Origin of the sequence: Rhodanobacter panaciterrae (assembly GCF_014651895.1) — a bacterium.
GTDB classification, from domain to species: domain Bacteria; phylum Pseudomonadota; class Gammaproteobacteria; order Xanthomonadales; family Rhodanobacteraceae; genus Rhodanobacter; species Rhodanobacter panaciterrae.
Window position 1 is genome coordinate 1 of record NZ_BMXT01000005.1, and the last position, 54,737, is coordinate 54,737.

The 54,737-nt window shown below is 64.7% G+C and carries 60 protein-coding genes (1 of these 60 running past the window's edge); 24 read left to right on the plus strand and 36 right to left on the minus strand.

The window, feature by feature from the left end:
- The coding region (locus IE071_RS14905) for a response regulator (RefSeq protein ID WP_189442343.1) at positions 1-215 on the plus strand (215 nt) is incomplete at its 5' end.
- A 1-nt stretch (position 216) separates the two neighbouring features.
- Here IE071_RS14905 and IE071_RS14910 read toward each other — a convergent pair.
- Entirely contained in the window at positions 217-639 is a 423-nt protein-coding gene (locus IE071_RS14910; RefSeq protein ID WP_189442345.1) for a DNA polymerase III subunit chi, read from the minus strand.
- A 23-nt stretch (positions 640-662) separates the two neighbouring features.
- Positions 663-2,150: a leucyl aminopeptidase gene (locus IE071_RS14915; RefSeq protein WP_189442348.1), complete on the minus strand. Its 1,488-nt coding sequence runs from the start codon at positions 2,148-2,150 to the stop codon at positions 663-665.
- Positions 2,151-2,249: 99 nt separating this feature from the next.
- On the opposite strand from IE071_RS14915, the gene lptF reads away from it, so the two are divergent.
- Together lptF and lptG are read left to right on the plus strand one after the other, a co-directional pair.
- The gene (lptF, locus tag IE071_RS14920) at positions 2,250-3,368 is read left to right on the plus strand and encodes an LPS export ABC transporter permease LptF (RefSeq protein ID WP_189442350.1); all 1,119 of its coding nucleotides are present in this window, start codon (positions 2,250-2,252) and stop codon (positions 3,366-3,368) included.
- The gene (lptG, locus tag IE071_RS14925) at positions 3,365-4,480 is read left to right on the plus strand and encodes an LPS export ABC transporter permease LptG (protein WP_189442352.1); all 1,116 of its coding nucleotides are present in this window, start codon (positions 3,365-3,367) and stop codon (positions 4,478-4,480) included. Before lptF ends, lptG begins: the two co-directional genes overlap by 4 nt.
- 43 nt (positions 4,481-4,523) lie before the next feature.
- Here lptG and IE071_RS14930 read toward each other — a convergent pair whose 3' ends face one another.
- Positions 4,524-6,314, minus strand: coding sequence for a glucan ABC transporter ATP-binding protein/ permease (locus IE071_RS14930; RefSeq protein ID WP_189442354.1), 1,791 nt, complete (start codon positions 6,312-6,314; stop codon positions 4,524-4,526).
- Between the two features lie 167 nt (positions 6,315-6,481).
- Here IE071_RS14930 and ltaE point away from each other — a divergent pair, with 167 nt between their 5' ends.
- On the plus strand, positions 6,482-7,501 hold the full coding sequence (ltaE, locus tag IE071_RS14935) for a low-specificity L-threonine aldolase (protein WP_189442356.1): 1,020 nt from the start codon (positions 6,482-6,484) through the stop codon (positions 7,499-7,501).
- A gap of 8 nt (positions 7,502-7,509) precedes the next feature.
- On the opposite strand, the gene IE071_RS14940 is transcribed toward ltaE, so the two are convergent.
- Positions 7,510-8,130 carry a DedA family protein gene (locus IE071_RS14940; protein ID WP_189442358.1) on the minus strand — a complete coding sequence of 207 codons (621 nt, stop codon included), beginning with the start codon at positions 8,128-8,130 and terminating at the stop codon, positions 7,510-7,512.
- An 80-nt stretch (positions 8,131-8,210) separates the two neighbouring features.
- Entirely contained in the window at positions 8,211-9,938 is a 1,728-nt protein-coding gene (gene dnaG, locus IE071_RS14945; protein WP_189442359.1) for a DNA primase, read from the minus strand.
- Positions 9,939-10,005: 67 nt separating this feature from the next.
- Between dnaG and IE071_RS15890 the strand changes: the two genes are divergently transcribed.
- Positions 10,006-10,404 carry a hypothetical protein gene (locus IE071_RS15890; protein ID WP_229792933.1) on the plus strand — a complete coding sequence of 133 codons (399 nt, stop codon included), beginning with the start codon at positions 10,006-10,008 and terminating at the stop codon, positions 10,402-10,404.
- Complete coding sequence (locus tag IE071_RS14950; protein WP_229792934.1) at positions 10,337-11,746, plus strand: S41 family peptidase; 1,410 nt, start codon at positions 10,337-10,339, stop codon at positions 11,744-11,746. Before IE071_RS15890 ends, IE071_RS14950 begins: the two co-directional genes overlap by 68 nt.
- A gap of 44 nt (positions 11,747-11,790) precedes the next feature.
- Here the strand turns inward: IE071_RS14950 and IE071_RS14955 are convergent, their stop codons facing one another.
- Complete coding sequence (locus IE071_RS14955) at positions 11,791-11,961, minus strand: DUF1328 domain-containing protein (RefSeq protein ID WP_189442362.1); 171 nt, start codon at positions 11,959-11,961, stop codon at positions 11,791-11,793.
- A 166-nt stretch (positions 11,962-12,127) separates the two neighbouring features.
- Between IE071_RS14955 and IE071_RS14960 the strand changes: the two genes are divergently transcribed.
- The gene (locus tag IE071_RS14960) at positions 12,128-12,430 is read left to right on the plus strand and encodes a hypothetical protein (RefSeq protein ID WP_189442365.1); all 303 of its coding nucleotides are present in this window, start codon (positions 12,128-12,130) and stop codon (positions 12,428-12,430) included.
- Between the two features lie 4 nt (positions 12,431-12,434).
- Here IE071_RS14960 and IE071_RS14965 read toward each other — a convergent pair whose 3' ends face one another.
- Both IE071_RS14965 and rpsU read right to left on the minus strand, forming a co-directional pair.
- Positions 12,435-12,881 carry a GatB/YqeY domain-containing protein gene (locus IE071_RS14965; RefSeq protein WP_189442367.1) on the minus strand — a complete coding sequence of 149 codons (447 nt, stop codon included), beginning with the start codon at positions 12,879-12,881 and terminating at the stop codon, positions 12,435-12,437.
- 193 nt (positions 12,882-13,074) lie between these two features.
- Positions 13,075-13,290: a 30S ribosomal protein S21 gene (gene rpsU, locus IE071_RS14970; RefSeq protein WP_007081639.1), complete on the minus strand. Its 216-nt coding sequence runs from the start codon at positions 13,288-13,290 to the stop codon at positions 13,075-13,077.
- A gap of 68 nt (positions 13,291-13,358) precedes the next feature.
- Here rpsU and tsaD point away from each other — a divergent pair, with 68 nt between their 5' ends.
- A complete protein-coding gene (tsaD, locus tag IE071_RS14975) occupies positions 13,359-14,420 on the plus strand; it encodes a tRNA (adenosine(37)-N6)-threonylcarbamoyltransferase complex transferase subunit TsaD (protein WP_229792935.1) in 1,062 nt (353 codons plus the stop codon).
- 16 nt (positions 14,421-14,436) lie between these two features.
- Here the strand turns inward: tsaD and IE071_RS14980 are convergent, their stop codons facing one another.
- From IE071_RS14980 to IE071_RS14990, 3 genes are read right to left on the minus strand one after another with little or no spacing between them, the layout of a single operon-like run.
- The gene (locus IE071_RS14980; RefSeq protein ID WP_189442368.1) at positions 14,437-15,156 is read right to left on the minus strand and encodes a pseudouridine synthase; all 720 of its coding nucleotides are present in this window, start codon (positions 15,154-15,156) and stop codon (positions 14,437-14,439) included.
- 3 nt (positions 15,157-15,159) lie between these two features.
- Complete coding sequence (locus IE071_RS14985; RefSeq protein WP_077519077.1) at positions 15,160-15,939, minus strand: ABC transporter permease; 780 nt, start codon at positions 15,937-15,939, stop codon at positions 15,160-15,162.
- A complete protein-coding gene (locus IE071_RS14990) occupies positions 15,936-16,880 on the minus strand; it encodes an ABC transporter ATP-binding protein (protein WP_189442370.1) in 945 nt (314 codons plus the stop codon). Before IE071_RS14990 ends, IE071_RS14985 begins: the two co-directional genes overlap by 4 nt.
- A gap of 181 nt (positions 16,881-17,061) precedes the next feature.
- Between IE071_RS14990 and IE071_RS14995 the strand changes: the two genes are divergently transcribed.
- Positions 17,062-17,808, plus strand: a complete 747-nt coding sequence (locus IE071_RS14995) for an FAD-binding oxidoreductase (protein ID WP_189442372.1) — start codon at positions 17,062-17,064, stop codon at positions 17,806-17,808.
- Positions 17,809-18,086: 278 nt separating this feature from the next.
- Positions 18,087-18,434 (plus strand): hypothetical protein, encoded by a 348-nt coding sequence (locus IE071_RS15000; protein ID WP_189442374.1) that lies wholly within the window; start codon positions 18,087-18,089, stop codon positions 18,432-18,434.
- Positions 18,435-18,589: 155 nt separating this feature from the next.
- On the opposite strand, the gene IE071_RS15005 is transcribed toward IE071_RS15000, so the two are convergent.
- From IE071_RS15005 to IE071_RS15025, 5 genes are all read right to left on the minus strand, one after another.
- The gene (locus tag IE071_RS15005; protein ID WP_189442376.1) at positions 18,590-19,483 is read right to left on the minus strand and encodes a fimbrial protein; all 894 of its coding nucleotides are present in this window, start codon (positions 19,481-19,483) and stop codon (positions 18,590-18,592) included.
- 174 nt (positions 19,484-19,657) lie between these two features.
- On the minus strand, positions 19,658-20,746 hold the full coding sequence (locus IE071_RS15010; protein WP_189442378.1) for a fimbrial protein: 1,089 nt from the start codon (positions 20,744-20,746) through the stop codon (positions 19,658-19,660).
- The gene (locus IE071_RS15015) at positions 20,743-23,517 is read right to left on the minus strand and encodes a fimbria/pilus outer membrane usher protein (protein ID WP_229792936.1); all 2,775 of its coding nucleotides are present in this window, start codon (positions 23,515-23,517) and stop codon (positions 20,743-20,745) included. Before IE071_RS15015 ends, IE071_RS15010 begins: the two co-directional genes overlap by 4 nt.
- Entirely contained in the window at positions 23,517-24,263 is a 747-nt protein-coding gene (locus tag IE071_RS15020) for a fimbrial biogenesis chaperone (RefSeq protein WP_189442380.1), read from the minus strand. The genes IE071_RS15015 and IE071_RS15020 overlap by 1 nt, the downstream gene beginning before the upstream one ends.
- A gap of 79 nt (positions 24,264-24,342) precedes the next feature.
- Entirely contained in the window at positions 24,343-24,900 is a 558-nt protein-coding gene (locus tag IE071_RS15025) for a fimbrial protein (protein ID WP_189442381.1), read from the minus strand.
- A 426-nt stretch (positions 24,901-25,326) separates the two neighbouring features.
- Here IE071_RS15025 and IE071_RS15030 point away from each other — a divergent pair, with 426 nt between their 5' ends.
- From IE071_RS15030 to IE071_RS15065, 8 genes are read left to right on the plus strand one after another with little or no spacing between them, the layout of a single operon-like run.
- Positions 25,327-26,274 (plus strand): alpha/beta fold hydrolase, encoded by a 948-nt coding sequence (locus tag IE071_RS15030; protein WP_189442383.1) that lies wholly within the window; start codon positions 25,327-25,329, stop codon positions 26,272-26,274.
- Complete coding sequence (locus IE071_RS15035) at positions 26,271-26,876, plus strand: hypothetical protein (protein WP_189442385.1); 606 nt, start codon at positions 26,271-26,273, stop codon at positions 26,874-26,876. The genes IE071_RS15030 and IE071_RS15035 overlap by 4 nt, the downstream gene beginning before the upstream one ends.
- A 42-nt stretch (positions 26,877-26,918) precedes the next feature.
- Complete coding sequence (locus IE071_RS15040; protein ID WP_189442387.1) at positions 26,919-27,323, plus strand: hypothetical protein; 405 nt, start codon at positions 26,919-26,921, stop codon at positions 27,321-27,323.
- The gene (locus tag IE071_RS15045) at positions 27,316-27,516 is read left to right on the plus strand and encodes a helix-turn-helix transcriptional regulator (RefSeq protein ID WP_189442389.1); all 201 of its coding nucleotides are present in this window, start codon (positions 27,316-27,318) and stop codon (positions 27,514-27,516) included. Before IE071_RS15040 ends, IE071_RS15045 begins: the two co-directional genes overlap by 8 nt.
- A gap of 2 nt (positions 27,517-27,518) precedes the next feature.
- Positions 27,519-29,099 (plus strand): alpha/beta hydrolase, encoded by a 1,581-nt coding sequence (locus IE071_RS15050; protein WP_189442391.1) that lies wholly within the window; start codon positions 27,519-27,521, stop codon positions 29,097-29,099.
- Positions 29,096-29,287, plus strand: a complete 192-nt coding sequence (locus IE071_RS15055; protein WP_189442393.1) for a hypothetical protein — start codon at positions 29,096-29,098, stop codon at positions 29,285-29,287. The genes IE071_RS15050 and IE071_RS15055 overlap by 4 nt, the downstream gene beginning before the upstream one ends.
- A complete protein-coding gene (locus tag IE071_RS15060; protein WP_189442394.1) occupies positions 29,280-30,014 on the plus strand; it encodes an ABC transporter ATP-binding protein in 735 nt (244 codons plus the stop codon). Before IE071_RS15055 ends, IE071_RS15060 begins: the two co-directional genes overlap by 8 nt.
- The gene (locus IE071_RS15065) at positions 30,011-31,216 is read left to right on the plus strand and encodes an ABC transporter permease (protein ID WP_189442397.1); all 1,206 of its coding nucleotides are present in this window, start codon (positions 30,011-30,013) and stop codon (positions 31,214-31,216) included. The genes IE071_RS15060 and IE071_RS15065 overlap by 4 nt, the downstream gene beginning before the upstream one ends.
- A gap of 75 nt (positions 31,217-31,291) precedes the next feature.
- Here IE071_RS15065 and IE071_RS15070 read toward each other — a convergent pair whose 3' ends face one another.
- The 11 genes from IE071_RS15070 to IE071_RS15120 form a co-directional block, all read right to left on the minus strand.
- Positions 31,292-31,621 (minus strand): EF-hand domain-containing protein, encoded by a 330-nt coding sequence (locus IE071_RS15070; protein ID WP_189442419.1) that lies wholly within the window; start codon positions 31,619-31,621, stop codon positions 31,292-31,294.
- On the minus strand, positions 31,621-32,214 hold the full coding sequence (gene folE, locus IE071_RS15075; protein ID WP_189442421.1) for a GTP cyclohydrolase I FolE: 594 nt from the start codon (positions 32,212-32,214) through the stop codon (positions 31,621-31,623). The genes IE071_RS15070 and folE overlap by 1 nt, the downstream gene beginning before the upstream one ends.
- 68 nt (positions 32,215-32,282) lie before the next feature.
- On the minus strand, positions 32,283-33,116 hold the full coding sequence (locus IE071_RS15080; protein ID WP_189442423.1) for a hypothetical protein: 834 nt from the start codon (positions 33,114-33,116) through the stop codon (positions 32,283-32,285).
- A 116-nt stretch (positions 33,117-33,232) separates the two neighbouring features.
- On the minus strand, positions 33,233-33,811 hold the full coding sequence (locus tag IE071_RS15085; protein WP_189442424.1) for an FUSC family protein: 579 nt from the start codon (positions 33,809-33,811) through the stop codon (positions 33,233-33,235).
- Positions 33,808-35,271 (minus strand): DNA recombination protein RmuC, encoded by a 1,464-nt coding sequence (locus IE071_RS15090; RefSeq protein ID WP_189442425.1) that lies wholly within the window; start codon positions 35,269-35,271, stop codon positions 33,808-33,810. The genes IE071_RS15085 and IE071_RS15090 overlap by 4 nt, the downstream gene beginning before the upstream one ends.
- A gap of 66 nt (positions 35,272-35,337) precedes the next feature.
- The gene (locus tag IE071_RS15095; protein ID WP_189442426.1) at positions 35,338-36,528 is read right to left on the minus strand and encodes a class I SAM-dependent rRNA methyltransferase; all 1,191 of its coding nucleotides are present in this window, start codon (positions 36,526-36,528) and stop codon (positions 35,338-35,340) included.
- A gap of 37 nt (positions 36,529-36,565) precedes the next feature.
- On the minus strand, positions 36,566-37,000 hold the full coding sequence (locus IE071_RS15100) for a hypothetical protein (protein WP_189442427.1): 435 nt from the start codon (positions 36,998-37,000) through the stop codon (positions 36,566-36,568).
- A gap of 107 nt (positions 37,001-37,107) precedes the next feature.
- Positions 37,108-38,289, minus strand: coding sequence for a glutathionylspermidine synthase family protein (locus IE071_RS15105; RefSeq protein ID WP_189442428.1), 1,182 nt, complete (start codon positions 38,287-38,289; stop codon positions 37,108-37,110).
- Positions 38,289-38,828: a DUF1190 domain-containing protein gene (locus tag IE071_RS15110; RefSeq protein WP_189442429.1), complete on the minus strand. Its 540-nt coding sequence runs from the start codon at positions 38,826-38,828 to the stop codon at positions 38,289-38,291. Before IE071_RS15110 ends, IE071_RS15105 begins: the two co-directional genes overlap by 1 nt.
- Positions 38,829-38,935: 107 nt before the next feature.
- Entirely contained in the window at positions 38,936-39,883 is a 948-nt protein-coding gene (locus IE071_RS15115; protein ID WP_189442430.1) for a serine/threonine protein kinase, read from the minus strand.
- A gap of 85 nt (positions 39,884-39,968) precedes the next feature.
- Entirely contained in the window at positions 39,969-40,409 is a 441-nt protein-coding gene (locus IE071_RS15120; protein WP_189442431.1) for a hotdog fold thioesterase, read from the minus strand.
- Positions 40,410-40,463: 54 nt separating this feature from the next.
- Between IE071_RS15120 and IE071_RS15125 the strand changes: the two genes are divergently transcribed.
- The gene (locus IE071_RS15125) at positions 40,464-41,531 is read left to right on the plus strand and encodes a 2Fe-2S iron-sulfur cluster-binding protein (RefSeq protein WP_189442504.1); all 1,068 of its coding nucleotides are present in this window, start codon (positions 40,464-40,466) and stop codon (positions 41,529-41,531) included.
- A gap of 27 nt (positions 41,532-41,558) precedes the next feature.
- Here the strand turns inward: IE071_RS15125 and IE071_RS15130 are convergent, their stop codons facing one another.
- From IE071_RS15130 to IE071_RS15140, 3 genes are all read right to left on the minus strand, one after another.
- Positions 41,559-42,005 (minus strand): rhodanese-like domain-containing protein, encoded by a 447-nt coding sequence (locus IE071_RS15130; protein WP_189442432.1) that lies wholly within the window; start codon positions 42,003-42,005, stop codon positions 41,559-41,561.
- An 80-nt stretch (positions 42,006-42,085) separates the two neighbouring features.
- Positions 42,086-42,499: a hypothetical protein gene (locus IE071_RS15135; protein ID WP_189442433.1), complete on the minus strand. Its 414-nt coding sequence runs from the start codon at positions 42,497-42,499 to the stop codon at positions 42,086-42,088.
- A 71-nt stretch (positions 42,500-42,570) separates the two neighbouring features.
- On the minus strand, positions 42,571-43,044 hold the full coding sequence (locus IE071_RS15140) for a YiiD C-terminal domain-containing protein (protein WP_189442434.1): 474 nt from the start codon (positions 43,042-43,044) through the stop codon (positions 42,571-42,573).
- Between the two features lie 90 nt (positions 43,045-43,134).
- Between IE071_RS15140 and IE071_RS15145 the strand changes: the two genes are divergently transcribed.
- Genes IE071_RS15145 through IE071_RS15155 form a run of 3 tightly spaced genes read left to right on the plus strand, consistent with a single transcriptional unit; the run spans position 43,135 to position 46,379 of the window.
- Entirely contained in the window at positions 43,135-43,905 is a 771-nt protein-coding gene (locus tag IE071_RS15145) for a uroporphyrinogen-III synthase (RefSeq protein ID WP_189442435.1), read from the plus strand.
- Between the two features lie 54 nt (positions 43,906-43,959).
- A complete protein-coding gene (locus IE071_RS15150; protein ID WP_189442436.1) occupies positions 43,960-45,126 on the plus strand; it encodes a uroporphyrinogen-III C-methyltransferase in 1,167 nt (388 codons plus the stop codon).
- Positions 45,123-46,379, plus strand: a complete 1,257-nt coding sequence (locus IE071_RS15155; RefSeq protein ID WP_189442437.1) for a heme biosynthesis protein HemY — start codon at positions 45,123-45,125, stop codon at positions 46,377-46,379. The genes IE071_RS15150 and IE071_RS15155 overlap by 4 nt, the downstream gene beginning before the upstream one ends.
- Positions 46,380-46,404: 25 nt before the next feature.
- Here IE071_RS15155 and IE071_RS15895 read toward each other — a convergent pair whose 3' ends face one another.
- From IE071_RS15895 to polA, 4 genes are all read right to left on the minus strand, one after another.
- A complete protein-coding gene (locus IE071_RS15895; RefSeq protein WP_229792937.1) occupies positions 46,405-46,953 on the minus strand; it encodes a hypothetical protein in 549 nt (182 codons plus the stop codon).
- Positions 46,954-47,007: 54 nt separating this feature from the next.
- A complete protein-coding gene (gene uvrD, locus IE071_RS15165; protein ID WP_189442506.1) occupies positions 47,008-49,212 on the minus strand; it encodes a DNA helicase II in 2,205 nt (734 codons plus the stop codon).
- 60 nt (positions 49,213-49,272) lie between these two features.
- Positions 49,273-49,491 carry a hypothetical protein gene (locus IE071_RS15170; RefSeq protein ID WP_189442438.1) on the minus strand — a complete coding sequence of 73 codons (219 nt, stop codon included), beginning with the start codon at positions 49,489-49,491 and terminating at the stop codon, positions 49,273-49,275.
- A 342-nt stretch (positions 49,492-49,833) separates the two neighbouring features.
- Positions 49,834-52,587, minus strand: coding sequence for a DNA polymerase I (gene polA, locus IE071_RS15175; protein ID WP_189442439.1), 2,754 nt, complete (start codon positions 52,585-52,587; stop codon positions 49,834-49,836).
- Positions 52,588-52,672: 85 nt separating this feature from the next.
- On the opposite strand from polA, the gene IE071_RS15180 reads away from it, so the two are divergent.
- Together IE071_RS15180 and IE071_RS15185 are read left to right on the plus strand one after the other, a co-directional pair.
- Positions 52,673-53,194, plus strand: coding sequence for a DUF2782 domain-containing protein (locus tag IE071_RS15180; RefSeq protein WP_189442440.1), 522 nt, complete (start codon positions 52,673-52,675; stop codon positions 53,192-53,194).
- Positions 53,195-53,264: 70 nt separating this feature from the next.
- Positions 53,265-53,696, plus strand: coding sequence for an EamA family transporter (locus tag IE071_RS15185; RefSeq protein ID WP_189442441.1), 432 nt, complete (start codon positions 53,265-53,267; stop codon positions 53,694-53,696).
- 10 nt (positions 53,697-53,706) lie between these two features.
- Here IE071_RS15185 and IE071_RS15190 read toward each other — a convergent pair whose 3' ends face one another.
- Entirely contained in the window at positions 53,707-54,417 is a 711-nt protein-coding gene (locus tag IE071_RS15190) for a glutathione S-transferase (protein ID WP_189442442.1), read from the minus strand.
- Positions 54,418-54,550: 133 nt separating this feature from the next.
- Positions 54,551-54,737, minus strand: partial view of a bifunctional phosphoribosylaminoimidazolecarboxamide formyltransferase/IMP cyclohydrolase gene (gene purH / locus IE071_RS15195; RefSeq protein WP_189442443.1) — the 3' portion only. 1,424 nt of this gene lie beyond the right edge of the window; the window shows 187 of its 1,611 coding nt (coding positions 1,425-1,611); its start codon lies off the right edge, out of view; the stop codon is at positions 54,551-54,553.

Consider the following 54,737-nt stretch of genomic DNA (forward strand, 5'->3'; position numbering starts at 1 on the left):
TCCAGATCGCGCGGTTGATCCGTCAGCGCGAACAGGCTGGGCCGCACTTGCCGATCATCGCGGTGACCGCGCGTACCGGTAGCGAGGATGAGCTGCATGCGCGTGCAGTAGGGATGGACGGTTTCCTGCGCAAGCCGCTCAGCGGCGGACAGCTGGCTGCTGCGCTGGCACGACTGCCGGCGGCGACCTCACCGCCGGCAGTCGATCTCGCCTGAGTTACATGTCGTTCTTGTGCAGCTCGAAACCGAGCCGCTGATACTCGCGCCAGCGCGTGCGTGAGCCGTCGCGTTCGGCCGGGTCGGCCGCCACCACTTCCAGCACGCGCTGGTAATGACCACCGGGACAGGTCTCGCGCAAGTTGATCAGCAGCGGACGATCGGCCGTGTCGATGCCCGGCGGCACGATCAGCACGGCAGTCGCCGCGTCATCGTCGTCGCCGGCCAGTTGGTGCGGAATCATCACGTCTTCGTCGAAGGCCCACAGCAGCTCGTCGACCGCTTCGGCCTGCGCGTAATCGCGGGTCAGGATCAAGGTCGGCTGCTGCGCCGCGAACGCCTTCTTGGTCAGCTCGCAGACCAGCAGTAGCGGCTGTTCGCGGAAACGCGGCTTGTCGATCAGATAGAAGTCGGCGCGTGGCATGGCAGGTCGGCTCCGTGGTGCGCTCAGCCGGCGCGATCCAGCAGCCACTGCGCCAGCAGCGCGACCGGCCGGCCGGTCGCCAGGCCCTTGCGGCCTTCGTCCCAGGCGGTGCCGGCGATGTCCAGATGCGCCCAGCGCTGGCCGTCGGTGAAGCGCGACAGGAAGCAGGCGGCGGTGATCGCGCCGGCGCTCTTGCCGCCGATGTTGGCGACGTCGGCAAAGCCGGAGTCGAGCTGGGTCTGGTAGTCGTCCCACAGCGGCAGGCGCCAGGCGCGGTCGAGGGTTTCCTCACCGGCGGCGAGCAGCTCGGCGGCGAGGTCGTCGTGCTTGCTCATCAGGCCAGTGGCATGCTTGCCCAGCGCGATCACGCAGGCGCCGGTGAGCGTGGCAGCGTCGATCAGCGCCTGCGGCTGGAATTTCTGCGCGGTCCAGGTCAGCGCGTCGCACAGGATCAGCCGGCCTTCGGCGTCGGTGTTGAGTACTTCGATGGTGAGGCCGGACAAGCTGGTCAGCACATCGCTGGGGCGGTAGCTGTCGCCGTCGGGCATGTTCTCCACGCTCGGCACCACGCAGACCAGATTGAGCTTGAGGCCCATCTTCACCGCGGCGACAAACGCGCCGAGCACGCCGGCCGCGCCGCCCATGTCGAACTTCATCTCTTCCATGCCGGCGCCGGGTTTCAGGCTGATGCCGCCGGAGTCGAAGGTGACGCCCTTGCCGACGAACGCATACGGCTTGTCGCCATCGTTGCCGCCCTTGTACTCGAGTGCGATCAGCCGCGGCTTGTTGACCGAGCCGCGGCTTACCGCCAGCAGCGAGCCGAAGCCGAGCTTCTCCATCTCGACCTCATCGAGCACTGTGCAGCTGACCTTGTCCTGGGTGTCGGCGAAGGTCTGCGCCTGCGTCGCGATATAGGCCGGGTTGCAGATGTTCGGCGGCAGGTTGGCCAGCTCGCGGGCGAAGCGCACGCCCTCGGCGATGGCTAGAGCCTGGTCGAGGCCCGCCTGCGCGTCGGCTGCGGCGGCGAACGTGAGCGTGGCCAGTTCCGGCTGCTTGCTCTTGTCGCGCGGTTTGAACGTGGCGGTGTAGCGATAGGCCGCATAGTCGCTGGCCAGCGCGGCGATGCGCACACGCCAGGCGCTGTCGCGGCCCGGCACGTCCACTTCGGTCAGATACGACACCGCGTCGGCGACCGGCAGGCGGCCGAGTGCACGGGCCGCTTCGATGTTCACTTTCTGGAAGCGCGCGGCATCGAACGACTTCTGCGTGCCCAAGCCCACCACCAGTACGCGCCTGGCGGTGACTCCGGCCGGCGCAAACAGCAGCGTGCTGCTGCCGGCCTTGCCGCTGATGTCGCCGCTTTCCACCTGGCGCTTGATCAGTCCGCCGGCCACGCTGTCCAGCTGCGCCGCAGCGCTGGTCAGCACACCGTGTTCGTACACGCCGACCAGCACGCAGGCGGTGTCGACGGTTTCGGGGGCGGCGGTGCCGAGGCTGAACTGGAGTGTCATCGGGGTAGTTCCTGCATGGGCCCGGCAGCGGCCGGACAGGCTAGACTTGCGGTTTGCCGGCCCGATCGGGCGCGGCGAGTAAGCGGACAAGTTTATCGCATGCTGAGCATCCTCGACCGCTATTTCCTGCGCGAACTGGCGCAGACCGTGGCCGCCACCGTGGTGGTGTTGCTGGTGATTGTCGCTGGCAGTGCGTTTGCCAAGGTGCTGCAGCAGGTCGCCAACGGCAGTTTCCCGGCCAGCGTGATGTTCCAGGTGCTGGGTCTGCGCACGTTGGACGGATTGACCAACATGATGCCGCTGGCCAGCTTCATCGGTGTGCTGATGGGCCTGGGCCGGATGTACCGCGAGAGCGAGATGCACGTGCTTGCCTCCTCCGGCATGGGGCCGCGTGGTCTGTTGCGACCGGTGCTGCTCCTCGGCGTGGTGCTGGTGGTGATCACCTCGGTGGTGTCGTTATGGCTGGGGCCATGGGCCGTGCGCACCAGCGACGCGATGGTGGCTGCGGCGAACCGTTCGGTGATCGCAGCCGGCCTGGATGCGGGTCGCTTCACCAACCTGCCGGGCAAGGGCGGCATCATTTTCGTCGACAGCCTGAGTCGCGACGGCAGCAAGCTGGGCCGCACGTTTGTCGCGACCCAGAGTGATCCCAGGAAAGGGCCGCCGCATCTGAAAGTCGTCTACGCGGCCAACGGCGAACTGTATCAGGAGAGCGACGGCAATGGCCGTTTCATCGCGTTCAAGGACGGCTGGCAATACGAGATCCCGCTGGGCGCCGACAACTGGCGGCAGATGCGCTACGAGCGCAACGACACTTCGCTTTCCAGCGTGCAGGCCAGCGACGACGACGAAGACCCGGCCCACTCGAAGGGCAGCTGGACGCTGGCCCAGTCGAGCGATCCGGATGATCGGGCCGAGTTCGCCTGGCGCGCGAATGCGCCGCCGCTGACCTTGGTGCTGCTGTTGCTGGCATTGCCGCTGTCGCGGCAGGACCCGCGTGAATCGCGTTACGGCCGGCTGTTGCTGGCGCTGGTGAGTTTCTTCCTCTACAACACGCTGCTGGCGCTCGGCCGCGCGCAGATCGGCAAGGGCCATTGGCACAGTGAGGCGCCGTTGTGGGCGCTGCATGCGGTGGTGCTGGCGCTGGCCGGCTGGATGCTGTGGAAACAGTATTCGCCGCGCAAGCTGCGCCAACCGCAAGCGGGTATGCCGGCATGAGTCTGTCCCTCAACGGCATATTCAACGTCAAACGGGTCGACCGGCTGGTGGCGATGAGCGTGCTCGGTTCGCTGCTGATGGTGTGGCTGGTGCTGACCGGCTTCGATGCAGTGACCCAGTTCCTGCGCCAGCTCGTCCATGTCGGCAAAAACGGCTACACGCTGAGCAACGCGGTCGTCTATGTGCTGGTGACGTTTCCGCGCCGCGCTTACGAAATGTTCGGCAATGCCGCGCTGATCGGTGGTCTGCTCGGCCTCGGCGGCCTCGCCGGCACCGGCGAACTCACCGCGCTGCGTGCAGCCGGTATGTCGCGGCTGCGCATCGCGGGATCGGCGGTCGGCGTGGTGGCGGTGCTGATCGTCGGTGTGGTGATCCTCGGCGAAACAGCGGCGCCATGGGGCGATCAACAGGCGCAGACGATGCAGCTGCGGATGAAATCCGCCGACCTCGGCATGGGTACCAACAGCGGCCTGTGGGCGCGCGATGGCAACAGCTTCATCAACGCCCGTGGCACCTCGCTGAAACGACATGATGGCGTGGGCACGGTGCAGTTGAGCGACGTGCGCGTGTTTACCTTCACCGCCGATGGTCAGCTCAGCCGTTTCGAATGGGCGAAGACGGCCGAACACGACGGCCATGAATGGATCTTGCGGGACGTGCGCAGCACCACGCTCGATGCGCAGGGCACGCATACCACCCTGATCGCCAGCCAGCCGTGGCAGTCCAGCCTCAATCCGCAGGTGCTGGCGCAGTCGGTGATCCAGCCGCAATACCTGTCCATGCGCGACCTGCGCCGCAACATGAACTACCTGGAAAGCAACGGCGAGAGCCCGGGCAGTTACGCGGTGGCGTTCTGGGGCCGTGCGCTGTATCCGCTGAATGTGCTGGTGCTGGTGTTGTGCGCGATGCCGTTCGCGTTCGGTGCGCTGCGCTCCGGTGGCCTGGGCAAGCGCATGTTCATCGGCATGTTGCTGGCGATCGGCTGGTACTTCCTGCAACAGGCGATGGTGAATTTCGGTACGGTCTACGGCATGCCTCCGCTGCTGGCCAATCTGTTGCCGGCCTTGATCCTGGCGTTGGCGGCGTGGCTGTATTTCCGCCGGAGCGCCTGAGTGGTCGAGGGTGGTTGATGGCCGTCAGTGCGCCGCGGACGGTTCAATCCAGCATCGCCAGTGATTCGGCGGTTTCCACGCCGGGGTCGGCGGGCACCTGCGCATCCGGCGTGAACTTGCCGCCCTCGGCCAGTTGCGCGAATAGGCCACCCTGGCGGATCAGCTCGTCGAAGCGGCCCTGTTCCACCAGTCGGCCCTGATCCAGCACCAGGATCAGGTCGGCATTGCGCACGGTGGAGAGCCGGTGCGCGATCACGAAGGTAGTGCGGTTCCTAGTCAGTGCATCGAGCGCGCGCTGGATGCGTGCTTCGGTGGCGTTGTCCAGTGCGCTGGTGGCCTCGTCGAGCACCAGGATCGGCGCGTCCTTCAGCATCGCGCGGGCGATCGCCAGCCGCTGGCGCTCGCCGCCGGACAGCGAGCGGCCGCGCTCGGCGACCAGGGTCTCCAGACCTTCCGGCTTGTTCGCGATGAAGGTGGCTGCCTCGGCGGCGGCGACTGCTTTCTCGATCTCGGCAAGGTCGGCATCCGGCTTGCCCACGCGCAGATTGTCGAGGATCGAGCGGTAGAACATGCCCGGATCCTGGAACACCACGCCGATGTTTCGGCGCAGCGAATCGAGCGTGACCGCGCGGATGTCGTGGCCGTCGATGGTGATCCGGCCGCCGGACGGATCGTAGGCGCGATAGAGCAGGCTGAGCGCGGTGGTCTTGCCGGCGCCGGTCGGACCGACCAGCGCGATCGTGCTGCCGGGAGCGGCGCGAAAGCTCAGCTCATGCAACGCCGGTTGCACCGGGTCATAGCCAAAGCTGACCTGGTCGAACACCACCTCGCCACGCACGCGAGGCAGCTCGATGGCATCGGTCGGTTCGACGATCGCGGGGCGCTGGTCGAGCACGGCGAAGTAGTCGTGCAGCGACTGGGTCTGGAAGAACAGGCCGGAGATGAAGCTGGCGAACTGTTCGAGCCGGCCAATCAGCATCATCGAGAAGCCCACGAAGCTGACGATGCCGCCTACCGTCACTTCGCCGCGCGCATGAAGGGTGGTGCCGAGCGCGAAGATCGCCACGATAGTCAGCGTGCTGGCCGCGCGATTCAGTACCGACAGGATCGCCCAGCCGCGCAGCACCGGATACTGCGCCGCCAGCACGCGCGTCATCATCTCCTTCAGCGCGGCGGCCTCGGCACTGAGCCGGGTAAAACTCTGCACCACGGTGACATTGCCGAATACATCGCCGGCGCGGGTGGCGATCTCGTGGTGCAACTCCTCCACTTCGCCTTGCGCCTTGTGCGTGCGCTGCACTGCGATCGCATTGGAGACGGCGAAGCTGATCATCAGCGCGATCATCAGCAGTGCCAGCTTCCAGTTCATCGCCAAGGCGATCGGGATCATCACGAAGATCGACAGCAGGGTGGCGAGATGCTCGCGGAAGAAGCTCAGCCACAGATTGAACAGGTTGCTGACGCCGTTGTTCATGATCCGCGCGAGCCGGCCAGTGTGGTGCTCGCCGTGGAATGCCAGCGGCAACGCCGCCGCATGTTCGAAGAACGCGGCGATCGCGGCCAGCCGGCGCCGATGCGCGAGGCGATCGGCATGCAGCGACACCCACACGCTGGCGAGCACACCGCCGAACCCGGCCAGCGCCCACCATGCGATCAGCCTTGGCGCGTGACTCGGGCCCGGTGCCGCCAACGCGTCGACCACGCGACCGAACAGCAGCGGTTCGAGGAAATACACGCCGGCCAGCGCGAGATTCGCCAGCGCCAGCGTGATCGCCAGCTTCCGTTCGGGCGCGAGCAACCCGAGTACGCGCAGATAAAGACGCAGGATCGACACGACGATAAAACCCCTTGGATGCGTGACTGCACACTGCGAATTTCGCCATGCTACTACTGCAGGCCAGCTGAATCGGTCAGTGGACGGGAGCTGGCAGCACCGATGGGTTGCTCGTTGTCACGCGACCGATCAAGCTGCTGGGGTTTCCTGATCGAGAGGACTTTGCCGTGGATGTAATCGACCTGCGCAGCGACACCGTGACCCGGCCCACGACCGCGATGCGCGCGGCGATGCTGGCGGCGGAGGTGGGCGACGACGTCTACGGCGAGGATCCCACCGTCAATGCGCTGCAGCAGCGGCTGGCCGACGAGCTCGGTTTCGACGCCGGGCTGTTCGTGCCCAGCGGCACGCAGTCCAACCTGCTGGCGCTGCTGGCGCATTGCGAACGCGGCGACGAATACCTGGTCGGCATGGACGCGCATACCTACAAGTTCGAGGGTGGTGGTGCGGCGGTACTCGGCTCGATCCAGCCGCAGCCGATCGTGCACGCGGCCGACGGCACGTTGCCGCTGAAGAGCATCGAGGCGGCGATCAAGCCGGTCGATCCGCACTTCGCGCGCACCCGCCTGCTGGCGCTGGAAAATACCTGGCACGGTCGTACGTTGCCGCTGGATTACCTCACCGCCGCGCACGACGTGGCGCGTTCGCACGGCCTCGGCCTGCACCTGGACGGTGCGCGGTTGTACAACGCCGCAGTCGCCTGCGAGGTGCCGGCGCGCGAAATCGCACGGCATTTCGACACCGTGTCGATCTGCCTGTCGAAGGGGCTTGGTGCGCCGGTGGGCTCGGTGCTGGTCGGTTCGCACGCGCTGATCGACAAGGCGCGCCGCTGGCGCAAGGTCACCGGCGGCGGCTGGCGGCAAGCCGGCATCCTCGCGGCGGCCGGTCTGTACGCATTGGATCACCACGTGGCGCGACTGGCCGACGATCACAACCGGGCGGCGTACCTGGCCGGTCGCTTGCGCGAGATCGCCGGTATCGACCTGCTCGGCCAGTACACCAACATGGTTTTCATCGACGTGCCGGCCGAACGCCTGCGCGATCTGGACGTCCATCTGCGCGAGGCCGGCATCCGCATCAGCATCGGTTACCTGCCCACGTTGCGACTGGTGACGCATCTGGATATCAGCGATGCCGACATCGAGCGCACGGTCGAGGCGTTTGCGGCATTTTTCAGCCGTCGTTGAACGGCGACTCAATCCTGCCCGCAGCGCGTCCGGCGACGGTGCCGCCACCACAGCACCAGCATGGTCAGCACCAGGATGCCGACGAGTGCCCACAGGCTGCCCTGGCCGCGCCGGATCCACTTCACCAGCCACTCGTGGTTGTCCGCGCCGAAGTAGCCCAGGTAGACCCAGAACGGCACGCTGATCAGCGCAGCGACGCTGTCGAGCAGCAGGAAGCGCAGGAATGACACTCGATGGGTCATGCCGGCGGTGAGGTAGACCGTGGTGCGCATGCCGGGCAGGAAGCGTGCGATGAACAGCATGCGATTGCCGTAGTGCTCGAATTTTTGCTGCACCTTGGCATAGCGCGAAGGCGTCAGCACGCGTGCCACGAAGCGCCACTGCAGGATGCGCGCACCGTAATGATGACCAAGCAGGAAAATCGCGGAGTCGCCCAACAGCACGCCGAACATCGCCAGCGCGAACATCGCGTGCACGTTCGCAAAACCGAGCCCGGCGATCACGCCGCCGGCAACCAGGGTGATGTCCTCCGGCAACGGCAGGCCGGCGCCGCAGATCATCAACGCGATGAACACCGCGACGTAGCCGTTCTCGGCGAAGATCGTGATCAGGTGTTGCAGCAGGTCCATCTATGTCCATGCCTCATGTACGGAGTTCCCTGTACCGGCCGAAACGCGCAACGACCGACGACTTGCCGTGGTGGCGCAAGTCATGACTTGGTGCTCATCTGTTCGCGAAGTGGCAGCAGTGTGCGTAACTCCGCTTTCTCGTCATCGCTGAGCTTATCGCGCCGGGCGCTGAGGAAGTTGCGACGCTGGATCAGCGATTGGTGTTCCATACGATCGAGCGCCGAGAGGAACTCCATGCTCTGGGTTTCCAGTTCACCGACCGATAACGCCGCCATCAGCTTCTGCAGTGAGGGATATTCCGGCCGCTCGGCGAAGTGTTCCACCAGCATCGCGGAATTGATGCCGGGCCGCGATCGTGCGATGTCGAGCAATTCGGCCAGCAGCTCCACGCCAGGCTTGTCCAGGCGCAGGAAGCGATACGGTTTTTCCACCTGATCGGCCAACCCCGGCTGCGCCAGCAACAGCGAGATCGCGCTGCGCACCAGACTGCGCTGTACTGCCACGGGCCGTTGCCCGGCGGGCTGCGCGACGGGATCGGCCTGCAGCATGGCGCGGGCGCCACTGCGCTTCTCCAGCTCCTGCGCCATCAGGTCGCGGAACGCACCATCAGGCAATTTCGCGATCAACGGGCGGGCACGTTCGGCCAGTCGCGCGCGACCGTCGAGACTACCCATTTCCACGTCGTGCGATAGCTCGTTGAAGAAATAATCCGACAGCGGCATCGCTTGCTTGATGCGCTGCTCGAAGCCGTCCTTGCCTTCCTTGCGCACCAGTGAATCCGGATCTTCGCCATCGGGCAGGAACAGGAAATACGCCTGGCGCCCGTCACGCAATCGCGGCAGCGCTGACTCCAGCGCCTTCCACGCGGCGGCGCGGCCGGCACGGTCACCATCGAAACAGAACACCACGTCCGGCGCGGCGCGGAACAGCACCTCGGTGTGCTCCGGCGTGGTTGCCGTGCCCAGCGTGGCCACCGCGATCGGCAGACCGGCCTGATGCAGCGCGATCACGTCCATGTAGCCCTCGACCACCACGATCCGCTGCAGGTTCGCGTTGGCCTGCTTGACCTGCCACAGCGCGAACAGCTCGCGGCCCTTGTGGAACAGCGGCGTCTCGGGGGAGTTGAGGTATTTGGGAGACTGCTCCGAAGATAGAACGCGGCCGCCGAACGCAATCACTCGGCCGCGGCGGTCGAGGATCGGGAACATCAGCCGCTCGCGGAAACGATCGTACTTGCTGCCGCGCTCGCTGCTGGCGACCATGCCGGCCTCGTTCAACAGCTCCATCCGCCGCGGGCTGTTGCCCAGCGACTTGATCACGCCGTCGTAGCCGGCCGGCGCCCAGCCGAGGCGGAAGCGCTGGATCGTTTCCGCGTCCAGTCCCCGTTTTTTGCAGTAGGCCTGTGCGTCGGCGTTGCGCGGCAATTCGGCTTCGTACCAGCTGGCGGCGGCATCCAGCAGCGCGTAGAGGTCGGTCTTGTCCTCGCGCGGCGCGGCCTCGCGACCGCCTTCGCGCGGCACCTTCAAGCCGACCGTCTGTGCCAGTTCCTCAACCGCGTCGGGAAATTCCAGCCGGTCGTAATCCATCAGGAACTTGATCGCACTGCCATGCACGCCGCAGCCGAAGCAATGGAAGAACTGCTTGGCCGGGCTCACGTAGAACGACGGCGAGCGCTCGTTGTGGAACGGGCAGCACGCCGTCCACTCGCGCCCGGCCTTCTTCAGCGGCACGCGTCGCTCGATCACGTCGACGATGTCGACGCGGGCTAGCAGTTCATCGATGAAACTGTCGGGGATCAGGCCGCGCATGCCGAGCATTGTAGAGTGTCGCCGGGACGAATTAAGGGAGCTGCGGGATATGTGGCAGAAGCTACTGATGGCATTGCTGTTTTCAATGGCGGGGATGGCATGGGCGGGCGATCCACCGGATCGGGCCATGCAGATCTACGATCAGGTGCAGGGTCTGCGCGACAAGGCGGGCAAGCTGGCCGATCCGGAGCATCCCGATCCGAAGCAACTGCAGGAAGCGGAAGCCACCTTGCGCCAAGCCCTGGCGATTCTGAATGCGACGGAGGTGAGGCGCCTGGGGAATGGCAACGTCTACCTGGCCAGTCGTCGCAGCGACGTCAATCGGGACCTGGCCGAGGTGCTTGCGCTGGAAGGACGCAAACAGGAGGCGCTGGATGCGCTCGACGCGATGCTGGCCGATGCCTGGTACGGGGGGGGCGCTCAAGTACTACGAGAGCGAGCCCGCGCTCGCCAGCCTGCGCGATGAGCCCCGTTTCCAGGCTCTCCTGGCGACCTTGCGCGCGAACAACCGGCTATGGGCCGATACCGCGTTCGCCACGCCGGCCGGCAGCATGCCCGACGAGGCGCATCGTATCGCCGGGCTGTCGCTGTTCTGGTCGCAGGCCAAGTACAACTTCGTCTATTTCGACCATGTGCCGGGGCTGGACTGGGATCAGGTCTACCTGGATTTTCTGCCGAAGGTGATGGCTGCCAAGAGCCTGCACAATTATTACGACGTGCTGATGCGGCTGGCTCCCTTGCTGCACGACGGGCACACCAATATCTATCCGCCGGTGTCGATCCAGGACGAGTTCTACGCCAATCCGGCGTTGACCACCGGGCTGGTCGAGGGCCACGTGTTGGTGTTGGCGGTGAACAGCCCGCGTGTAGCGGTGGCCGGGGTGCATGTCGGAGACGAGATCGTCAGCATCGATGGCATGGAGGTCCGTCGTTATGCCGAAGAGCGCGTGGCGCCCTATGTGAGCAGCAGCACATCGCAGGATCGCGCTGTGCGCATGTATACCTACGGGCTGCTTCATGGCGATCATCGTCAACCGGTGACGCTGGGTTTGCGCGATGCCGCGGGACGCATGCGCACCGCGACGCTTTCGCGCGAGCAGGATCCAGACGCGCGGCCACGTTCCATGTTCCAGTGGCAGTTGCTCAAGGGCGACATTGCCTACCTCTCGCTGGACGAGTTCGCCGACGATCGTGCGGTGAAAGCCTTCGAGCAGGCATGGCCGCAGATCCGGCAGGCCCGAGGGCTGATTCTCGATGTGCGGCGCAATGGTGGTGGTTCCAGCAGGCCGGGTCAGATCATTCTCAGCTATCTGAGTCAGCAGCCGGTACCCGGTGCGCATTCGACAACCCGCATCTATTCGCCGGCAGCGCACGCCAATGGCGAGACGTGGATGAGTTGGCGCCCGTTGCCCGATACCGACGAACCCTTCGAGCAGAAGCACGCAGAGCATTTCAATGGCCCGGTTGCGATGTTGATTGGCCCACGCACGTTTTCGGCCGCCGAGGATTTCGCCATGATGTTCGACGCCATGCAGCGTGGGGTGCTGGTGGGCGAGACCACCGGTGGCAGTACCGGCAGTCCTCTGCAGTTCGATTTGCCGGGCGGCGGCAAGGCGCGCATCTGTGCCAAACGCGACGTCTACCCCGATGGCCACGAATTCGTCGGCAAGGGCATCGCGCCGGATATTGCCGTGGCGCCCACGATGGCGGACATTCACGCAGGTCGCGATCCTGTGCTGGAGCACGCTGTAGCCGTGTTGCGCAAGTCAGCGTCAGCGGCCTCGCCATCGCGTAGAAGCAAGTCGTGACCGGCACATGCTATGGCATGTGCCGACCTTGTGACTGAAAGCCGTCAGAGCAGGTGGATCACACCGATCACGGCCAGCAGCGCCAGTAGGAACAGGATCACGAAGCATGCAAACAGCACCTTGGCGATCGTGGCGCTGGCGCCAGAGACGCCGCCGAAACCGAGCCAACCGCTGACCAGCGAGATGATGGCGAAAATGATGGCCCACTTGATCATGCGATTTTCCTGCGTCGATGAGCGGCCACGCCGAAGGGGGGGGAGAGGCCCGGCGAGCCATGTGGCGCTTTTGTAACGGGCTGGATGTGAACGCAATGCATCGCCGGCTTGCCGTCAACGGCCGTGGCCGGCAAGCTGCACGGTCAGGTCGACCGGAACAGTAAGCATGGTGATCACGGCGGTGATGGTGCACAAACAGCGCGCGATCGTGCGTGCCTTCGAACAGGCTGCCGCGACCACGGCGACGACGGCATGTCGCGCAGAGCAGTTGGGGCTGAAGCCGGGCATGGCCTGGCACCAACTGGTGGGCCATGCGGTGCTGCGTTGCCCAGGCGACGGGCGCTATTTCCTGGATCTGGCGAATTGGCAGCGACTGCGCCGGCGCCGCCGACGTATGGCGCTGGCGGCAGTCATTGCCGGCTTGCTGGTGGTGCTGGCCGTAATTTTGCTGACGACACGAGCCAGCTGAAGCCTCAGCCGGCCAGCTTTGCCTTGATCTTGCCGGACACCACGGCCATGTCGGCGCGGCCGGCGGCCTTTTCCTTCACTGCAGCAACCACTTTGCCCATGTCGCGGGCCGAACTGGCACCGGTGTCGCTGATCGCGGCTGCGATCAAGGCGTCGATCTCCGCCTCGTTCAGCTTGCTTGGCAGGTAGGTTTCGATCACCACCATCTCGGCACGCTCGATCGCGGACAGATCCTCGCGATGGGCGGCATCGAACTGGCTGACCGAATCGCGCCGCTGCTTGAGCATCTTCTCCAGCGTAGCCAGCACCTGCACGTCATCCAGCTCGATTCGCTCGTCCACTTCACGCTGCTTGATCGCCGCCAGCATCAGTCGGATCACCCCCAGCCGGTGCTTTTCGCCGCCGCGCATGGCGTTTTTCATGTCTTCGGTGAGCTGCTGCTTGAGCGTCATGGCGGGAGCCTTGGGAGGTGGGGAATCCATTCTACGGAAACGACAAAGCCGGCGTTGTCTTTGCGGACAACACCGGCCAGTTCGAATCCGAGAGCTTGCGGTGGCTGCGAGAACCCGCGCCGACCGTGTTTCCTGTTATGCGCGGCGCCGGGGCGCTGCATGATCCATCGACAGGCGACGGATCGGGGGAAACTCAGTACAGACGGACTTTGCGCGAGACGTCACGCGACAGACGACGCAGGTGACGCTTCACCGCGGCAGCGCGCTTGCGCTTGCGCTCCTGGGTCGGCTTCTCATAGAACTCACGCTTGCGCGTTTCAGCCAAGACGCCGGCCTTCTCGCAGGTACGCTTGAAACGACGCAGTGCAATCTCGAACGGCTCGTTCTCGCGAACTTTTACGTTGGGCATGGAAACTCCGAGTGGTAATCTGCCCGCATGTACGGGACTGTCAAATAGGGCGAGCCGCGAATTATACCGTGGATATCACAGAATTTTCAAAGCCGGCGAACAAACCGATCCTTGGCATCGAAACCTCGTGCGATGAAACCGGGGTGGCGTTGCTGCGCTGGGAGCCGGATGCGCCGGGCCGTGGCCTGCTGGCGCACACCTTATATAGCCAGATCAAGCTGCATGCCGACTACGGTGGAGTGGTGCCTGAACTGGCCAGCCGCGACCACGTACGCAAGCTGCTGCCGCTGATCCGCGAAGCGCTGGCCGAGGCCGGCCTGACCGTGCAGGATCTAGGCGGGGTGGCCTATACCGCCGGTCCCGGCCTGGTCGGCGCCTTGCTGGTGGGGGCTTCGGCCGGACGCGCGTTGGCCTGGGCGCTGGGTGTGCCGGCGATCGGGGTGCACCACATGGAGGGCCACCTGCTGGCGCCGCTGCTGGAGGACAACCCGCCGGAGCCGCCGTTCGTGGCGCTGCTGGTGTCCGGCGGCCATTCGATGCTGGTCGAGGTCAAGGCGATAGGCCAGTACACGATCCTCGGCGATACGCTGGACGATGCCGCCGGCGAGGCGTTCGACAAGACCGCCAAGCTGATGGGTTTGCCGTATCCGGGCGGCCCGGCGCTGGCCAAACTGGCCGAGCAGGGCCGTGCCGGCGCGTTCCGCTTCTCCCGCCCGATGACCGACCGACCGGGGCTGGATTTCAGCTTCTCCGGTCTGAAAACCCAGGTGCTGCTGGCCTGGCAGAAGTCGGATCAGAGCGAACAGACCCGTGCCGATATCGCACGGGCGTTCGAGGAGGCGATCGTCGACACGCTGATCATCAAGTGCAGACGCGCCTTGCAGGCCAGCGGCACGCATCGGCTGGTGATCGCCGGTGGCGTCGGCGCGAACCGGAGATTGCGCAGCGAACTCGCCACAGCCGGCGCGAAGGACGGTTTCCAGGTGTATTTTCCGCGGTTCGACTTCTGCACCGACAACGGCGCAATGATCGCACTGGCCGGCGCGATCCGGCTGGCCAGCGGCCAGCATCAGGATGCCTCGGTGCAGGTTTATCCGCGTTGGGATTTGCAGAGTCTGCCGGCGGCGTAAGGCCACCAGGCAACACTCACCACTGTGTGCGCCCGGGCAGCAGGCCTTTCAGCTCCGCCTCGGTGAGATTGCGCCACTGCCCGACCTTCAGGTGGGCGAGTTTCACGTTGACGATGCGCACGCGGCGCAGCTGAGTCACCCGATAACCGAACGCGGCAGCCATCAGCCGGATCTGCCGGTTCAGGCCCTGGGTCAGCACGATCGAGAAGCCGAATTTGGCGATCCGGCGCACGCGGCAGGGCTGGGTCATCTGGCCGTGGATGCGCACGCCCTTGGCCATGTCGGCGAGGAATTCGTCGGTGACGGACTTGTTCACCGCAACCAGATATTCCTTCTCGTGGTGGTTCTCCGAGCGCAGGATCTCGTTGACGATGTCGCCGTTGCTGGTCAGCAGGATCAGTCCCTCGGAATCCTTGTCCAGCCTTCCGATCGGGAAGATCCGCTGCGGATGGTCGACGAAGTCCACGATATTGCCGTCGACGCCGTGATCGGTAGTGCAGGTGATGCCGACCGGTTTGTTCAGAGCGATATACACCGCCTTCTTCGCCGCCGGCGTGGCCGCGAGGATGCGCGCACGCACGATCTCGCCATCGACGCGTACCTCGTCGCCTTCGAGCGCCTTGGCACCCGTCGAGACCACCTCGCCGTTGATGGTGACGCGGCCGGCGATCAGCAGATCATCCGCCTCGCGGCGCGAGCACAGGCCGGCTTCGCTGATGTATTTGTTGACGCGCATGCGTTACGAACGCAGCCCGACGCCGCGCTTGAGCAACTGCAGCGCCACGATCGACAGCCCGACCACGAAGCCCAGCATCACCACGAACGCCACGCCCACATCCACGTCGCTGATACCCAGCACGCCGAAGCGGAACGCGTTGACCATGTACAGGATCGGATTGGCGTGCGAGATCGCCTGCCACGGCTCGCTGAGCATCTTCACCGAGTAGAACACGCCACCGAGATAGGTCAGCGGAGTCAGGATGAAGGTTGGCACCAGCGCGATGTCGTCGAACTTCTTCGCGTACACCGCATTGACGAAACCGGCCAGCGAGAAAATCGTGGCACCAAGCAGCACCGACAGGAAGGTGATGAAAGGGTGCGCCACGTGCAGCGAAGTGAAGAGCAACGCAATGCCCAGCACCATCGCACCGACCACTAGCCCACGCGCCACCGCGCCGGTGACATAGCCGAGCAGGATCACCCAGTTCGGCATCGGCGACACCAGCATCTCCTCCACCGCGCGGCTGAACTTGGCGCCGAAGAACGAGCTGGAGATGTTGGCGTAGCAGTTGTTGATCACGCTCATCATGACCAGGCCGGGCACGATGTACTGCATGTAGCTGAAGCCGCCCTGGATCGTGCCGATGCGGCTGCCGATCAGCTTGCCGAAGATCACGAAGTACAGCGTCATGGTGATCGCCGGCGGGATCAGCGTCTGCGTCCAGATCCGCACGATGCGCACGATCTCGCGGCGCACGATGGTGTTGAGGGCGACCAGGTTGGCGGCGGTATTGCTCATGCTGCCTGCTCCTTGCCGTTGCGGCCGCCTTCGACGAGCCGTACGAACAGCTCCTCCAGCCGGTTGGTCTTGTTGCGCATCGAGGTCACCATGATGCCGTGCGTGGACAGTGCCGCGAACAGCGAGTTGAGGTCATGCGAGCGGGCCATCTCGGCCTCCAGCATGTGTTCGTCGCGGCGGCGCAGAGTGACGCCGGGCAGGCTGGGAAGCTCGTCGGGCATGGCGGCGACGTCCAGCACGAAGGTCTCCACATCCAGCGTTGCCAGCAGGCGTTTCATGCTGGTGTTCTCGATGATCGTGCCGTGGTCGATGATCGCGATATTGCGGCACAGCGACTCGGCTTCTTCCAGGTAGTGCGTGGTGAGGATCACCGTGGTGCCGGCCGCGTTGATGCCGCTGACGAACTGCCACATCGAGCGGCGGATCTCGATATCCACGCCGGCGGTCGGTTCGTCGAGGATCAGCAGCTTCGGCTCGTTCATCATCGCGCGGGCGATCATCAGTCGGCGCTTCATGCCGCCGGACAAGGTGCGTGCCTGCATCTGCGCCTTGTCCCACAGGCGCAGTTCCTTCAGGTACTTCTCCGCGCGCTCGGCGGCGATCTTGCGCGGGATGCCGTAGAAACCCGCCTCGTTCACGCAGATGTCGAACGGCTTCTCGAACTGGTTGAAGTTGATCTCCTGCGGCACCAGGCCGATCAGCCGCATCGCCTCGCTGCGCTGCTTGTTCACCGACACGCCGAAGACTTGCGCATCGCCGCCGCTGGAATTCACCAGCGAGGACAGGATGCCGATCAGGGTGGATTTGCCGGCACCGTTGGGGCCGAGCAGGGCAAAGAAGTCGCCAGGCTGCACCGTCAGCGAGATGCCCTTGAGGGCCTCCACGCCGTTGCTGTAGGTCTTGCGCAGGTTGTCGACAACGAGTGCAGGTGTGGAGGTCATGGATGGCGCCGGGTGAGGGAAAGCCGAGGGAAACCAGCTGCATGGACATGCCTGGCACCGGCAAAACAGGTAGCCGAGCGTGCCTTGCAGCTTGGTCGGTGGCTCGCAGCCACCTATTATAGCGGGCTTGATGCCACCGCCCGGTTCCTGCCGGTGCACTCACTGTCCCGGAATCCGCTACATGGCCGACCACTTCCAGCTCCGCCTCGTCGACAGCCGCATGCTTGTCCCCACGGTGCGCCACCTCGTGTTCGAGCGTGCCGACGGTCAGCCTTTGGCGTTTGTGCCGGGCCAGTTCCTGCAGGTGCACTTCCATTACGAGGACGGCACCGCGACCAAGCGCAGCTACTCGGTCGCCACCGTGGGCGATGGTGTTTCACCGGTGCAGCGCATCGAGATCGCGGTGAGCTACGTCGAGGGTGGCGCGGCGACCAAGCTGCTGGGTGATCTCGAAAATGGCGGCATCATCGACGCCAGCGGCCCGTATGGCCGCTTCTGCCTGCAGGACGCCGACACCCATCCGCGCTACCTGCTGCTTGCCACCGGCACCGGTGTCACGCCGTACCGCGCGATGCTGCCGCAGATCGAAAAGCTGCTGGCGAAAGGCGGCCGCGAAGTGGTGCTGCTGTACGGCGCCCGCACCGAAGCCGAACTGCTCTACGGCGAAGAATTCGAGGCGTTCGCGCAAACCCATCCTGGCTTCATCTTCCACGGCTGCCTCAGCCGTGAAGCCCGCGCCACCCCGCGCGCCACCGACCGCAGCGGCCATGTGCAGAACGTGCTGGCCGAACTCGGCCCGCACGCCGATCGAGACATTGCCTACCTGTGCGGCAACCCGAACATGGTCGATGCGGCCTTCATCGTGCTGAAGGAGTTCGGCTTGCCGGTGCCGCAGATCCGGCGCGAGAAGTACATCTCGTCTCGCTGAGGCAACCACGGCACGCATCGTCCATGCCAATCCGCAGCGCGGATGTTCCGGCCGATCAATCGACCCTCGGCCTCTTCACGCTGCGATCAGACCCGTTGCTGGAATATCTCCAGTCACCATTAAAACGTGATAAGCGTCTCAGTTTAAGTGTGCGCATACGCACAGAGTCGATTCTGTTCTCAAGGTCTGGGTTCATAACGCTGATGCACTTGGGTGCCCCGTAATCGCTACGGGGTGCTGTGAGGTGCGATATGAAGTGGTTGGCCAGCAGGTCATGGATGAGCGTCGCCGTTGTCGGAATGCTGTGCATTCCGCAGGTGAGTGCGGCGAGCGAATCGACAGGTGCAGCAAGTGGACGGATCACCTTCACGGGGACGATCGTGGAAGCGACGTGTAGCGCGACTACTGAGCGAATAGCGACATGGGTTGCTGGCGCCCCTGAATTGGGGCAGCCGCATTTAGATAGCTGCGCCAAATCGGGCGAGGCCGCCATCACTTCGCAGGTCTACACGACAACCGCGATCCATATATCAAATGCGGAAACGGATCCCGTATTGAGCTACTTCAACGATTATGTCAGGGCTGCCGAAGCGGATCCGATATTGATCACGCAGGTCTACGAATGAGCCGAGATTATCTATGCGCCTGGTTCGGCATGGGCGAGGATATCGTCCTCTGATTAATTTCCCCGGTGCCTTCTCCGCGGTTACGTGAACGCCACAGGAAAGCAGGAAGCGAAACCCATGCTGGTTGCTGGGTGTTCGATTGAACATCAATCCACTCAGGGATAAGTCAAGGTGTAGGTTGCCGTGGCATTGACGATGCCGGGGCCAGCCACATCGGTAGCGTAATACTGCGCGTAATACGTAACGCCCAGGTTGCCTGACGGCGAGGTGGTTCCCAAGGCCGTTTTCACACTGCCCGTAATATCCACCGGGGCAGGCGAGCTGCTGCTGTCCAGCAGTTGCACGCCGACGTTTAGTGCGGAGCCACTGGAAGCGAGTACGGTGGCCGATGGCGTTCCACTGACCGTGGCGGGTGTGCCCGAGAACGAGATCGAGACTGGTGCACTGGCAGGGCAGCCCGTGAGGTTGAGCGGCACGGGCGTCATGCCACCAGTTGCCCCAGTAGTGCCCAATTGCGATGCAGAGATTGCAGGCAATGTCACCGAGACATTCAAGCTATTGCAACCGCTTGACGCGATCGTGGTACCGGCACTGAGCGTCAAACTGCCCGCTGGCGTGAACGAGACTGAGCCTTGGCTTACGGTAGCGGTGTAGTTGCCGATCAGGGTGATGCTGCCCAGCGGGCCTGGTGTGATCGCACCCGATATGGTCTTCACCAGTTGCGCGGAATAGCTCTGAGTGAACGAACCGGAAGGCTGAGAGATGGAACCGACGGTAAAGCCGCTGGCCGTGTGACTGGTGATGCTGGGATTAGTGGGTGTCAATTGCAGTGCAATGCCCGTCACACTGGTCTGGAAGGTGATGACGCCGCCGGTTAGCGTGTCGGAAGCGTCCAGAGCCGCGAGGCCGATTGCGGTGAATGTGACGCTTGGTGTCGGGTTGATTGTGGTGCAACTGAAGAGAGCCGACCCGCTCTGCGGGTTGCCGACAGGCGTGCCTGCGGGTGTGTTCGCCGGAACGGTAACCGTGCCGAAGGAGCTGATGGTCACGCTACTTGGCCCGTAGCACGTTGACGATGTCGCGTAGGCAGCCGAGGGCCACCCCAGCAACCACAGCAGCAACAGACCGATCAGAGTACGCAGATCGGGCATTGAGCAGCAATGGGAAATGAATCTAGATTCATTTCGTGCCCGTGCAGAAGTCAATCCGTCACGATCCATAATTTATGGGTACGTCAGCGTATAGGTGGCTGTGGCACTGACCTGACCGACTGCCACGGTGCCGGCGGTGGTCTGATAATACTGCGCGAAAAAGGGCAGGTTCATGGTGCCGTTCTGAGTGGCGCCCTCGGAGATTGCCGTGTCGAAGGTAACAGGGGTGATACCGTCCTGTTTGAGGATCTGCACGCCTACGCGCGTCGCGTAGCCTGTGCCGGTGGTGTTGCTGATCACGCCGGCGGCGCCGGAAGCATTGGTTGTGCTCAAGGTGATACTGAGATTGGCGCCGGAGATGCAGTTCAATTGCACTTGGAACGGTTGTTGGCCGGCAGTGCTGGTTTTACCGGTAAAAGCCGTGGCGCTTACCGCAGGAAGCGTCACCACGGTGGGATCGACAGCCGCCGCGCAGGTGGGAACGACAAACTTGATGTTGGTTATCTTGAAAATTTCAACAGGATTGGTGCCGCTCGTCATGTCGACATTCCACTGCAGCTGTCCAGCTGTGATGGTCATGTTCTGCGTGCTGCCTAACTGGCCTTGGGGGATGATGCCCGTCACAACCAGCTGCAAGGCAGAAGCTACGCTGAAGGCAGTACCTGCTGCATTGGCCGGTACGGATGCATTGTTCGGATAGGACGACAAGGGAGAGGTTGTATCCGGATGCAGGATCCGGAAGGACAGCCACGAAAGATTGGTTGGAAAGAGGGTTTGGTCGCTGCCCACGGGCGCGCCGTAGCTACTGACGATGCCATTGTTGGTGGTGCCTGTGCAGACGAGGGTCGGGTAGCTTGCCGGAGTGGCTTGTGCCGACGTCCACACAACGGTGCCTATGGCAGTGCCGGTGGCTGACAGGGTAATTTGGCCGCCAGGCGGTGCGAACGTCACCGTACCGGGACTGTTGGTGTTGGTGCAATTGGCGTGGGCACGCCCAGACAGAGCCAGCGCAACCATGGCCAGAAGAAGTACCGCCAACCGCCCATGACCGGCGCGATGTCGTGGATGTGTCTGGACGGCAGCAGTTGCCGTTTGTCGTCCAATTGCACGGCAGGATGCGCGTTGCAGGGGCGGCCTACTAACGGTTGCACGGTCGGTCATGCTCCACCCACCTTCTGCGGCTGTGTTGCGGTATTGTCCGCGACGCACGTGGCTTGGATCTGCTGATACGCCGTCGTGACCTTGCCGGGCTTGGGCAGTGTGTATGGGAATGCGCAAGCATGCGCCGCACCTTGCTCATCATTCCACTGGACGTTGAGCCTGCCGCTCGGGCCGACACCACGCAGCAGCGTCAGGCCGGCCTGTCCGACCACGCCCAAGGTTTGGTTCGTGGCATCGAACACCTGTGCACCGAACGGCGCCGGTTTGCCATCGGACATGCGGATGCGTGCGATCAGCGCGCGGCCAGTCGTGCTCTTGAAGTCCACCATCACTACTGCGCCAGCATAGGGCGCCACCTGTGCGCTGGTGGCATCCAGTTGTACGCCCAGCGGCAGGCCCTTCGGGTCGATCTGGATGGTGTCGAGCTGATAGGGAGTGAGGTAGGGCACCAGCGCATAACCGGAGCGGTCCACGCTCAGGCCCGGCGCATTGGTAATGTGCGCGCCGAATGCGCCCGGTACATGCACGATGGCCACGGTATCGCCCATCGGCTGGCCGAAGGTGATGCCGCCCTTGTGCGCAACCACCGCGCCGCTGGCGTTAAAGGATGCCTGTGAGTAGCCGCTGCCGTTGCCGATGCTGGCGTTGAGCGTGGCATAGGGGCTGTTGTAGCCAGCGTTTGCACTGAAGGCGCTGCCGGTATCGTTGCTGCTGTGCGAGGCGGTGGCGCCGTAGCTGAACTGGTTCCACTGGCCCAGAGTGCCGTTGACGGTGGCCTGTTCCTGCGAGCCGCTGTTGCTGTCGTGGTTGAGATTGAACGAGATGCTGGGCGCACGTGGGGAGTCGCCCAGCGGCAGGGTGGCGTTGAAGTAAACCCGGTTGTCGTAGCCGCCCAGTTCCGTGCGTCCGCGGCTCACGGAGACGCCGTAAGCAAGACGCCCGAAATGGTTGTTGTAGCCCACCTGAAACTGCGTGTCGCTGCCGTTGCGGTTCCAGTAGTCGTTGATCGAGGCGTTGGCGTATAGCGAACTGCCGCTGCTTCCCAACTGCTGGTTGAGTGTCAGGGTGAAGCGGTTGCGCTGTTGCAGCAGACCATGCGCGGTGTAGATATTGCTGCTGTTGTAGACGGTGCCGTTCAGCGCCGCGAGTTGGGCTGGCGTGAGTTGACTCTGCACCGGCAGGCCGTCGATCGTCTGCTGATTGGTCGGCTGGTACTGCAGCGCGTTCATGCCGCGGCTGGCGTAATCGCGTGCGGCTTCGGCGTCGCTCAGGCTCAGGAAGCCGCTGGTGGAATAGCGATCGGCGGCCACGCTCAGCGAAGTGCTGGTTTCCGGGATGACCTTGCTGTAGCTGACGCGGAAGCTCTGGCCGTCGTAGGTACCGTAGCCGGGAATACTCGCGTGGGCGTGGGTGACATCCAGCGCCACTGCGCCGAAGCGCGTGTTCAACGCACCGCCGATCAGCGCTGCGGCGTAGCCTTCCGAGCCCTGCACGCCGGCATAGCCGGTGAGTCGGTTGCTGAAGCCGTGTTGCACCGCGGCCTGGATCACGTCGGGCCGGTTCTGCAGGTTGGTGTTGCGCAGTTGGCCGGCGGCGATGTCGAAGCGGGTAACGCCGGGGCGCATCAGTTGCGCCACCGAGGCGTAGGGCACGGTGAGACTGTGTTGGCGACCGTCGGCCTCCGTAATGTTAGCGACCAGATCGCCGCCGTAGCCGGTGGGATAGAGATCGTCGAGCACGAAAGGGCCGGGCGCGACGGTGGTCTGGTAGATCTGCACGCCGTTCTGGGTCACCGTGACCTTGGCATTGGTGTAGGCCACGCCATGTATTACCGGCGCGTAGCCGCGCAGCGACTGCGGCAGCATGCGGTCGTCGGTGCTCAGTTGCGCGCCGCGCAAGCCGTAGCTGTCGAACACGGCGCCGTCGGTGTAGCTGTCGCCCAAACTCAGCACGGCGCCCAGACTGGGCAGCGCGCGCTGCACGTAGGCATCGATGTTGTGCCAGTGACGCTGGCTCGGTAGGTTGGCGCCTGATTGCAGCGTGCCGGTGCTGTCCTGCCGGAACTGCCAGAGGCCGATGTTGAAGCCGGCGCGAAGGCCCAGGTAGGTGCTGGTCTGGCTTAGTCCGCCGCTGGTGGTGCGGAAGCTGTCGAAGTTGTAGTTGAGCAGGAACGCGGGTATGCCTGCGTCCCACGACGCCGGGTTGACCCAGCCGCGCGGCCGCTGGTTCATGTAGACCTGCGGCACGCTGGCGTCCATGCGCAGGGAGGGCATATCAAAGGACAGCGTGGCGCCGGGGATCAGGTCGCCCAGACTCACGCAGTCGGACGATGAGGGCTGCGCCGCCGCCGCCGCGGCATCGGTCTTGGCGGGCACTAGACCCATGCGATCAAACAATTCGGTGCTGACGCAAGGCACGGCGTTGGCGTTCTTGGACGGCGCGGCGAAACGCACGTCCATGCGGCCCACCCAGTTCTTGTTGAGATAGACGTCGAGATTGTAGATGCCAGGTAGCGCGGGGTTGCCGTGTTCGAAGCGTGAGAGATCGGCGGTGTCGTGCCCGGCGCCAGGCAGCATACTGCGGTCGAAATTGGCGAAGCCACCGCCGGCGCTGGCATCGGCGGCCGCACCGTCAGCGGCAGCGGCAGCTGCCGCTGCCGCCCAAGTCGGGTAAGGCCAGCCCAGGACTACGGCAAACGCCACGCCACAGGCCACCGCCAGCGCAGCGCGGCGCATCGGCGAGTGGCTGGAAGGGGCGCGCCGTGATTCCATTACGGTGTCACGATGCCTTTGTGGATATCTGTCGCGCCGTAGTCATTGACGGTGGCAAAGACCACCGGCGTACCAGTGGAGGGCACTTGCGTGACGCCTTTCAGGGACAGGCGAAGGTCGCCAAAGGGCGCGACCATGCCGCTGGTTTCAGGGCTCGGTTTGCTGTCGACGCCGAGCGACAGATTGCTGATCGTGACGTAATACGGCGTGGGATTGTGTACTTCCAACGCCGCGCCTTGGCCGGCGGCAGCCTTGAAAGTCAGTTTGTCGGGTGCCTTCAGCGCATCGTCCGGCAGGTCGGCTGGGCGATAGAACAGTTTCAGCCGCGAGCGTATCGCGAACTGCAGATAGTTGCGGCCAGCGTACTGAGGGCCACTGGGCTTGGGTGGAATTTCCAGCACGTTCAGCCAGAACAGCGACTCGCGGTCGGTCGGCAGTGGCTGGGAACCCTGCGTAAAGAGAATCCGCAGGCTCTGGTCCTTGTGCGGATCCATGCGGAACAGCGGCGGTGTGATCAGAAAGGGCGTGCTGACGCTGTCCGGCGTCGAGTCGGGGTTGCCGGTGTCGATCCACGCCTCGACCAGTGCAGGATGATCGCTCTCGTTGGACAGGCGCACGGTGATCTCGCCCTGCTGGGCGGGAAACACGACACGCGTGCCGCCGATGACGACGCTGGCATAGGCTGGTGGTATCGCCAGACACAAAGCGAGCACCGCCGCGCCAAGTGCGCGGATCAGGATGTTCATGGGCACCTCTTACGCTGAAGTCGGGTTGCAGCAGCAAGCTGCCGCATTCGCAGGAATGCGGCAGCCGCAGAGCGTTTGCTTAGTTGTAGGTCAGCGTATAGCTCACCACCGCGCTCACCGTGCCAGCGGTGACGGCCGTGGCCGTCGGCTGGTAATACTGAGCGCCGTAGGCCAGCGTTGCCGTGCCACCGGAGATGGTTGCGGTGACCGGACCGAAGGCAGGTTGGGCATTCAGGTTGAAGCCAGCGCCCGCCGGTGTGGCCAACTGGACTTCCACGTTGGAAGTGCCGCCCGAGTTCGTGATGGCACCGGTTGACGCGTCGATGTTAGTGGAGAACGTTGCGCCTACCTGGACGCCCGCGGGCGTCACCGGGCAGCCGGTCAGGTTCAGCGAAAATGGTGTCAAGCCTTGGGCATTGCCTATCCCGGTGAAGGCCGAGGCCTGCACATCGGGCAACGTGACCGCCACATTGCCGGCGGACACGGTTCCGCCAGTTACGGTGGCTACGGAGCAGGTCGACGACAAGACCTTGCCAGTGAAGGTAATGGTGCCGGTAGCTGCATTGGCAGCCTGCGGAGCGAATGCTGCGATACCGAAGCCGGCGATCAGCGCAGCGGAGAGAAGAGTCTTGTTCATGCGTATTTCCTTTCAGGATGTTGGTTTGTTAACTGGTTTAACGCGCTGTGGACAACTATGTGGTCGCACTACTGCACCACCCCGACTGCAGCCCTGCGCGTGGCTGGTCGACGAGGAATCAGCAAGGGGCGTGCCAACGCGTGCTTGAAAACGGTTACTCAACTGCCAGACCCGTCGCGTAGCGATGGTGGTGGCATGGAAACCCCTGTGGACGCACGCTTTGTGGTCCTTCCCTGACAAATTATGGCATCGAAAAGTGCGAACCACGTCACTTTGTTTAACAATTTGTTTACGTTTAGAGGTGTCAGGTTGTGACGCAAACCACATAAGCAGCTCAACATGTAAAGCTGACTTGACATCAGTCAAGCAAAGCTCCTACTCTGCAATTGTCAAGCTTCCTTGACATATTCGAGCAGGAGAGACGCGATGCGTAAAACCCCTAAATTCCGTCGAGTCATTCTTCCGTTGCTGGTCCTTGCGCTGGCGTTGGCTGGCGGCCAAGTGCTGTGGGCGGACGAAGCATCGGCAAGCAGCAGCGTCGATGGCCTGAAGGTGGAGCGTCATGGCGATCACGGGCGGCCGGTGATCCTGATCCCTGGTCTCGCCGGGGGGCCGTGGGTATGGCAACAGGCGATCGCGTCACTGGAAAAGGATCATGTGGTGTATGCCGTCACCCTGGCTGGTTTCGATGGCACGCCGGTGCCGACCGATGGCGGCAACCTGTTCGATCGCGCCGACTCCTCCCTGCTGCAGCTGATCCGACAGCAGAAGATCGACCGGCCGGTGCTGGTAGGCCACAGTCTCGGCGGTACCTTGGCGCTGCGTATCGCCGGCGAGCATCCCGAGCTGATTTCGGGAGTGGTCGCGGTGGACGGCCTGCCGTTGTTTCCCGGCATGGATCGGGTCAGCGCCGAGCAGCGCATCGCCATGGCTGCCGGCATGCGCAAACAAATGGAGTCAGCCACACCTGAGCAGTTCAAGGCACAGCAACTGGACTACATGCAGAAGATCGGCGTGATAGATCCCGCCCTAGCTGCGCGCTACGCACCGTTTAACGCACGCAGCGACATAAAGGCCACCGCTGAATACATGGCGGAGGATCTGGCCGCCGATGGACGCCCCGGTCTGAAGAGCGCGAACGTGCCGATCCTGGAAATCTCGCCATACAACGCACCGGACTTCAGCCATCCGCCGATGATCATGAGCGAAGCGCAGAAGACGGCGTATTACCAGAGCCTGCTGGCCAACGCGCCGAATGCCAAGGTGGTGTCGATCTCGCCGTCGCGGCACTTCGTGATGCTCGATCAACCGGCGAAATTCCAGCAGGTGCTGGACGATTTTCTGAAAACCACTGAGCGGAGTGCGCAGCCTTGAGTCGTTCGATTCACCAGCGCTACCAGCGCGAATTCTGGCCGGCGATGGTGGCCTACATGGCAATCATGTTTCTGCTCTGGCCGCTGCTGCCACAGGTGCACAGCGAGCTGTTGAAGATTGCGCTCGCTGTGCTGCCGGTGGTGCCGGTGCTGTTCGTGGTGCGCGCGATGGTGCGACTGGTGCTGGGCAGCGACGAGCTGGAGCAGCGCATCCACCTGATCGGTCTGGCGATAGCGGCCACGGTGGTGAGCACGCTCAGCCTGGCTGGCGGTTTTCTCGCTGCTGCCGGTGTCCTCAAGCTGGATGGCGCGATCCTGATCTGGGTGTGGCCGACCCTGGTGGTGGTGTATGCCGCCGGGCGCAGCTGGGCCAGCCGTCGTTACGGTGGCAGCGACGTGATGTGCAACAACGGGATTGCCTGGCATTGGCGGCTGTTGTTCGCGGCGTTGGGGTTTGCCGGGATCGCTGGGCTGGGACGCCATCAACTGCTCGACTATCAGCTCGGCATGCTGTGTGGCATGAGCGCGGCACTGGCGGGGTGGGCGCTGGTGCTGGCGGTGCTGCGCTGGCGCAGACGGCATGGCCGGCACGAAACGCTGTGATGTCGCATGAACCCTTTGTCACCGCATCAAAAGGAAGCCGCCATGCGCGCCGTCCATAAACGCTATCTGCGGGAATTCATTCCGGCGATGTCCGCCTACGTGCTGCTGGTCCTGCTTTACGGCGTATTGATGCCGCGGACGGAAGGCATGCTGTGGCGGATAGTACTGGCGTTGCTGCCGTTGCTGCCGATCGTGCTGGTGATCCGCGCCATCGTGCGTGTCATTCGCGACCAGGACGAGCTGGAGCGCCGCATCGATCTGGAGGCGATCGCGATCGCCGCGATGTCGACCGGGTTTGGCTATTTCAGCTTTGGTTTTCTGTTGAATGCGGGTATCGGCCAGAAGGTCACGCCGGCTGACGTCGCGATCTGGGTGATGCCGTGTCTGTTCGGGACATTCGGTCTGGCCAAGCTGCTTGTCGCGAGGCGCTACCGCAGCCATGAATAACCACGTACGCGAACTGCGCGGCGAACAGAGCTGGTCGCAGGCGGATCTGGCCGAGCGGCTGGATGTTTCGCGGCAGACCATCAACGCGATCGAGACCGGCAAGTACGATCCCAGCCTGCCGCTCGCATTCAAGATTGCGCAGTTGTTTGGCCGTCCAATTGAATCGATTTTTGACCCGGGGAGCAGTACGTGAGCATGAAACCCAGAACACGCATGGGCGTGGTGGTCGCCATCGCGGTGGCGATCTTCGTGGCCAACCAGCACGCCCATCATCGCGGGCAGGAAAAAGATCAGGCGCCCGTAGCAAGTGCGACGGCGGCTTCACCGGCGGTTGCCACGAAGGTGACGCCGGCCAAACCGGCCACGTGGAAACTCGGTGCGCTCACACTGACCGCGTGCAACCTGGCCCAGCCGAACAGCGGACTCAGCACGGCAGCCTGGTGCGCGGATTTTCCGGTGCCGGAGAATCGCGCGGATCCGCACAGCCGCACGATCAAGTTGAAGTTGGCGGTGTTGCGCTCCAGCGCGCAGGTCGCGAGCAAGGACATGCTGGCGTTTCTGGTCGGTGGTCCGGGTCAGGCGGCCACCGATTCGGCCAGCCAGATAGCAGCGATGCTGCAGCCCTTGATGGCGCATCGCGACGTGCTGCTGCTGGACCAGCGAGGTACCGGCGGCTCGAACGCGCTGACCTGCAAGGATTCAGGCGATGCGACCAAGTCCGACGACGACAGCACGTTCGATGCGGCCAGAATGCGTGCCTCCGCTGCCGATTGCCTCAAACAATTGAGCGGCCGCGCCGACCCGCGCTACTACACCACCACGATCGCGGCGCAGGATCTGGAGGACGTGCGCAAGGCGATCGGCTCGCCGCAGTTCGATCTGATCGGTGTGTCGTACGGCACGCGGATGGCGCAGCAGTATCTGATGCGCTATCCGGATGCGGTGCGCAGCATGGTGCTGGACAGCACCGTGCCGAATTCGCTGGCACTGGGCGAGGATTTCGCGCGCAACCTCGACGACGCGCTGAAGGCGCAGTTCGCGCGCTGCACGGCGGAGCCGGCATGCAAGAAGCAGTTTGGCGATCCGGACCAGACGCTGTATCAGCTGCGCGACGCGCTGCGGGCGAACCCGCATGAGGTCAGCTTCCGCGATCCGCAGAGCTACCGCACGGTCAAGCGAGTGTTGAACGAGAACTCGCTGGCCAGTGTGGTGCGGATGTTTGCGTATACGCCGGCTACCGCTGCGCTGTTGCCGTTGTCGATCGATGCCGCTGCGCACGGCGACGTCGGTCCGCTGCTGGGTCAGGCGAAGATCCTGTCCGGCGACCTGTCCGAGCTGATGGGCAGCGGCATGCAGTACTCGGTGATCTGCAGCGAGGATGCCGACCTGCTCACGCCGCGCCCGCAGGATGCCGACACCATCCTGGGCACGCACATGATCGACGCATTCGGTGCGGTCTGCTCGGTGTGGCCGAAAGGTACGCGCCCGGCCGATTTCCATCAGCCGCTGAAGACCGACAAGCCGGTGCTGCTGCTGGCCGGTCAGTACGATCCGGTGACGCCGCCGCGCTACGCCGACGAGGTGGCCAAGGGTCTGCCGAATGCGCGCGTGCTGCTCTTCAAGGGACAGGCACACAGCGTGATGGCGGTCGGTTGCGCGCCGCAGCTGGTGCAGCACTTCATCGAAAAACTCGACCCGAAGACGCTGGACGCGAGCTGCCTGGATCGCCTGCAGCCCACGCCGATCTTCATCGATTTCAACGGGGCCACGCCATGAAATATCACTTCACGAAAAATCCGCACGTTCTGGCCAACGCCATGCTGTGGGCTGCAGCCATCATTGCCGCCGCGATCCTCGGTGCGCCCGTGTTCCTTTTCCTGGTGCTGCTTCCGCTGCTGGCCACGCTGTCCGTGGTGACCTTTGGCTCGCGCGCTGCTTCAAACGGAGTGACTCGTCGTGATTGAAGTCAGAAACCTGCATAAAGCATTCGGCGCGGTGAAAGCCGTCGACGGCGTCAGCTTCACCGCCCGCGACGGCGAGATCACCGGCCTGCTCGGCCCCAACGGCGCGGGCAAGACCACCACGCTGCGCATGCTGTACACGCTGATGACGCCCGACCGCGGCCAGGTGCTGGTGGACGGCATCGACGCGGCAGTCGATCCGCTCGGCGTGCGCCGCCAGCTCGGCGTGTTGCCGGATGCGCGCGGCCTGTACAAGCGGCTCACTGCGCGGGAGAACATCGACTATTTCGCGCGGCTGCATGGCCTGCCGGAGGACCTGTTGAAGAGTCGCCGCGATGCGCTGATCGAGGCGCTGGAAATGGGCGACATCGCCGATCGCCGCACCGAAGGTTTCTCGCAAGGCCAGCGGGTGAAGACTGCGATCGCCCGCGCACTGGTACACGACCCGCGCAACGTGATCCTCGACGAACCGACCAACGGCCTCGACGTGATGGCTACGCGCGCGCTGCGCCAGTTCATGGCGCGGCTGAAAGGCGAAGGCCGGTGTGTACTGTTTTCCAGTCACATCATGCAGGAGGTCGCCGCGTTGTGTGACCGCATCGTGGTGATCGCGCACGGCCGCGTGGTGGCCGACGAATCGCCGGACGCGCTGCGTGCGCAGACCGGCGAGAGCAATCTGGAGGATGCATTCGTGAAGATCATCGGTAGCGACGAGGGCCTGGCCGCATGAACACCGTTCCCACGAAACTGCAGCGCAGCCGCGCCTTCCTCACCGTGTTCCTGAAGGAGGTGAAGGAGAACCTGCGCGACCGCCGCACGCTGATCAGCGCCTTCCTCACCGGTCCGCTGCTGGGGCCGGTCGTCTTCGCGATGGTGATCAACGTCACACTCAATCGGGAACTGGACAAGGCCGAGAAGCCATTGCCGGTACCGGTGATCGGTGCCGAGTACGCGCCGAATCTGATCGACGCGCTGAAAGCCGGCGGCGTGGTGCCGGGTGCGCCGGTGGCCGATCCGGAAAAGGCGGTGCGCAAGCGGGATGCCGACGTGGTGCTGCGCATTGCGTCCGATTACGGTGCGGCGTGGCGCAAGGGCGAACCGGTGCAGGTAGAGCTGATCTACGACTCCTCGCAGAGCGATGCCAACACACCGGTGGAACGGGTGACCCATCTGGTCGAAGGCTACGCGCGCCAGCAAGGTGCGATGAGGCTGGTGGCGCGCGGCTTGTCACCCAGCACCGCATGGCCGTTGCAGGTGGCCAAGCGCGATCAGGCCACGCCGCAATCGCGCGCGGTACTGATGTTCGCGATGCTGCCGTACTTCTTCGTAATCACCATCCTGACGGGTGGCATGTATCTGGCGATCGACCTCACCGCCGGCGAACGCGAGCGGCAATCGCTGGAGCCGCTGTTTGCCAACCCGGTGGCACGTTGGAAGATCCTTTGCGGCAAGCTGGCGGCGATCTGCGCATTTTCCACTACCAGCCTGTTGATCACGGTGGTGGGGTTTGCAGTAGTAGGCCGCTTCATTCCCGCCGAGAAGCTCGGCATGGAACTCGATCTTGGCCTGCACTTCGGCGGCAGCGCATTGCTGCTGATGCTGCCGCTGGTGCTGCTGTTTGCCGCGCTGCAATCGATGGTGGCGGCGTTCGCCAAAAGCTATCGCGAGGCGCAGACCTATCTCTCGCTGCTCATGCTGGTGCCGATCATCCCCAGCCTTTTGCTGGTGGTCATGCCGATCAAGGCGCAGGCGTGGATGTACGCGATACCGCTGCTGGGCCAGAACCTCGGCATCATGCAGTTGCTGCGCGGTGACGGCGTCACCGCCGAGCAGATCGGCCTGTGCCTCACTGGCAGTCTGGCAGCGGCGCTGGTCGCGGTGCTGGTGACGATCCAGCTGTACCGCTCGGAGCGGTTGGCGATTTCGGCCTGAGGCTGTTTTCAAGATCAAGAGCACCCCTTCCCAGCCCTCCCTTGCAAGAGTAGGGGAGGGAGCGCATCGGGAACTTCAGCCCTGCGGCGGTGCGGTCAGTTCCTGCGCGTTGAGATAGCCGTGGTGATGGTGGTCGAGCTTGTGGAATTGGTGGCGCAGGTTGTCTTGGTATTCCTTCAAGGTGATCGGCTTGCCGTGGCCGCCGGGTAGCTCGCTGGTCTCGAGGATGCCGTCGCCATTGCTGTCCATGCTCTGGAAGCCTCGGCTCATGTAGGCCACGTATTCGGCCTCGCTCACCTTGCCGTCGCCGTTGGTGTCGAACTGCTTGAGGTAGTCCGCACGCGAGTCCTGTGCGAATGCGGTCAGCGGCATGAGTAGTGCCACGGCGATGACCAGTCGACGCATCAGCGGCTGCCGCCGTGGATGCCGATGAACTGCAGGAACTCCGCACGGGTGCGCGCGTCGTCGCGGAAGCTGCCGAGCATCTGGCTGGTCACCATCGACACACCGCGCTTGTGCACGCCGCGGGTTGTCATGCATTCGTGGCTGGCGTCGATCACCACCGCCACGCCGGCCGGATGCAGGGTTTCCTGGATGCACTGCGCGATCTGCGCGGTGAGTTTTTCCTGCACCTGGAAGCGCCGCGCGTAGCCCTCCACCACGCGGGCCAGCTTGCTGATGCCGACGACCCGGTTGGTCGGCATGTAGCCGACGTGCGCGCGGCCGATGATCGGCGCCATGTGGTGTTCGCAATGGCTCTCGAATTCGATGTCGCGCAGCACCACCATCTCGTCGTAGCCGGCCACTTCCTTGAAGGTTCGGCGCAGGTAGTCACCAGGATCGGACTCGTAGCCGGAAAACCAGTCGCGATACGCCTTGACCACCCGCTTGGGCGTGTCGAGCAGGCCTTCGCGCGTCGGGTCCTCGCCGGCCCAGCGCAGCAGGATGCGCACGGCCTCTTCGGCCTGTTCCCGGGTGACGTCGCGCTGGTCGCTCATGGAGATTCCTTCGGTTCTGCGGATTCCCTCCAGTTTAACGAATGCGTCAAGCGACCGTGCGCCGGCGCTCAAGGATCGGGCACGAAATGGTCGGGGAACGGCTGCGGCGCAGCCGGGCGCCGCGGCGGCACCACGCCACGGGCGAGCAGGTGTTCCCAGGTGTCGTAGTACAGCGTGATCACTTCGTCAGGTGTGCTGGAGGCGCGTTCGAAATCGACATAGGTGATCGCGGAATCCTCGCGCTGGCCGTGGCCGGTACCCAGCGGGCCGTCAGTCCGGGCTTTGGCCATCGACGCCTCGTTCATGGATGCCTGAGCCTGCGGTGCAGCCATGGAGCTCGCGGTAGGGCGGCCCATGGATTCCTCGACCGGTGCTGCTGGCGCGGGTCTGGGGGTGTAGGTTTCCCGGGATGCTGCGTCAGCCACGGGTGCCGGCATCACGGGCTGCGTGTAGACGCGCTGGCGGCGGAACACCGCTACGCCGATGACGCCCACATTGTCGGGACGTCCGGTGCGCACGGCGTAACTCTGCGCAAAATCCGCGAAGACGAAGTCGGCGACCTGCGACATGCTCTTGCGCCAGCCGAGCACGTCGGTGCTGGCGTACGGATCCAGCACATAGCCGGTCTGCGACCAGTCCGCGGTGTCGCCGGAGATCGCATTTACCGCATCGACCGAGAGGACTGCCATCTCGTCGGTACCGGCACGGTTGCGCAGGCTGATCTGGTAGAGGTGTCCCGGCTCGCCGGCGATGTAGTAGCGGCCGTCGTGCCGGTAGACCGGCAAGGTGCGCTGGCTGGTGCGGTCGTACACGTTCAGATCGACTAGGCGGCCCACCGCGGCGGCGGAGGCGGCATGGGCCATGCCCGCCGCGAAGGCGAGTGCAAGCAACAGGGTTTTCATGAGGCGACTCCGGCATGCACCGCGGATCGATGCATGGGATGTAACGTCGCGTCGCTGCCGATGGGGTTAATGCAGACTCGGATATCGCGGCACGCGCAGAGGCAATGCCGGCGTCTTCAGGATGACGAGCGGGCGGCGAACAAGCGTCGTTCCAGCTTGTCGAACGCAAGCGTCACCAGCAGGGCCGCAGCGGCGCCCAGGGTGACTTCACCCAACCGGAACAGGGCGAATTGCCAGAACGCGCCGCTGTGCGGCACCAGCATGATGATCGTGGTGGTGATGCCGCTGATGCGTCCGGCCGCGCCCAGGTTGAACACCGAGCACAGCAGCATGCCGACGATCACCGCCAGCACATAGGCTGGATAGTGATCCTGCCAAAGCATCGCGGCACCCATGCCGATCAGGCCGCCGAGCAGCGCGCCGATGAACTGGTCGCGTGAGGAACTGCGCACCTCGGCATAACTGCTCTGACTTACCGAGATCGCGGTGATCGCGGCCCAGAAGCCTTGTTCCAGGCCCAGCAAGCTGGCGGCGAAGTAACCCAGGCTCGCGGCCAGTACGGCGCGCAGTGCGTGAATCAGGCCGACGATCAAGCGCTCGCGTGGTGGCAATGCCTGCCGCAGGCGCAACAGGTCGCCGGCCAGTAGATCGAGCCGGTGACGGTGCTCGGTCAACGGTCGGCGCGGTTCGCTCATGCTTCCTCGTCAGCTTCGATGTCGCCAGCCGTATCGCCGGCTTCGTCGTCGCTCAACGCATTCCCGAGCAACAGGGTGGTGTCTTCGCCGGACAGGGACTCCACGCCACGAAGCTTCTTCTCGATCGTACGGGTCTTCTTGCCCGCCTCGCTGATGCTCTTGCTCACGGTATTGAGCTGGCGTTCGGCCTTTTCCAGCACAAGACCGAATTTCCCGAATTCGTTCTTCACGGCGCCCAGCAACTTCCATACTTCGCTGCTGCGTTTGGCAATCGCCAGTGTGCGGAAACCCATCTGCAAGCTGTTGAGCAGGGCACTGAGCGTGGTCGGGCCGGCCACGGTGACGCGATGGTCGCGCTGCAGAGCCTCGAACAGGCCGGGGCGGCGCAATACCTCGGCATACAGTCCTTCGGTAGGCAGGAACAACACGGCGAAATCCGTGGTGTGCGGCGGCGCCACGTATTTGGACTTGATGCGTTTGGCTTCTTCGCGGATACGGACTTCCAGCGCGCGACCCGCCGCCGCCGCCGCGTCCGCGTCGGCCGCATCCTGGGCGTCCAGCAGACGTTGGTAGTCCTCGACCGGGAACTTCGAGTCGATCGGCAGATAAACGCTTTCACCTTCATTCTGGCCGGGCATGCGTATCGCGTACTCGACTCGTTCATTGCTGCCGGGCACGGTGATGACGTTGGAGGCGTATTGCTCGGCGGTCAGCAGGTCTTCCAGCAAGGCACCAAGTTGCGCCTCGCCGAAAATGCCGCGCTGCTTCACATTGTTGAGCACGCGTTTGAGGTCGCCCACGCCGACCGCGAGGTTCTGCATCTCGCCCAGTCCGCGCTGCACCGCTTCCAGTCGCTCGGAGACCAGCTGGAACGACTGGCCCAGCCGCGTCTCCAGCGTGCTCTGCAACTTCTCATCGACGGTGGCGCGCATCTGTTCGAGCTTGGCCGCGTTGTCCTGCTGGATCGCTCCGAGCTTGGCTTCCAGTGTGGCGCGCACTTCACCCATGCGCTTCTCGTGGTCGGCACCGAGCGCGGCGAGGCGTTGCTGCTGCTGTTCGCCGAAATGATTGAGGGCCAGCGTGGTTTCCTCGCGGCTCCTGCGCGCGTCATCAGCCAGTCGCTGCGCCAGCGCCTGCAGGCCGTTGTCGGTGCGCTCGGTGAGCAGGTTCAGGCGCTGGCCGAAACCGTCGATGCGCTCGATCTGCTGTTGCGACATGCCGCCGAGTTGTTCGACGACATGACCGCGGAAACGATCGAAACCCTGCTGCAGCTCCTCACGGCCGCTGCGCTGTTCGTCGCGCAGGCCGCGTTGCAGGCGCTCGCCGTCGTCCTTCAGTGCATCCAGTCGGGTCGTGATGCCGGTATCACCGCGTGCGCGCAACAGGCTTATCACCTGCAGCACGATGATCACCAGCACGGCGACAACCAGGACGATCAACAGCATTTCAGTAGCAGGCATAAGGGAATCCAGTGATGCAGATGGCGAGTTTACGCAACGCCGTCTCGCCCGCTGCGATCAGGCCGATCAATCCACGCGGCAGTACATGGCCTTGAGGTAACGCCCCTCGGGGACATCGGTGCGGAACGGATGGTCGGCGCCGGCCCCGCGTACTTCCAGCACCTGGATCTCGCGGCCGGCGTTGAGCGCGACCCGGCGCAGCATTTCCAGGAATTCGCTTTCACCGACCAGGCCAGTGCACGAGCAGGTCAGCAGCAGGCCGCCGGGCGGGATGATGTCGAGCGCCATGCGGTTCATCGCGAAGTATTTCTTCAGCGCGTCCATCACCTTGCTGCGGTCGCGGGTGAGCTTGGCCGGATCGAGGATTACCGCGTCGTATTGCTCGCCACGCGCCACGGCGGCACGCACCCAGTCGAAGATGTCGGACTGTTCGAACGTCACTGCAACATTGTTCGCCGCGGCGTTGGCGCGGGCGATCTCCAGGATGCCCGCATCCAGGTCCACGCCGACCGCCTCGCGCGCACCGGCCGCCATCGCATGCACCGCGAAGCCGCCGGCGTTGCAGCACAGGTCGAGCACGCGGCGGCCCTTGGCCAGTTCGGCGAAGCGTTTGCGGTTGTCGCGCTGGTCGGCGAAGAAGCCGGTCTTGTGGCCGGAGCCTGGCGCGGCGTGGAAGCGCAGTCCGTGCTCGTGCACCTCCACCGCCGTAGGCACGTCGCCGCTGCGGCAGTCGAACGACTCCTGCTTCTGCACGTGCGATTCGGCGAACCAGTACAGGCGTGCACCCGGAAAATGCGTGAGCAACGCGGCGTGGATCGCCTCGCGGAAACGCCACATGCCGGCGGCGAAGTATTCGATCACCAGGATGTCGGCGTAGCGGTCGACGATCAGGCCGGACAGGTCATCGCCTTCGCTGTGCACCACGCGCCAGGCGTCGCTGACCTGGTCGAGCTGCAGCCACTCGCGACGCAACTGCACTGCGCGGGCGATGCGTGCGGCAATCCAGCCCGCGTCGATCGCCTGATCCGGATGGCTGTCGAGCAGGCGCAAGGCAATCCGCGCATGGCCATTCCAGAACGCGCGGCCGACGAAGCGGCCTTTCATGTCCTGCACCTCGACCACGCTGCCCGGCGGCAGCTTCGATTCCGGCTTGTAGATCTGCGCCGACCATACCCACGGATGGCCGGGGTTGCGATCGGATTTCAGGCGAATGACGGGCAGGGTCGGTGCCGGCGGCAGCTGGTCAGGTGAGTTCATTCACACATGATAGCGTGCGCGCCCGGTTAGACATGACTCAGCGCAGCCGCAGCACCAGCCACGACAGCAGCGCCAGCAGGTTGATGCCGAGCCGCGAGACGGCCGGGCCGGTCACCGCCAGCACGAAGCCCTGGCTGCCGAAATGCCAGTCGATGCCCAGCCGTGGCGCGGCCTGCAGCGTGGCAAACACGTTCACGAAGGCGCCGCAGTGCAGCGCGTAACTGAAGACAGGGAACGCGATCAGCGGCAGCTGCAGCAACTGCGCCCAGCCCGACATGCGCACGCCGTGCTCGCTGCCGGTCATCAACTGCACGCCGGCGGCCAGCACGAAGCCGTACAACGCCAGGCCGAGCAGCGCGACCAGACTGTCATGCGCGCCGAACGGAAGCAGCCGATGCAGCATCGCGGCCACGCCATAGAAGCCACCAGCGACTTCGAGGATGCCGATCAGGCGAAAGAGAGTGTTGCGCACGGGTGGCCTCGCTCAAAAAGCGCAAGCTTAGCCGAGCGGAACCGATGTGATCTGCGCAGGGCGTCGTGATCTTTGATGCCGATGCCGTGGACAGACGACAACACGATTCAGGCGATCAGCACGCCGCGCGTTTCCTCGACGATGGCATGCGGCACGAAACGCGCGCTGTCCTGCGTGATCAGCGAGCGATCCTCGCGGATGCCGATGCCGCAGGCGCGGTCACCGACGATCCAGCTGCCGATCAGCGGGTAGTTACCGTCGAAGCCGGTCAGCGGATGGCAAGCCTGGCGGATGCACGGGCCCTCGCGGTACGGGCCGTCGGTGCGCAACTCGCGGCCGTCGTCCAGACGCATCGCGATGTTCGCGCCCTCACGCGAATGCAATGGCTTGCGCACCCAGCCGCGCGGCAGTTCGTCGCCATCGTCGAACGCGGCAGCCAGCAGGTTCGGATGGCCCCGATGGGCGTCCCACAGCAGCGGCAGGATGCCCTTGTTGCTGAGCAGGGCCTTCCATGGTGGCTCGATCAGCTGCAAGCCGGAGCGCGGCAGGTACTGGCCGAACGACTCACGGAACATGTCTTCCAGCGGATACAGCTTGAACAGGCAGCCGATTACCCGGTCGTCCAGATCGGTGAAGCGGCCGTCGGCGGAAATGCCAATATCCTCGATCGCCAAGCTGCCGCAGTCGATGCCAGCCTGCAGCGCGCAATCGCGCAGATAAGCGATGGTGCCCTGGTCTTCCACCGAATCACGTACGGCGGCGAAGTGGAACGGTCGCGCGATGCCGCGCGCGATCGTGCCGAATGCCTCCACCAGCGACTCGTAAATCGAGTTGAACTGGTCGCTGCCGGCCGGCAGCTGGCGACGTGCAAGTTGATCCTCCAGCCATTGCCACTGGAAGAACGCGGCCTCGTACAGCGAGGTCGGCGTGTCGTAGTTCAGCTCATAGAGTTTCGCCGGGCCGCTGCCGTCATAGCCGAAATCCATGCGACCGTAGAGATGCGGCTGGCGCTCGCGCCAGCTCTGCGCGATCCAGTCCCAATACGGCTCGGGAATCGCCAGTTGGCGTAGCTTCTGCTCGTTGCCGACGATGCCGTCGAGCAGATCGAGCGCCATCGCGTGCAGTTCCTCGCTGGGTGCTTCGATGTCTTGCTCGATCTCGCGCAGGCTGAACGCGTAGTAGGCGGATTCGTCCCAGTACGGCGCATCGTCGATGGTATGGAAACCGAAGCCGCACTCGGCGGCCTTGCTGCGCCAATCGGGGCGCTCGGCCAAGACGACACGGCGCATCAGCTGCCGAAGCCGCGACTGCTGCCGGATCTGCCGAAGCCGGAGCGGCTGGTGGTGACCGCGCGATCGGCAGTGGCGTTGATCGGCACCATCGCGCTGCCGGCGCCGTTGCGATAGACGCCGCCAGCCCCACCGGGGGCCGGCTGTTGCCAGCCACCGTTGCTGTCGCGGAACGCCGGCGCACTGTTGAAGCCGCTCATCGGCGAACCGTTGCGCAGCATCTGCGACAGGAAGAAACCGGTCATCAGCGGGCCGAAGAACGAATGATTGGCGCCGTCATTGCGTTCGGCGCACTGCTCTTTGCCGTACTTGGCCTCGCACTCCTCGCGATTGGCGAAACGTGGCGCGGTGGTCGCCGCATCCTTTTGCGCCTTGTCGAACGCCTGCTTGCAGGTGGCGCTGTCGTTGGTCTGCGCCACGCAGGCCTCGACCGAGGTGTACAGACCTTCGCGCGATGCACTTTCGCTGCGATCGCAGGCGCTCAGCAACAGCGGGGCTGTGCTCATCAGCAGCAATACGGCAGTCTTGGATCGCTTCATGGGGAACGCTCGTGCGGGATATCCGGCCAAGCATGCCTGCTTGGCCGTGCGGATGAAAGTTCTTGCCGAGCCGGTGCACGCGGATGCCGCAGCGGCGTCGCTGATCGTCATTCGAGTTCGTCGGCCAGTTCGTGCAGGTCGGCGAGGTGCTGTTCCCACCAACGCGATTCGGCGGCAAACGGAAACGCGATGGGGAACGCCGGATCGTGCCAGCGTGCGGCGATCCAGCCGGCGTAATGCAGTTGACGCATCGCGCGCAGGGCCGGGATCAGCAGCAACTCGCCGTCGTCGAAATCGCGGAATTGTCGGTAGCCTTCGAGCACTGCCTTCATCGCGCGCTCGTCATTGGCGAGCATCCACAGATCCTGCACCGCCGGGCCAGTGCGTGCGTCGTCGAAGTCGACGAAGTGCGGGCCGGCATCGGTCCACAACACGTTGCCCGGATGACAGTCGCCGTGCAGGCGTAGTTGCCGCACCGGTCCGATCGCTTCCATGCGTGCGGCGATGGCGGCATCGAGCCGGGTCGCCGCTGCACGGTAATTCGTCTGCAACGACGTCGGCAGCAGCAACGAACCAAGCACCGCCAGCATCGGCTGCTGCACCATCGTGTCGCGATCGAGCCGGCCGCGATGGACGAACGGCGCGCGTGCGCCGATCACGTGCATGCGCGCGATCAGCCGACCCAGCCATTGCAGCTGATCGAGTGCTTCAAGCTCGGGCGCGCGGCCGCCGCGGCGTGGCGTCAGCGCGTAACGGAAGCCATCGTGTTGCAGCAGCGTATGACCAGCGAATGCGAGCGGCGCGACCACCGGCAGTTCCGCATCGGCCAGTTCCTGCGCGAACGCATGTTCCTCGACGATCGCGGCGTCGCTCCAGCGGCCGGGTCGATAGAACTTCGCGATCACAGGCGATATTTCTTCCAGCCCGACCTGCCACACACGGTTCTCGTAACTGTTCAGCGCCAGCAAGCGGCCGTCCGGCCATAGTCCGCAAGCGCTGACCGCGTCGAGCACCAGGTCGGGGGTGAGGCTGGCGTAGGGCGCGTCCGCCGTCATGAAGAAAATGCTCTTTGCGTTCGCCTCCTCTCCCCTAGTGGGAGAGGATTGAGGAGAGGGGGGCTCGTTCGCGCGGAAGCCACGCTCAACGCAGTCCCACGGTACGCGCGGCGATCACCGCCATGGTGATGCGCGAGATGCATACCAGTGCGCCGTCCTCGCTTTCGATGCGGATTTCCCATACCTGCGTGGTGCGACCGACATGCAGCATGCGCGCAGTGCCGGTGACGGTACCGCTACGCACGCCACGGATGTGGTTGGCGTTGATGTCGAGGCCGACCGCCAGTTCCTTCTCCGGATCGAGCGTGAGCATCGCGGCGGTGCTGCCCAGCGTCTCGGCCAGTACCACCGAGGCGCCGCCGTGCAGCAGGCCGTACGGCTGATGGGTGCGATGGTCGACCGGCATGGTGCCCTGCAGCCAGTCGTCGCCGATCGCGCTGATGCGGATGCCCAGCGTCTCCATCATGGTGTTGGCGCTCCACCCGTTGATGCGGGCGAGGTCGGGTGGCTGCTTCCAGAGGCTCATCGTTGATTCCTGTGTGGCGAGCCCGCATTGTTGTCCGCTGCGATCGCCACGACAATGCACCTGGTGTTTACCGTTACCCTCAAATCCTCCGACCGCCAGTTTTCGGTCGCCGCCGGCGAAACCGTGCTGGAAGCGGCGCAGCGGGCGGGCGTGGCGTTGCCTTATTCCTGTCGCGCCGGCGTCTGCGGCAGTTGCAAGGCGACCTTGCTGCAGGGGCATTGCGAGTACCCGCGCAACCCGCCGCTGGCGTTGAGTGCCAGCGCGCTGGCGCATCACGCGGTACTGCTGTGCCAGGCGGTACCGAGCAGCGACCTGTTGCTGGAAGCGCGTGAAGTGACCTCGGTCGAGGACATCGCGCGGCGCCAGCTCGGCATGGTGGTGACCGACAAATGGCCGCTGGCACCGGACGTGATCGGCTTGCGCCTGCTGCCGGCGCACGGTGAGCGCCGGCTCAATCGGCTGCCCGGCCAGTACGTGGATGTGCTGCTGGAGGACGGCAAGCGCCGACCGTTCTCGATCGCCAATGGCCCGCAAGCCGACGGCATGATCGAGCTGCATGTGCGGCATGTGACGGGCGGCGGCTTTACCTCGTGGGTCTATGACACGCTGAAAGTGGGTGACCATCTGCGCATCGAGGGACCGCTGGGCACTTTCGTGCCGCGCGAGGATTCCGAGCGGCCGATGCTGTTCATGGCCGGCGGCACCGGCTTCGCGCCGGTCAAGGCGATCGTCGAGCACTTCATTGCGCTGGGTACACGGCGACCCATGCAGTTGTACTGGGGCGCGCGCACGGCCGCGGATCTGTACCTGCGCCCGCTGGCTGAACGTTGGGCGCGCGAACTGCCGAACCTGCAGTTCAACGCGGTAGTGTCCGATCCGGATCAGAGCGCGGGTCTGCGCATTGGGCTGGTGCACGAGGCGCTGCTGGCCGACCAGCCCGACCTTTCCGGCCACGACCTGTACATGAGCGGGCCGCCGGCGATGATCGACGCCGCGCATCCGTTGTTCCTCGATGCCGGCCTGCCGGAAGAGCGGTTGTATTACGACTCGTTCGAGTACGCGCCGGATGTGCTGGCGCAGATCATCGCCGGGCGTGCCGGCATCCACGATCGTTCTTTGTAGGAGCGAACTCCTGCATCACGCAGCGGGTTACTTGTTGCCTTTGGCAACGGGCAGCTGCGCCGCATGCCACGCCAGCACGCCACCGCCCAGGGTGTAGACCTTCTCGAAACCGGCCTTGACCAGTCGCTGTGCGGCCTTGATCGAGTTGCCGCGGCCGTCCTTGTCCATCACCACGACGGGCATGTCCTTAGTCTTGGCCAGTTCCTTCTTTTCCGGATCGAACTGGCTCATCGCCACGTGCTTCGCGCCGGGCACGTGCATCTTCTCGAAATCGGCGATCGACGACAGATCGATCAGCAGCGGGGTTTCACGATTGATCAGCAAGGTCAGCCCGGCCGGGGTCAGTTCCTTGGTCTTGCTGAAGAGATCCATCACCAGCGTGGCGATCAGCGCCACCAGCAGGATCACGAACAGGGCCGCCAGGGCCACGTGGTTGCCGATAAATTCGGGCAGCTTGTGCAGGATGTCGTTCATCGTCAGTCCACTGTGCCTCGATGGCACGCGCTCGGGTAAACCGTCGATTATACGGGTACGGCGCGCCTGCCGTGGCCGGCTCAGTCCTGCGTGATATCCGGCAGGCCGCTGGTCAGCCACCAGTGCTTGGTCTTTTCGTCGTAGTGCCAGGTCTGGTGATCGACGATGGTGCGCTCGGACTGGGTATGCAGGTTGACGATGCTGATCTGCGCCGTCTGCTGCACGTCGAAGTCGCCGGTCGGCACCGGGCCGGCGCCAGCGTCGTACTCGCTCACACGTACCTGCTGATAGCGCGCGATATCCAGCTTGCTCATCGGGTGGGCGGCGCGTGCGGCTGGTTCGATGAACTGCGCCGCGCTCTGGAAATCGCCCCAACGCAACGTGCTGCCGTAGGCGGTGAGCGTGGTGGTCAGTGCGTCGCTGCGGGTCTTGGTGGCGCAACCCGCCAGCAACAGCACGGACGACACGGCGAGAATGCTCAGAATGCGGCGCATGGTGGTTTCTTCCCGGTGGATGCCCAGCCATTCTGCCTCAAGCAGGTGCCGGCGGTTCAATCGCGTCAGATTTAGTCGCGTCGCTTGGCCACGAAGCGCGCGCTCAAGGTGGCGGCGGGCTTGCCGTCATCGCCCGGCACCACGCAGGCGACTTCGATGCGTGCCCGGCCGCGTGTGGTCAGCGTGTTGAAGAACGTGGCCCAACTCGCCGTTGCCGCCAGTCGCGCCTCGCTGCGGAAGTCCTGCCACAGCGGCGACAGGTAGTGCACATGGGATTCGGCCACGAACACATCGCAGTCGTGGCCGTACCGGCGCAGCGCCATCTCCACCAGCGCCCAGCCGCTCAAGGTCATCAGGCTGACCAGGCTGCCGCCGAACGCGCAACCCTTGTCGTTGACGTTTGGCGCCAGCGGCGCCAGCAGGCTGAGCATGTCGTCGTCGCTGTGGATCAGCTGCAGATCCATCGCATGGGCCAGCGGAATCTCGTCGCGGATGAACTGGATCAGCGCCTGTGCCTGCGCGGTGGTGTCGTCGGTCGTGCTCACGTTGATCGGGCGTCCATGGGGAGTGGAAGACCTCCCAGTGTAGGGCCGCCGTTACACTGCGGCCATCGCGACAATCGGATACGCACGCGGATGCAGCGACAATCTCCAGTGGACAACGAGAATCTGCGCGGCCGGATCGTGGTGATCACCCGTCCCGCCGGCACCGCCGCGGCGTTGACGCGCCGGGTGCGTGCGCTTGGCGGCATGCCGCTGCTGCTGCCGGGACTGGCCTTGCGCGGGGCGGCCGACGAGGCCGTTGCACGTGCCGGTCTGAAAGTGGCGCTGCTGGATGAATTGCTGGTGTTCACCAGCCCCGCGGCGGTGCGCCACGCGGCGGCCCTGGCGCCATTGCAGACGACGGCGACGGTGCTGGCGGTGGGTCAGGGCACGGCGCAGGCGTTGCGTCGATATGGCATCGCTGCGCTGTTGTCACCGCAACGGCAGGACAGCGAGGGCCTGCTGGAGCATCCCGCCTTGCAGGATCTGCACGGTCGCCGCGTTGCGCTGATCGGCGCGGCCGGTGGTCGCGGTGTGTTGCGCGAGCAGCTCGCCGCGCGCGGTGCCCGACTGCGCGAGCTGCATGCGTATCGGCGGGTACCGCCGCGCCTCGATCGTCGTCACGTCGACGCCTTGCTGCAGTTGCCGGCGTCGGCGCGGGTGCTGCTGTCCAGCGCGGAAGCATTGCAGAATCTGCAGCAGCTGTTGCCGCCGCCGGCATGGGCGCGGCTGTGTGCAGCGACCGCGGTGGTCAGCAGTGAGCGACTGGCCGCTGCCGCGCGCGCCGCCGGTTTCAGCCGCATTGTGCTGGCCGCTTCGGCACTGTCGGCCGACCTGCTGGATGCAGCCCGGCGCGCGGGCTGAGCCTTCACGCCATCGTGCTACGAACGCGGGCGTATGGGCTGCTAGCATGTGCGCATGAGCAACGTAGACAAGCCGAACGAGCCCGCTGCGCCCGAGGGCGCCCGTCCCGACCCCATCCTGGTCGATCCGTTGCCAGCACGCCCGGGACGACCCACGGCCCCGCGGCCCGCGCCGGCATCGCGCGGTGGCGGCAGTCTGGCGCTGGCGGTGTTGCTGGCCCTGATCGCAGTGGGTGCATCCGGCTACATCGGTTGGCGCCAATGGCAACAAGAGCAGGGCCATGCCACCGACAGCCAGGACGTGGCCAGCCTGCAGCAGCGTGTGGCGACGCTGGAAACCACGCTGGCGGGTGTCAACGGCGAACGCGGTAGCCTCAATCAGCGCCTCAACGACGCGGCGGCGGTGAACCGTTCGTTGCGTGAGGAACTGCTCGGTCAGGCCGAACGCACGCGCAATCTCGAAGACGCGGTGGCGAAGCTGGCCGAGAAGAGCCTGTCCGGCCACGATGCGATGCTGCTGGATGAAACCGAATCGCTGCTGCGCATGGCCGGCGAACGCTACACGCTGTTCCATGACGCGCAGGGCGCGGCGGCCGCGTACGCGCTGGCCGACCAGACTCTGGCCGCGGTCAACGATGGTGCGTTCAGCGGGCTGCGTCAGAGCATCGGCGCCGAACGCGAGGCACTGGCGAAGAGTCAGCCGGCCACCCAGGCCAGCGCATTGCAGCAGCTGACCGAGCTGCGCGGCACCCTCGACAGCCTGCCGCTGAAGCCACTCAATCCGTCGACCACGACGCAGACGCCGGATGCGTGGTCGCGCATCGGTCGTGCGCTGGCCAGCGTGGTCAGCGTGCAACGCGACAACGGCGCGCCGATGGCGGTGGCCGACGCGCGTTTCGCGCGCGAACTGGCCGCGCTCGATCTGGCCCAGGCGCAGGCCGCGTTGCTGGCCTACGACAGCAAGGACTATGCGGCCGCGCTACAGCGCGTGGACAGCAGCCTGTCGACCCAGTTCGACGACACCGCGCCGGCCGTGCAGCAGGCGCACAAGACGCTCGCTGAACTGGCCACGCAGCTGCCGACCAGCGCACCGGTGAAGCTCGGTGCCGCACTGACCGAGCTGCGCAATCTGCGCACGGTGCATGCGCTCAGCCCGGCCGCTGCCAACGCCGCGCCGGCTACTGCCAGCAGTGTTGTGCGGGCGGGCGGAGCCCGGCCATGAGGGTGTGGCGCTGGATCCTGCTGCTGGTGATCGTCGCCACGCTGGTCGCGTTTGGCTGGCACTGGGTGGCTGAAGATCCGGGTTATGTGCTGTTGCGTATGCGCGGATGGCGGGTCGAAACCACGCTGGTCGCGGCGGTTCTGATTTTGCTGCTGGCGTGGGCGTTGCTTACCGCCGCGTGGCGCCTGCTACGCTGGCCGTTCGGCGCATTCTCGCGTCGGCATCGGCGGCTCAGTCAGCAGCGCATGGGCGATGGCCTGATCGCGTTGATCGAAGGTCGCCACGGCGATGCCGAGCGCGACCTCAATCGTGCTTCACGTCTCGAGAGCTTGCGCGGACCGGCCCTGCTGGCTGCCGCTGAAGCGGCCTCGCGCCGCGGCGAACACGGGCGTGCGCTGGAAGCATTGAACCAGGCATCGCAGTCCGCGCCGCAGGCCGCCCGCGTGTTGCGTGCGCGTGTGCTGCGTCGCGATGGCAAGCCTGCCGAGGCGTTGGCCTTGCTGATTCCCGAATCCGACAAGGGCACGTTGACGCCGGGTGGCTGGCGCGAGCTGGCGCTGTCGGCCTTGGCGCACGGCGATATCCGGCGTGCCCGCGAAGCGCTCGATCCGCTGCAGAAGAGCGGCGCGCTTGGCAGTCGTGCCTACGCTTTACTGGAAGCACGGGTGCTCACCGCGACGATCCATGCCGCGCCGGATGGTGCTGCACTGAACACGCTGTGGTCGCAACTGCCGAAGGCGCAGCGCCGGGTGCCCGCGGTGATCGACGCGTATGCGCGCCGCGCGGCTGGCTTCGGCCTGATTCTGCCGGCGATGGATGAAGTGGAGTCCGCGTTGCGCCGCGAATGGTCGCCGCTGCTGATCGAAACCTACGGCACGCTCGGCGGTAACGATATCGAGGCGCGCCTGCGTCGCGCCGAAGGCTGGTACGACAGCCATCCGAATGACGCCGTACTCCTGCTCACGCTCGGTCGCATGTGCGTGCGACTGAAGTTGTGGGGCAAGGCGCAGCAGCATCTCCAGCGTTCACTCGCGCTGGTGCCCAGCGCGGGTGCGTGGGAAGCGCTCGGCGACAGCTTCGCCGGCCAGGGCAATGCGGAGCAGGCGCAACGCTGTTATCGCAATGCACTGGCGTTGATCCGTGGCGATGCGGTTGATCAGCTCCCGCCGGAACAGCGAGCCGGTCATCTCGATACACGTCCGGTCGCGATCGAAGAGCGCAACGAGCATGGGGTGCCGCGCTTGCGTGAGTAGCGCGCATGCAGCGGGTGCGCTGGCTTCAATGCACCGACATCGCCCAGGTGATATAGGCCGCACTTACCGCGGTCAGCGTCAAGGCGACCAGGAAGATGATGTCGGCGGTGCGTTCGAGTCGATAGTTCCTGGTCACGTTGCGCGTGCGCAAGGCCCAGTACGACAGCAGGGAAGAGATCAGGTAAAGCATCGCGTTCACGGCCAGCAGATCGTCAGCGAACAGGTCGGATTTATGCTGTGAAATCACCACGCGAATGATGCCGACTACCGTCAGGCAGACACCCACCATCGCAGCTGATGCGGTGAAGATGTGCACGCAGATGTTTTCATCGAGCCGGGTTTGTTCAGGCGCGTCCTGCGTGGTGGCCGGTGGGTTCATGATGGTTCTTCGCTGGCGACAAGTGACTAGCGATTGAACGCGCCGGCTATGCAAGAGTTTCGTCGGGATGTTGCAAGCATTCATGTGGCCGTCGCGAAGATCAGGATCTTGCGGTCGGTCATGATGATTGAGTTCGGTCAGTTCCGGGCTGGCACAGCCAATGCGCTGATTGATCTCGTCGCGACCGAGATCCACTCCACGCAGTTTCATGCGTGGAGTGGAGCCAAACGGACGAATACGTACGCCGGCTTACAGCGGTGTCAGGTTCGCGTATGCCGCTACCAGCCACTTGCTGCCGGCGCCTTCGAAATTCACTTGCAACCGCGTGTGTGCACCGCTGCCTTCGGCGCTGAGCACCACGCCTTCGCCAAAGCTGGGATGGCTGACCCGCTGGCCGAGTTTCACTGGCAGGGTTTCTTCCAGCGATGACGAGGTCTCGCGTGGGCGTCCGGCGTACATCGGTCGGGTGACCTGCACGCGCGGGCGTACTTCGTCGATCAGTTCCGCCGGGATTTCACCAAGGAAGCGCGATGGGCGCGCCAGCATTTCAGTGCCGTGCATGCGGCGCGACTCGGCGTGGGTGACGATGAGTTTTTCGCGGGCGCGGGTGATGCCGACGTAGGCGAGCCGGCGCTCCTCTTCCAGCCGGCCTTCGTCGTCGACCGAACGCTGGCTGGGGAACAGGCCCTCTTCCATGCCGACCAGGAACACCACCGGAAACTCCAGTCCCTTGGCCGAGTGGAGGGTCATCAACTGCACGCAGTCGTCCCAGGCCTCGCCCTGGTTCTCGCCGGCTTCCAGGGTGGCGTGCGACAGGAACGCGGACAGCTCGCTGAGGCCGGCGTCGATATCCTCGGCGGTGCGTTCGAAGCGGCTGGCGACGTTGACCAGCTCGTCCAGGTTTTCCACCCGCGACTCGGCGTTGCCACGCGAGTCCTTCTCGTAGAAGTCGCGCAGGCCGGTGTGGGTGATCGCGTGGTCGATCTGTTCGGCGAGGGTCAAGCCGCCCTTTTCGTCTTCGGCCGTGAGTGGCTGGAATGCGCGTGCCATCTCGTCGATCAGCACGAAGAACGCCTTCACCGCGTTCTTCGCGCGGCCGGCGAGTTCACTGCCGCCGCTCAACTCGACCAGCGCCGATTCCCACATCGAGGTGTTGTCGCTGCGCGCGCGCCGGCGCAGTGCATCGAGCGTACGGTCGCCGATGCCGCGCGGCGGCGTGTTCACCGCGCGCTCGAACGCCGCGTCGTCGTGACGGTTCGCGGTGAGGCGCAGATAGGCCAGCGCATCCTTGACCTCGGCGCGCTCGAAGAAGCGCTGGCCGCCGTAGACGCGATACTTGATGTTGCGCTGGGTCAGCTGTTCCTCGAAGTTGCGCGATTGCGCGTTCGAGCGGTACAGGATCGCGCAGTCTTTCGCCGCACCATGTTCGGCGATGTATTCGCGGATACGCTCGATCACGAAGCGCGCTTCGTCCTGCTCGTTGTACGCGGCGTACAGCGCGATGCGTTCGCCGTCCTCGCCCGCCGTCCACAGTTGCTTGCCGAGACGGCTGCCGTTGCGCTGGATCACGCTGTTGGCGGCCTTCAGGATGGTCGAGGTGGAGCGGTAGTTCTGTTCCAGCTTGATCGTGCGCGCGCCGGGAAAATCGCGCAGGAACTGCGCCATGTTCTCGACCTTGGCGCCGCGCCAGCCGTAGATCGACTGGTCGTCGTCGCCGACAGCGAAAACCTTGCCGGCGCTGCCGGCGAGCACGCGAATCCAGGCGTACTGCAGCGTGTTGGTGTCCTGGAATTCGTCGATCAGCAGATGCCGCCAACGCTGCTGGTAGTGCTCGAGCACGGCCGGGTTCTTCAACCACAACTCGTGCGCGCGCAGCAGCAGTTCGCCGAAATCGACAAGGCCGGCCCGACGACATGCGTCTTCGTAGGCCTTGTAGATGTTGACGAACGTGTGCGTGACCGGATGGTCGCGATGCTCGATGCCGTCCGGCCGCTTGCCCTCGTCCTTCCAGTTGTTGATCTGCCAGCAAGCCTGGCGCGGTGGATACTTCGCATCGTCCAGGCCCAGCCCGGCGACCACGCGCTTGACCAGCCGCAGCTGATCGTCGGAGTCGAGGATCTGGAAGGTTTCCGGCAGGCCGGCTTCGCGCCAGTGTCGCCGCAACAGGCGATGCGCGATGCCGTGGAAGGTGCCGACGGTGAGCCCTTGGGTACCGCCGGGAATCAGCGCCTCCAGCCGCGCGCGCATTTCGCCGGCCGCCTTGTTGGTGAAGGTGACGGCGAGGATCGCCCACGGTGGCACGCGTTCGGCCTGGGTCAGCCAGCCGATGCGGTGGGTGAGTACGCGGGTCTTGCCGGAGCCGGCGCCGGCCAGCACCAGGTAGTGGCCGGGCGGGGCGCAGACAGCTTCACGCTGTGCTTCGTTGAGCGGGTCGATCAGGTACGAGACATCCATCGCACCCATTGTAGTGGCCACAACGAAAAACCGCCGCGGCTGCGGCGGTTTCCGGAAGCTTCAACCCTTCTTCATGAAGCCACCGACCGCCAGCAGGCCGCCGACCACGATGCCGGCGATGCCGATCCACTGGGGGACGCCCTTGTCGTGAGTGGCGGTGATCTTGGCCGTGCCGACCTGCAGCAGCGTCTCGGTGTCCTGATAACTGGCGTGCCCGGAGACGACCCAGATGCCGGCTACCAGCAAGATGATGCCGACGATGATCAGTCCTGCGCGCATGGAGGTTTCCCCTTGATGGATGTGGCCCGAGTATGCCGGCTGCCGGCGTGCACAAAAAGTACAGGCCGGGGGTACCGGCCAGATTGCAGGCAAAAAAAGGCCCCGAAGGTTAGGGGGAACCTTCGGGGCCGGGCGGACGCGAGGGACCCAGGGGAGAGGTTCGCGTCTGTGGCGGCTCAGGGAGGTGAGCCAGCCATGGATGCCGTTGCGTGCATCCGTACTGTTAGTGCGTGATTTGTCGAGAAAGTTGCAGGATTTTTGAAGAAATTTAAAAACGATTCATTCTCATGAAAAATTAACCGCCAAGTCGTTGTTGTGGCAGAGGGTATGCACCGGAACGGCTCAATGTGCCTCGTCCCAGTTGGCACCCACACCCACATCGACCAGCAATGGCACCGCCAGTTCCGCGGCGCCGGACATCCGTTCGATCACCGCGGCGCGCACTTCGTCGACTGCATCCGCGCGCACCTCGAACACCAGTTCATCGTGCACCTGCATCAGCATGTGGGCGTTGTCGCGATCTTTCAGCCAGCCGGCCACCGCAATCATCGCGCGCTTGATGATGTCGGCTGCGCTGCCCTGCATCGGCGCGTTCACGGCGGCGCGCTCGGCGCCCTGGCGCAGGCCCTGGTTGCGCGAGGTGAGGTTTTCCAGATACAGCCGGCGGCCGAAGATGGTTTCGACGTAGCCATCGCGATGCGCCTGTTCACGTGTCGCATCCATGAACGCGCGCACGCCGGGATAGCGTGAGAAGTAGCGGCCCATGTAGTCGCTGGCCTCGCCGCGGTCGACGCCGAGCTGGCGTGCCAGCCCGAATGCACTCATGCCGTACATCAGGCCGAAGTTGATCGCCTTGGCGGCGCGGCGCTGGTTGGTGGTGATCTCTTCCGGCGGCACGCCGAACACTTCCGCCGCGGTGGCGCGATGTACGTCGCCGCCGGAATGAAATGCGCGCAGCAGGCCTTCGTCGCCGGACAGGTGCGCCATGATGCGCAGCTCGATCTGCGAATAATCCGCGGCGAGCACTTTCCATCCCGGCGGTGCGATGAACGCCTGGCGGATGCGCCGGCCTTCCTCGGTGCGCACCGGGATATTCTGCAGGTTCGGATCGGACGAGGAGACCCGCCCGGTCGCCACCGAACCCTGATGATAGCTGGTATGCACGCGGCCGGTGCGCGGATTGACGATGCTGGAGAGCTTGTCGGTGTAGGTCGAGCGCAGCTTGGCGAGGCCGCGATAGTCGAGGATCAGTCGCGGCAGTTCATGTGTATCGGCGATCGCTTCCAGCGCTTCCTCGTTGGTCGACGGCTGGCCGGTCGGCGTCTTCAGTTTCGCCTGCAGACCGAGCTCGTCGAACAACACCGCCTGCAGTTGCTTCGGCGAATCGAGGTTGAATTCGTGGCCGGCCAGCGCGTACGACTGTTGCTGCAGCTCCAGCATGCGCTTGCCCAGCTGCTGGCTCTGCCGGCGCAGCTCGTCGCCATCGATCAGCACGCCGCGCTGCTCCATCCCGGCCAGCACCGGCACCAGCGGGATCTCGATGTCTTCGTAGACCTTGCGTAACGCCGGCACGCTCTCAAGCTTGGGCCACAGCGCGAGGTGCAGGCGCAAGGTGATGTCGGCATCCTCGGCGGCGTAGCGGCAGGCGGTGTCCAGGTCCACCTGCGAGAACGAAATCTGCTTGGCGCCCTTGCCGGCGACCTGCTCGTACTTGATCGTCTCGTAGCCGAGATACTTCTTCGCCAGCGAGTCCATGTCGTGGCGCGTGGCGGTGGCGTTCCACACGTACGACTCCAGCATCGAATCGTGCTTCAGGCCCTGCACCACGATGCCGTAGTTCGACAGGATGTTGATGTCGTACTTCGCATGCTGGCCGAGCTTGGGTCGGGCCGGATCCTTGAAGATTGGTTTCAGCGTGCGCAGCACTTCGTCGCGATCGAGCTGTTGCGGCACGCCGGGATAGTCATGGCCGAGCGGGATGTAACAGGCCTTGCCTGCTTCCACCGCGAAGCTGATGCCGACGATATCCGCGCGCATCGCATCGATGCTGGTGGTCTCGGTGTCGAACGCGATCAGCGGTGCGTGGCGCAGTTTTTCCAGCCACGCGTCGAATTGCGGTTGCGTGGTGACCAGCTCGTATTCGCCGGGTGCCGAAAATTCCGATGTCCCTGTGGGATCGGCTTCAGCCGCGATGCTCTTGTCGGCAACCGGAGCGGGAGCGTCGCGACTGAAGTCGCTCCCACCCGTCGCGGCGGCGGCATCCAGATCCTTCAATGCCGCCTTGAACTCGTAGCGGGCATACAGCTCGCGCAACTGCGCGGTGTCGGCGTCGCGCTGGGCCAGGTCGGTGGGGCTGAACTCCAGCGGCACATCGGTCTTGATCGTCACCAGCTCGCGCGACAACGGCAGTCGTGGCAGTGCCTCGCGCAGGCTCTCGCCGATCTTGCCGCCGACCTTGTCGGCGTTCGCGATGACGCCGTCCAGGGTGTGGTATTCGGCCAGCCATTTGGCGGCGGTCTTGGGCCCGCACTTGGGCACGCCCGGCACGTTGTCGACGGTGTCGCCGGTGAGCGCGAGGAAGTCGATGATCTGCTCCGGTCGCACGCCGAATTTCTCCATTACGCCGTCGCTGTCCATCACCGTGTTGCTCATGGTGTTGATCAGGGTGACCTGCGGACTGACCAGTTGCGCCATATCCTTGTCGCCGGTGGAAACCAGCACTTCGATGCCAAGCGCCTGCGCCTGCACGGCCAGTGTGCCGATCACGTCGTCGGCCTCGACGCCGGGTACGCGCAGGATCGGGAAGCCGAGCGCGCCGACGATCGCCAGCATCGGCTCGACCTGCGCGCGCAGGTCGTCCGGCATCGGCGGGCGGTTTGCCTTGTACTGGTCGTACAACGCGTCGCGGAAGGTTGGGCCGGGGGCGTCGCTGACGAAGGCCAGATACTCCGGCTTCGCCTTCAGCGTGGCGCGCAGCATGTTGACTACGCCGAACAGCGCGCCGGTCGGCTCGCCGTGGGCGTTGCTCAGCGGTGGCAGCGCATGGAATGCGCGGTACAGGTAGGAGGAGCCGTCGATCAGGATTAATTTGGGCATGGGCCATTCTCGCACGCGTCAATCCGCTTCACGGAAGGTCGGCCGATGCACTGGTATGCTCAGCTCCCCGATCGAGGTTGCCGCCATGAAAACCGCTGCCTTGCTGGCTGCCGCCAGCGTCCTGTTCGCCTCCAGTGTGTTCGCGCAGTCGTCTCCCTCGACGAATGTGCCGCCACCGCCCGGGATCAATGATCCGGGCGTGCAGGCGGTGACGCCGGCGCCCAAGCCTGCCGCCAAACCCCGCGCGACCCACGCCACCACGCCGACGCATCACCCGCTGGATCTGAAGCCACAGGCGTTGCCGGCGAGGCAGGACAGCGGTACGGCACACGCCGGGCCGGACAAGTCGTTGCCGGAGATCAAGGTCCGTCAGGAAGGCGACAACAGCGTCCAGGAATACAGCCGCAACGGCCGCGTCTACATGGTGGTGGTGACGCCGAAGAATGGCATCGCGCAGACCTACATGGTCGATCCCCAGGGTCGCGTGGTCGACGAGCACGGCCAGAAGCCAGTGGGGCCGGTGATGTACAAGGTGCTGGAGTGGGGCAAGGCCAAGCCGCCCGCCGAGGATTCGAGCGGGGCAACGCCGGACGACGAGAGTCACTGAGCCTCGTCTGGAACGTCGCTGCCGCCGCGCCGCGACGACACCGTATCGATGTCGAACGGAGGGCAGGGCGATGCAACTGCGTGAAAGCTGGCTGCTGTTTGCGTTGGGCTCGGCGCTGTTCGCGGCGCTGACGGCCTTGTTCGGCAAGCTCGGCGTGGTCGGCATCAACTCCAATCTCGCCACCTTCATTCGCACCATCGTGATCCTGATCGTCACCGCCGGCATCCTCAGCCTGCGCCAGGAATGGGCCAAGCCCACCGGGCTGCCATGGCACAGCTGGCTGTTCCTGGTGCTGTCCGGCATCGCCACCGGCCTGTCATGGCTGTGCTACTACCGCGCGCTGCAGCTGGGGCCGGTGAGCAAGGTGGCGCCGATCGACAAGCTCAGTGTGGCGATCGCGATCGTGCTGGCCTTGCTTTTCCTCGGCGAGAAACCGAGCCTGCCGTTGCTGATCGGCGGCGGGCTGATCGTGGCCGGTGCGATGGTGATCGCGTTGTTCTGAGCTGCACCGTTCAGCGCGGATCATCCAGTTCCGGATAATGCCGGAAGATGCCGTTTTCGTTGAATGGCAATCGGCGTGATGAATCGAGATAGGCCGCGATGCGTGGCCGCACGGCGACCCGCTGGCGCAGCGCGCACAGCAAGGGCAGTTGACGCTCCAGTCGCTGCATCGCGCGGGGGAACGCATACTCCAGCCCGGCCATCAGCTGGAACAGCGAGAGGTCGACGTAGGAGTGTTCACGCACGGCATGCAGCCCGCCGCCGCGCTCCAGCACCTGCTCGAAGTAGTCCAGGAATTTCGGCAGCCGCGTTTCGCGCAGAGCCGCCGCACGCCGTTGTGCTTCGACGCGCTGGTCCTCGTAGTACAGGTTGCTGGCGATCGGGTGGTGCGCATCGTGCACTTCGGCGACCAGATCACTGATGGTCAGCTGCAGCTGATGCGCATACAGCCGTCGGCTTTCGCTGTCGGGCACCAGGCCGAGTGGCGGTCCGAGGTACTGCAGGATGTTCGCGACCTGCGCGATCACCAGCCTGCCCGCCTTGAGAAACGGTGGCGCGAAGGGCAACGCACCCTCATGGGCGCCGTCGAGGAAGCGCACGATGGCGTCATCGCCTTGTATGCGGGCCACATCGTCGTAGCTGGCGCCGGCGTCTTCCAGCGCCAGCCGCACGAATTCGCCGCGACCCTGGATGCCCGTCCAGTAATACAGCTCGTAGTGCATGGCAGCCTCCGGAGCGAAGATGTCGATGCTGGAGCGAGCGGCTTCTACGGAACGTGAGTGTGCATGCCTCAGTGCCGGCGCTGCCTGATTTACTTCCGGCATTAAGCCGGAAGTGAAATAGATATGCCCGGCATTAATGCCGGAAGTGACGCATCCCAGTGAATACCATCGCCATGTCGTGCTCGTCGGCAGCGGCGATCACTTCGCTGTCGCGCATCGAGCCGCCGGGCTGGATCACCGCGCTGATGCCGGCCGCGGCGGCCGCATCAATACCGTCGCGGAACGGGAAGAACGCATCCGAGGCCATCACCGAGCCGCGC

What these genes read in the sequence shown, in the direction of transcription:
- IE071_RS14910 (WP_189442345.1), bottom strand. Translation starts at nt 639, where the DNA reads ATGCCACGCGCCGACTTCTATCTGATCGACAAGCCGCGTTTCCGCGAA.
- IE071_RS14915 (WP_189442348.1), bottom strand. Translation starts at nt 2,150, where the DNA reads ATGACACTCCAGTTCAGCCTCGGCACCGCCGCCCCCGAAACCGTCGAC.
- lptF (WP_189442350.1), top strand. Translation starts at nt 2,250, where the DNA reads ATGCTGAGCATCCTCGACCGCTATTTCCTGCGCGAACTGGCGCAGACC.
- lptG (WP_189442352.1), top strand. Translation starts at nt 3,365, where the DNA reads ATGAGTCTGTCCCTCAACGGCATATTCAACGTCAAACGGGTCGACCGG.
- IE071_RS14940 (WP_189442358.1), bottom strand. Translation starts at nt 8,130, where the DNA reads ATGGACCTGCTGCAACACCTGATCACGATCTTCGCCGAGAACGGCTAC.
- dnaG (WP_189442359.1), bottom strand. Translation starts at nt 9,938, where the DNA reads ATGCGCGGCCTGATCCCCGACAGTTTCATCGATGAACTGCTAGCCCGC.
- IE071_RS15890 (WP_229792933.1), top strand. Translation starts at nt 10,006, where the DNA reads ATGGCATTGCTGTTTTCAATGGCGGGGATGGCATGGGCGGGCGATCCA.
- IE071_RS14950 (WP_229792934.1), top strand. Translation starts at nt 10,337, where the DNA reads ATGCCTGGTACGGGGGGGGCGCTCAAGTACTACGAGAGCGAGCCCGCG.
- IE071_RS14955 (WP_189442362.1), bottom strand. Translation starts at nt 11,961, where the DNA reads ATGATCAAGTGGGCCATCATTTTCGCCATCATCTCGCTGGTCAGCGGT.
- IE071_RS14960 (WP_189442365.1), top strand. Translation starts at nt 12,128, where the DNA reads ATGGTGATCACGGCGGTGATGGTGCACAAACAGCGCGCGATCGTGCGT.
- IE071_RS14965 (WP_189442367.1), bottom strand. Translation starts at nt 12,881, where the DNA reads ATGACGCTCAAGCAGCAGCTCACCGAAGACATGAAAAACGCCATGCGC.
- rpsU (WP_007081639.1), bottom strand. Translation starts at nt 13,290, where the DNA reads ATGCCCAACGTAAAAGTTCGCGAGAACGAGCCGTTCGAGATTGCACTG.
- IE071_RS14980 (WP_189442368.1), bottom strand. Translation starts at nt 15,156, where the DNA reads ATGCGCGTCAACAAATACATCAGCGAAGCCGGCCTGTGCTCGCGCCGC.
- IE071_RS14985 (WP_077519077.1), bottom strand. Translation starts at nt 15,939, where the DNA reads ATGAGCAATACCGCCGCCAACCTGGTCGCCCTCAACACCATCGTGCGC.
- IE071_RS14990 (WP_189442370.1), bottom strand. Translation starts at nt 16,880, where the DNA reads ATGACCTCCACACCTGCACTCGTTGTCGACAACCTGCGCAAGACCTAC.
- IE071_RS14995 (WP_189442372.1), top strand. Translation starts at nt 17,062, where the DNA reads ATGGCCGACCACTTCCAGCTCCGCCTCGTCGACAGCCGCATGCTTGTC.
- IE071_RS15000 (WP_189442374.1), top strand. Translation starts at nt 18,087, where the DNA reads ATGAGCGTCGCCGTTGTCGGAATGCTGTGCATTCCGCAGGTGAGTGCG.
- IE071_RS15010 (WP_189442378.1), bottom strand. Translation starts at nt 20,746, where the DNA reads ATGACCGACCGTGCAACCGTTAGTAGGCCGCCCCTGCAACGCGCATCC.
- IE071_RS15015 (WP_229792936.1), bottom strand. Translation starts at nt 23,517, where the DNA reads ATGGAATCACGGCGCGCCCCTTCCAGCCACTCGCCGATGCGCCGCGCT.
- IE071_RS15020 (WP_189442380.1), bottom strand. Translation starts at nt 24,263, where the DNA reads ATGAACATCCTGATCCGCGCACTTGGCGCGGCGGTGCTCGCTTTGTGT.
- IE071_RS15025 (WP_189442381.1), bottom strand. Translation starts at nt 24,900, where the DNA reads ATGAACAAGACTCTTCTCTCCGCTGCGCTGATCGCCGGCTTCGGTATC.
- IE071_RS15030 (WP_189442383.1), top strand. Translation starts at nt 25,327, where the DNA reads ATGCGTAAAACCCCTAAATTCCGTCGAGTCATTCTTCCGTTGCTGGTC.
- IE071_RS15040 (WP_189442387.1), top strand. Translation starts at nt 26,919, where the DNA reads ATGCGCGCCGTCCATAAACGCTATCTGCGGGAATTCATTCCGGCGATG.
- IE071_RS15045 (WP_189442389.1), top strand. Translation starts at nt 27,316, where the DNA reads ATGAATAACCACGTACGCGAACTGCGCGGCGAACAGAGCTGGTCGCAG.
- IE071_RS15050 (WP_189442391.1), top strand. Translation starts at nt 27,519, where the DNA reads ATGAAACCCAGAACACGCATGGGCGTGGTGGTCGCCATCGCGGTGGCG.
- IE071_RS15055 (WP_189442393.1), top strand. Translation starts at nt 29,096, where the DNA reads ATGAAATATCACTTCACGAAAAATCCGCACGTTCTGGCCAACGCCATG.
- IE071_RS15065 (WP_189442397.1), top strand. Translation starts at nt 30,011, where the DNA reads ATGAACACCGTTCCCACGAAACTGCAGCGCAGCCGCGCCTTCCTCACC.
- IE071_RS15070 (WP_189442419.1), bottom strand. Translation starts at nt 31,621, where the DNA reads ATGCGTCGACTGGTCATCGCCGTGGCACTACTCATGCCGCTGACCGCA.
- folE (WP_189442421.1), bottom strand. Translation starts at nt 32,214, where the DNA reads ATGAGCGACCAGCGCGACGTCACCCGGGAACAGGCCGAAGAGGCCGTG.
- IE071_RS15080 (WP_189442423.1), bottom strand. Translation starts at nt 33,116, where the DNA reads ATGAAAACCCTGTTGCTTGCACTCGCCTTCGCGGCGGGCATGGCCCAT.
- IE071_RS15085 (WP_189442424.1), bottom strand. Translation starts at nt 33,811, where the DNA reads ATGAGCGAACCGCGCCGACCGTTGACCGAGCACCGTCACCGGCTCGAT.
- IE071_RS15090 (WP_189442425.1), bottom strand. Translation starts at nt 35,271, where the DNA reads ATGCCTGCTACTGAAATGCTGTTGATCGTCCTGGTTGTCGCCGTGCTG.
- IE071_RS15095 (WP_189442426.1), bottom strand. Translation starts at nt 36,528, where the DNA reads ATGAACTCACCTGACCAGCTGCCGCCGGCACCGACCCTGCCCGTCATT.
- IE071_RS15105 (WP_189442428.1), bottom strand. Translation starts at nt 38,289, where the DNA reads ATGCGCCGTGTCGTCTTGGCCGAGCGCCCCGATTGGCGCAGCAAGGCC.
- IE071_RS15110 (WP_189442429.1), bottom strand. Translation starts at nt 38,828, where the DNA reads ATGAAGCGATCCAAGACTGCCGTATTGCTGCTGATGAGCACAGCCCCG.
- IE071_RS15115 (WP_189442430.1), bottom strand. Translation starts at nt 39,883, where the DNA reads ATGACGGCGGACGCGCCCTACGCCAGCCTCACCCCCGACCTGGTGCTC.
- IE071_RS15120 (WP_189442431.1), bottom strand. Translation starts at nt 40,409, where the DNA reads ATGAGCCTCTGGAAGCAGCCACCCGACCTCGCCCGCATCAACGGGTGG.
- IE071_RS15125 (WP_189442504.1), top strand. Translation starts at nt 40,464, where the DNA reads ATGCACCTGGTGTTTACCGTTACCCTCAAATCCTCCGACCGCCAGTTT.
- IE071_RS15130 (WP_189442432.1), bottom strand. Translation starts at nt 42,005, where the DNA reads ATGAACGACATCCTGCACAAGCTGCCCGAATTTATCGGCAACCACGTG.
- IE071_RS15135 (WP_189442433.1), bottom strand. Translation starts at nt 42,499, where the DNA reads ATGCGCCGCATTCTGAGCATTCTCGCCGTGTCGTCCGTGCTGTTGCTG.
- IE071_RS15145 (WP_189442435.1), top strand. Translation starts at nt 43,135, where the DNA reads ATGCAGCGACAATCTCCAGTGGACAACGAGAATCTGCGCGGCCGGATC.
- IE071_RS15150 (WP_189442436.1), top strand. Translation starts at nt 43,960, where the DNA reads ATGAGCAACGTAGACAAGCCGAACGAGCCCGCTGCGCCCGAGGGCGCC.
- IE071_RS15155 (WP_189442437.1), top strand. Translation starts at nt 45,123, where the DNA reads ATGAGGGTGTGGCGCTGGATCCTGCTGCTGGTGATCGTCGCCACGCTG.
- uvrD (WP_189442506.1), bottom strand. Translation starts at nt 49,212, where the DNA reads ATGGATGTCTCGTACCTGATCGACCCGCTCAACGAAGCACAGCGTGAA.
- IE071_RS15170 (WP_189442438.1), bottom strand. Translation starts at nt 49,491, where the DNA reads ATGCGCGCAGGACTGATCATCGTCGGCATCATCTTGCTGGTAGCCGGC.
- polA (WP_189442439.1), bottom strand. Translation starts at nt 52,587, where the DNA reads ATGCCCAAATTAATCCTGATCGACGGCTCCTCCTACCTGTACCGCGCA.
- IE071_RS15180 (WP_189442440.1), top strand. Translation starts at nt 52,673, where the DNA reads ATGAAAACCGCTGCCTTGCTGGCTGCCGCCAGCGTCCTGTTCGCCTCC.
- IE071_RS15185 (WP_189442441.1), top strand. Translation starts at nt 53,265, where the DNA reads ATGCAACTGCGTGAAAGCTGGCTGCTGTTTGCGTTGGGCTCGGCGCTG.
- IE071_RS15190 (WP_189442442.1), bottom strand. Translation starts at nt 54,417, where the DNA reads ATGCACTACGAGCTGTATTACTGGACGGGCATCCAGGGTCGCGGCGAA.